Origin of the sequence: Mesorhizobium sp. M0296, from assembly GCF_040321675.1 — a bacterium.
In the GTDB taxonomy this organism is placed as follows: domain Bacteria; phylum Pseudomonadota; class Alphaproteobacteria; order Rhizobiales; family Rhizobiaceae; genus Mesorhizobium.
The window spans coordinates 1-57,159 of sequence record NZ_JAMYRZ010000027.1 but is presented as its reverse complement, the minus strand read 5'-3'; the positions used below and the strand labels follow the sequence as shown (position 1 = coordinate 57,159).

Sequence of the window (57,159 nt, the reverse complement as noted above, 5' to 3'; positions counted from 1 at the left end):
CGCCGGAGGTCGCCGGGTCGATCAGGGTGATGATGCGGGCGAGTGTTGACTTGCCGCAGCCGCTCTCGCCGACGATGGCCAGCGTCTTGCCCTTGTCGACGCTGAACGAAACACCCTTGACCGCATGAACCGTACGGGAAGGGCGGAAAAGCCCGCCACCGACATGATAGTCGCGCACGATGTTCTTGCCTTCGACTACCGTCACGCTCATGAGGCGGTTCCTCCTGCGGACCGGGCTGCGACTACAGATGGGGCCGGCTCAAACAGCATGTCGGAAACAGTAGGCAACCGGTCGCCGACGGCGTTTTCGGGCAGCGCCGACAGGAGCGCGCGCGTGTAGTTGCTCTTGGGGGACTCGAACAGCGACAGCACGTCGGCCTCTTCCATCTTGCGGCCTTTGTACTGGACGATGACACGGTCGGCGGTCTCGGCAACCACCCCCATATTGTGGGTGATCATGATCAGGCCCATGCCATATTTGGCCTGCAGGCCGACCAGCAGATCGAGGATCTGCTTCTGGATGGTGACATCGAGCGCCGTGGTTGGCTCGTCGGCGATCAAAAGCTTGGGATTGCAGGCGATGGCGATGGCGATCATGACGCGCTGACACTGACCACCCGACATCTGGTGCGGGAAGGAGCCCAGCCGTTCCTCGGGGTCGGCGATGCCGACCAACTTCATCAATTCGATGGCACGCGCCCGGCGCTGGGCGCGGTCCATGCCCATATGGAAGCGCAGCACCTCCTCGATCTGGAAGCCGACGGTGAAGCACGGGTTGAGGCTGGCGACCGGCTCCTGGAAGATCATCGAAATGTCCTTGCCGACGATCTTGCGCCGCTCGGATGGGCCGAGCTTGAGCAGGTCGATGCCGTCGAAGGCCATGCGGTCGGCCCTCACCGTCGCGGTGTTGGGCAAAAGCCCCATCACCGCCAGCATCGCCACCGACTTGCCCGAACCGGATTCGCCGACGATCGCCAGCACCTCGCGCGGTTCGACCGACAGGTCGATGCCTTGTACCGCCATGAAAGGTCCAGCGGCGGTGTCGAAGGAAACGGTCAGGTTCTTGATCTCGAGAAGAGGCATTGGATTATGACCTCTTCAGCTTGGGATCGAAGGCATCGCGCAAGCCATCGCCGATCAGATTGATGGCAAGCACAGTGATCAGGATAGCAAGGCCGGGGAAGGTCACCACCCAAGGCGCGCGCAGGATGAACTCGCGCGCCGAGGCGAGCATCGTGCCCCATTCCGGCGTCGGCGGCTGCGCACCGACACCGAGGAAGCCGAGCGCCGCAGCCTCGAGAATAGCGTTGGAGAAGGACAACGTCGCCTGCACGATCAGCGGTGCCAGGCAGTTCGGCAGGATCGTCCTCACCATCAAGCGAAGATGACCGGCACCAGCCACCTTGGCGGAGATGACATATTCGCGGTTCTTTTCGGCCATCACGGCGGCGCGGGTGAGGCGCGCAAAATGCGGCTGCAGCACCAGCGCGATCGCCAGCATGGCATTGAACAGGCCCGGGCCGAGGATCGCCACCAGCACCAGCGCCAGAAGCAGCGACGGGAAGGCCAGGATGATATCCATGATGCGCATGATCAGAGTGTCGACCCAGCCGCGGAAATAGCCGGCGAGCACGCCAAGCACGATGCCGCTGGTGAGCGAGAAGACAACGACCACCAGACCGATGAACAGCGAGAAACGCGCCCCGAAGATCAACCGTGAAAGCATGTCGCGGCCGACCGCGTCGGTGCCGAGCAGGAACATCGATTTGCCGCCTTCCTGCCAGGCAGGGGGTGCCAGCAGCGCATCGCGAAACTGCTCGTCGGGCGAATGTGGGGCGACGAACGGCGCAAAGATCGCCACCAGCACCAGCGCCGAAAACACGACAAGGCCGATGACCGCGCCGGTGTTCATCGAGAAGTAGTGCCAGAACTCGGCGAAAGCCCGTTGCCTGCCGCCTGTCGGGATGGAGGCGGCGGTAGCTTCGGCGGCGGATTCGTCGGTCATCTCACTGCACCCGGATGCGCGGATTGATGACGGCGTAGAGCACGTCGACGATCAGGTTCACCGCCATGACGATCAGCGCGATGATCAGCAATCCGCTCTGGACGACGACATAGTCGCGCTTGCCGATGGCATCGATCATCCATTTGCCGATGCCCGGCCAGGAAAAAATGGTCTCGGTCAGAATGGCGCCCGCCATCAAGGTGCCGACCTGCAGTCCAATGGTGGTGACTACCGGGATCAGCGCGTTGCGAAAAGCGTGCAGACCGATGACGCGGCGAGGCGCCAGGCCCTTGGCGCGCGCGGTGCGGACATAGTCCTCGCCCAGCACCTCGAGCATAGCCGAGCGCGTCTGGCGCGCTATGACGGCAAGCGGGATCGTCGCCAGCACGATCGACGGCAGGATCAAATGGCTGACGGCAGATTTGAAAGCGCCGCTCCCGCCGGAGATCAGGCTGTCGATGAGCATGAACCCGGTCGTCGGCCTGAAGAAATACTGCAGGCCGATGCGGCCGGAAACCGGCGTCCAGCCGAGATAGCCGGAGAAGAAGATAATGAGCAGCAACCCCCACCAGAAGATCGGCATCGAATAGCCGGTCAGCGCGACACCCATCGTAGCCTGGTCGAACCACGAGCCGCGCTTGACCGCGGCGAAGATACCGGCAGGAATGCCGAGCAGGACGGCGATGATCAACGCCACTGTCGCCAGTTCCAGCGTGGCTGGAAACAGCGCCTGGAATTCGCCGAGCACTGGCCGCTTGGTGGCAATAGATATGCCGAAATCGCCGGTCAGGACCCTGCCGATATATTCCAGGTATTGGATGACATAGGGCCGGTTGTAGCCAAACTGCTCGATGAGCTGGGCGTAGCGCTCGGGGCTGACGCCGCGCTCGCCCGCCAGGGCCAGGATAGGATCGCCGGGCAGAAGCCGGACGAAAGCAAACGCCGCCAGCGATATGCCGAACACGGTCGGGATGATCAAAGCGAGCTTGTGGACGAGATAACGGAGCATCTTGCTTCATAGAACGGCGGCGCGGGAAGTCCAGCGCCGCCGCTCAATTTCTCAGGACTTATTCGGTGACGTCGACGCCGTCAAACCGATGAATGCCGAGCGGGTCCATAACGAAGCCCGACACCTTCTTGTTCATCGGCATGAAGACCTTGGAGTGGGCGATGGTCAGCCACGGAGCCTCACGCTTGAACACCACCTGAGCTTCCTCGTAGATCTTGGTGCGCTCGGCGACGTCCGTCGTCGCCTTGCCTTTTTTCAGCAGGGCTTCGAATTCCTGGTTGCACCAGATCGCATAATTGGACTGGCCGATGGCATCGCAACCGAGCAGGAAAAAGAAGTTGTCCGGATCGCCATTGTCACCGGTCCAGCCCAGTTGGAAGGCGCCGTCGCGATCCTTAGCCTTGCCGCGCTGGCGATACTCGGTCCATTCGTAACTGACGATCTCCGCCTTGACGCCGACGGCGGCATAGTCGGCCTGGATCAACTCGGCGACGCGTTGGGCGTTCGGGTTGTAGGGGCGGCTGACCGGCATAGCCCAGATCTTCATCGACAGATCCTTGACGCCTGCATCGGCCAGCATCTTCTTGGCCGCCTCCGGATCATAGGGATCGTCCTTGATGTCCTTGTTATAGGACCACATGGTCGGCGGGATCGGGTTGATGGCCGGCGCGCCGGCGCCCTGATAGACCGCGTCGATGATCGCCTTCTTGTTTACCGCCATGTTGAGGGCCTTGCGGACCTCGACCTTGTCGAAGGGCGGCTGCGTCGTGTTGTAAGCCATGTAGCCGATGTTCAGGCCTTCCTGCTCGTCGACCTTGAGGTTCGCGTCAGCCTGCAGTCCGGCAATGTCGGCCGGCGCCGGGTATGACATGATATCGCACTCGCCTGCCTTCAGCTTCTGCGCGCGTACGGCCGGATCGGGCGTGATGGCGAAGATCAGATCGTCGATCTTCTGTCGCCCGCCATAGTAGCCGTCCCATGCTGCATAGCGCACGACCGCATCGACCTGATAGTCGACGAACTGGAACGGACCAGTGCCGACCGGCTTCTGGGTGAACTGCTGCCTGGTGCCGGCCTTGTCGAGTTGGTCGGCATATTCCTTGGAGACGATCGAGGCGAAATCCATGCCGAGGTCCGGCAGGAACGCGACTTCAGGCTTGTTCAGCACGAATTTCACCGTCAGGTCGTCGACCTTGACGATTTCCTTCAGGAGGTCGGGAAAGCCCATGCCGGTGAAATATTCCCAGCCGGTGCCTTCCAGATAGCTGTACCACGGGCTTTCTTTCTTCCACTGGCGTTCGAAGGAAAAGATCACGTCGTCGGCGTTGAGGTCGCGCGTCGGCGTGAAATAATCGGTCGTCTGGAATTTCACACCCGGGCGAAGCTTGAAGGTGTATTCGAGACCGTCGTCGGAAACCGTCCAGCTCTCGGCCAGGCCGGGCGAGATGGTGGTCTTGCCATGCTCGAACTCGACCAGGCGCGAATAGATGGTGCGCGACGAGGCGTCGAAGTCGTTGCCGCCGCTCCATGGCGACGGGTCGAAGCCGGCCGGCGAAGCCTCCGAGCAATAGACCAGTTGTTTTGCATTGGCCATGCCGCCGAGGACGCTTGCAGCCAGCAACGCGGCTGCAAAAGTCAGTTTCTTTTTCATTGAGCACTCCCTGATGTTCTTCCAAGCCCCTCTATCAGGCTCGCGAAGGCCGCATATAAGCACCGTTTTTCTAGCTTTGGAACTGCTTGTTTGCCTAACCCACGGGAAGCAGAAAAAAATTCCGGCACGCGGCAAATTGTGGAAAAAACGAGCCGAATCCGCAGATCACGACATTATTAGCGACTTCAATTTTTTGTTGATCGGCGATGCCGCCAATTGTGGGAATCGAGCCGTTCGGTTCAAGAGATGCGCATCCGAAAACCGGTCGCGGCCGAGAGGTTTGACGGCAAGTCTTACCGCACTCCAGGTGGCGAGGCTTGCACGGCCGTCGCTTGTGGCAATACATAGATAGGTGGGCAGCGTGCCGGATTTTCCCACGTTCCGGACATTGCGGCAAGCGTGGGATATCGTTGTGATCAGGGCGGTGGTGGCGCGCAAGCATGCCGAAACAATAAGAACGATTGAGGGAGCGACAGGTGGCAAAACCGGCAAAGACAACCAACGCGGCGAAAGCAAAGGCCGAGGCAACATCGAAAGCAGTCAAGTCAAAAGCGGCCGCCGCCAAGCCGACGGCTACCGCGAAGGCAAGCGCGAAGCCGGCGGCGAAGACCACGGCTGGAGCGGCTGCTAAACCGGCAACCGGCAAGACGGCGCCTGCTGCAAAGTCTGCCGCCAAGCCGGCGGCGAAGGCAGTGCCGACAGCGCCACGACTGCCGGCAGGTCCGGCCAAGAGATTACCAAAGGCGATCACGTCGCTGGCCGCCGGCCTGCCGGAAAAACCGTGGCTCAAGAGTTACCCAAAGATCGTGCCGGCCGAGATTGGCGACCTGCCCTCCAGCTCGATCGGCGACTTTCTCGTCGCCGTGTGCAAGCAGTTTGCGAATCGGCCGGCCTTCGTCTGCATGGGCAAATCGATCACCTATGCCGACCTCGAGCGACAGTCGGCCGCCTTCGGCGCCTATCTGCAATCAACGGGGCTGCAGAAGGGCGCGCGCGTCGCCCTGATGATGCCGAATGTGCTGCAATATCCGGTGGCGATTATGGCAGTGCTTCGCGCCGGCTATGTCGTGGTCAACATCAATCCGCTCTACACGCCGCGCGAGCTGGAGCACCAGCTCAAGGATTCCGGCGCTCAAGCCATTGTCATCCTCGAAAATTTTGCCTGCACCCTGCAGGCGGTGATCGCCAGGACCGCAGTCAAGCATGTCGTGGTCGCCTCGATGGGCGACATGCTCGGCGGGCTCAAGGGAACGATCGTCAACTTCGTTGTACGCCGCGTCAAGAAGATGGTGCCGGCATGGTCGCTGCCCGGCCATGTCAAGTTCAACGCCGCGCTGAAGGCCGGCACCGGCATGGCCTTCAGGCCCGCAAAGGTCGCGGCCGACGACATCGCCTTCCTGCAATACACGGGCGGCACGACCGGCATCTCCAAGGGCGCGATGCTTTTGCACAGCAACATTTTGGCGAACGTCGCGCAGAACGCGCTGTGGGCCGAAGACGCTTTTACCGTCAAGCCGAAGCCGGCGCATCTGAACTTCCTCTGCGCGCTGCCGCTCTATCACATTTTTGCGCTGACGGCGAACGTGCTGGTAGGCATGCAGCAAGGCGCGCAGAATGTCCTCATCCCCAATCCGCGCGACATTCCCGGCTTCGTCAAGGAGCTGCAGAAATACCCGATCCACATCTTTCCGGGCCTCAACACGCTGTTCAATGCGCTGCTCAATAATGAGGATTTTCGCAAGCTCGATTTCAAGCCGCTGATCCTGACGCTGGGTGGCGGCATGCCGGTGCAGAGGGCCATCGCCGAACGCTGGAAGGCGCTGACCGGCTGCCCGATCAGCGAGGCCTACGGGCTCACCGAGACCTCGCCGGGGACAACCATCAACAAATTCAGCGACGGCGTTTACACCGGCACGATCGGCCTGCCGCTGCCCTCGACCGAGATCGCCATCCGCGACGACCACGGCAACAATTTGCCGCTCGGCGAAGTCGGCGAAATCTGCATCCGCGGACCGCAGGTGATGGCCGGCTACTGGAACCGGCCGGACGAGACCGCCAAGGTGATGACCGAGGACGGCTTCTTCAAATCGGGCGACATGGGCTTCATGGACGAGCTTGGCTACACCAAGATCGTCGACCGCAAGAAGGACATGATCCTGGTTTCCGGCTTCAACGTCTATCCGAACGAACTCGAGGAAGTGGTGGCGCAGCATCCAGGCGTACTCGAAGTGGCGGCGATCGGCGTGCCGGACGAGCATTCGGGTGAAGTGCCGAAGCTGTTCGTCGTCAAGAAGGACCCGGCACTGACCGCCGACATGCTGACGGCTTATTGCCGCGAGAACCTGACCGGCTACAAGCGTCCCAGGTATATTGAGTTCCGCACCGAGCTGCCGAAGACACCGGTCGGCAAGATCCTGCGACGGGCATTGCGGGGCTAGGCGCAGCTTGAGCGATTGCATCGCCGGCGCCAACGCCGTGAGTATAGGTTCGCGCCCGGACCCGGCAGAGTTCATCCGGGCGAACATGCGGATCGCCCCCGTGCCCGCGCTTCCCGAAATCCGGCTTTACACCGCCCATCCGGGAAGCGGGCTCAGGCGGCTTCTCGAATGGAACCAACATGCGACCGAAGAAGACGGACCTGAACCGGAGCCACCGTACTGGGCCTATGTCTGGGCCGGCGGCGCGGTGCTTGCCCGCTACATAATCGACCGGCCGGAGACCGTGGCCGGGCGTCGCGTGCTCGACCTCGGCGCCGGTTCGGGTCTCGTCGGTATCGCGGCGGCAAAAGCCGGAGCCAGCGAGGTCGTCGCGGCCGAGATCGATCACATTGGTGTGGTTGCGCTCGGCCTCAACGCGACTGCGAACGGCGTCGCTATCATGATCATTGGCGAAGACATCACCAGCGGTCCGCCGCCACCGGTGGATGTCGTGGTGGTCGGTGACCTGTTTTACGCCCATGATCTTGCCGGCCGGGCCCTTTCTTTCCTCGACCGCTGCCTTGCAGCCGGCATCGCCGTGCTGATCGGCGATCCGGGCCGCGCCTATCTGCCCCGCTCGCGGCTTCGCCTGCTGGCCGAATACGAGGTGCCGGATGTCGGCGAAGGCAGGAATGCGGCGATGAAACCGAGCGGCGTGTTCTCGTTCGGACCAGCTAGCTGCGAGTCTAGACTGTCTCGCTGACCCGCGCCGCAAGAAAATCGGGCAGATCGGCAACCGAATCCAGGATGACGTCGGCGATCTGCGACAGCGATTCCCGTGTGCCGGTGCCGGACAGCACGCCGATCGCCAGGCCGCAGCCGCCGGCGCGCGCCATCTCCAGATCGTGGCGATTGTCGCCGACCATTGCGATCGCCGCCGGCCTGAGCCCTGTCAGGTCCGAGAAGGCAAGAATCGTATCCGGCGCCGGTTTTGGATTGGCCACCGCGTCGTAACCATAGGCGGCTTCGAAAAGCTGCGCGACGCCCAGAGTGACCAAGGTCTTTTCCGCGCCGCTGGTCGAGTCGTTGGTGGCGACGCCAAGCCGGTAGGATTTTCTGTGAAGCAGGCCAAGCGTCTCGACCACACCCGGCAGCGCCACCGCCATTGCCGATCCCTGCGCCGAAGTGATGGCGTTGAAGCGGGCGACGGCAAGCATCTGGTCCTCGTCGGACAGCCGTGGAAACCACAGCTCGACGACGTCCATGTTGGTGCCGGAGGCAAAAATCGAATCCGGCTTGAAGCGCTTGGTGGCGAAGTCGAAGCCCGCCGCCGCAAGCAGCCTGTCTGCTTTCCAGCGATCGCCTTCGGCCGCATCCATCGCCATGAAGTCGGCGATGCCCAGCCATGTCGCGTTGAAATCTACGAGCGTGCCGTCCTTGTCGAACAATATTCCCTTAATGTCCGCCAAGCTTTTCACTCCGGGCCGCGCAAGCGGTGGATGTATTCCACCAGTCCGGCAGTCGAGGCATCCCGCTTTGCGGCGTTCTCCTTGCCTTCAACGACGGGCAGCAGCCCGGTCGCCAGTTCCTTGCCGAGCTCGACGCCCCACTGGTCGAAGGAGTTGATGTTGAACAGCGTGCCTTCGACGAAGACGCGGTGTTCGTAAAGCGCAATCAGCCGTCCGAACGTGTGGGGGTCGAGTTTCCTGTAGAGGATCGTCACTGAGGGGCGGTCGCCGGAGAAGACACGGTGCGGAGCAATCCTGTCGACATCGGCCGGCTTCATGCCTTTCGCCAGCATCTGCGCTCGGGCTTCCTCAAGCGTGCGGCCCTTCATGAAGGCTTCCGACTGCGCCAGGCAATTGGCAAGCAGAAGGTCGTGGTGATGCTTCAGTTCCGGCTCGTGGCCGACGGCAGCGGCAAGGAATTCGACCGGAATGAAATCGGTGCCCTGATGCAGAAGTTGGAAGAAGGCATGCTGGCCATTGGTGCCGGGCTCGCCCCAGACCAGCGGGCCGGTCGGCGTCGTTGCAGCGCCGCCGTCCAGGGTGACGCTCTTGCCGTTCGATTCCATGTCGAGCTGCTGCAGATAGGCCGGCAGCCTGGACAGACGCTGATCGTAGGGGATGACGGCGCGAGCGGGGTATTTGCAGATCACGCGGTGCCACCAGCCAATCAGCCCCATCAGCGCCGGCAGGTTCTTCGCCAGCGGCGCGGTGCGGAAATGCTCGTCCATCTCATGGGCGCCGTCGAGAAAGGCGCGAAAATCCTTCGGGCCGATGGCGATCATCACCGGCAGACCGATCGCACCCCAGACGGAATAGCGGCCGCCGACCCAGTCCCAGAAGCCGAAGACGCGATCGGGCGCGATGCCGAATTTGGCGACCAGGTCGAGCGCCGTCGAGACGGCGGCGAAATGCTTGCCGACCGCTTCCTTGCCGAGCGCCTTCTCGACCCATCTGCGCGCGGTTTCGGCATTGGTCATCGTCTCGACCGTGGTGAAGGTCTTGGAGGCGATGATGAACAGGGTGGTTTCGGCGGAAAGACCCTTCAGCGTGTCGTGGATATGGGCACCGTCGATATTGGATACGTAATGCGCGCGCGGCCCGTCATGATAGGGCGCCAGCGCCAGCGTCGCCATGGCCGGGCCAAGATCGGAGCCGCCGATGCCGATGTTGACGATGTCGGTGATTTTCTTGCCGGTCGCGCCGGCCGCCTTGCCGGAACGCACCGCGTCGGCGAAGGCACCCATCGCGTCGAGTACGGCAAGGACTTCCGCGTTCACGTCCTGGCCGTCGAGCACGATGCCCTTGCCGGTCAGGTTGCGCAGCGCCGTGTGCAGCACGGCACGGCCTTCAGTGACGTTGATCTTCTTGCCGGCAAACATCGCGTCGCGCCGGCCTTCGAGGTCAGCGGCCTCAGCCAGCTTCTCCAGCAACTCCATAGTCCGCGCATCGACCGCGCATTTCGACCAGTCGAGCAGCAGGTCGCCGTCACTGGCGGAGAATTTCTCGAAGCGCTGCGGATCGGCAGCGAAAGCCTCGCGCATCGAGCCCGATTTGGCCGCACGATGATCGCGCAATGCGTCGAGCTGCTTTTGAAAGGACGATTGATCCACTGCTTCGCTCCGGTTCTTGAGGTGCATCTTATCAGGCCGGATGTTTCCGGCGCGTGTCGTCGCGGCAAACTATCGGGTCGAATTCCATCTGTTTCAATGCGCAGCGATGCCGCAGCGCAGCGTGGGCCGGCTCAAAGGATCACTGGCATAAATCCCAGCGATCAGAAAAATTGATTGGCGCAACACCTTGTGCCACCGGTACATTCGACTGGTCCAGCCAAGTGAAAAAAGCTGGCCATCGAGGAACATCTCCCATGCCACAGCGAAACGACACGGCCATATGGTCCGGCCTGTTCCGGATTTCGGCGGAATCCGGTCAGACCCTGCAGGCGCAGATCCGCCAGGCGATCGTCGCCGCCATCCTCGACCGGCAGATCGCGGCTTCCATGCCGCTTCCGTCCTGCCGGATTCTTGCCGAAAAACTCGGCGTGGCGCGCGGCACCGTGGTGCTGGCCTTCCAGCAGCTGGTCGATCAGGGCTTCCTGGTAGCGCGCGAGCGCCGCGGCCATTTCGTCAATCCCGAAGTGCTGGCGACGCCGGCCAAGCCGCATCAGAAGGCGCCCGACCAGGCCAACGAGATCGACTGGAAGGCGCGTCGGCAGATCGCTGCGAGCGACATGCCGCCGCCGGCCAAGCACGACAACTGGATCAAGTCGTCATACCCCTTCGTCTATGGCCAATTCGACCCGGCGCTGTTCCCGACCGCCGAATGGCGCGAGTGCAACCGCATGGCGTTGGCGGTGCTCGAAATCCGCAACTGGGCATCCGACATGGTCGACCGCGACGATCCGCTCCTGATCGAGCAGATCCAGGCACGGCTGCTGCCGCGACGCGGCATCTTCGCCAATCCGGACGAGATCATCGTGACGTTGGGCGCGCAGAACGCGCTTTACATGCTGGCGACGCTGTTGATGACCAAGGGCTCCAAGGTGGCGATGGAGGACCCGGGCTATCCCGATGCACGTTCGATCTTCCGGCTGGCCGGCGCCGAGATCCAGCCGGTTCCGGTCGATCACTCCGGCATCGTAACCTCGGCCATTCCCAATGATTCCGGCTTCGTCTTCGTCACGCCCAGCCACCATTGCCCGACCATGGTGCCGCTGTCGGCAGAGCGGCGGCAGGAGCTTTTGGCGCGCGCCAACCGGCACAACCAGATCATCATCGAGGACGGATATGACAGCCAGCTCCTGGACGAGGCGCCGCAGCAGGCGCTGAAGAGCCTCGATCGCTCCGGCCGCGTCGTCTATGTCGGCTCGATGTCGAAGACGCTGGCTCCCGGCCTCAGGCTCGGCTACATCGTCGCCTCGGCCGGGCTGATCTCCGAGCTTCGGGCGCTACGCCGCTTCATGCTGCGCCATCCGCCGGCGAACAACCAGCGCGCCGTCGCATTGTTCCTGTCGCTCGGCCATCACGAGGCGCTGGTGCGGCGGCTGTCGAGCGCCTTCGACGAGAGGCGCAAGCGTCTGGCCCATGCGATTTCCGCCTTCCTGCCGGAGTGGCGCTCGACCGATTCGGCCGGCGGCACGTCGCTCTGGCTCGAGGGGCCGCGCGGCACCGATTCGCGCGGGCTGGCGGAGGCCGCGGCCTCGCGCAGCGTCATCATCGAGCCTGGCGACCGCTTCTTCGACCGCACCGAAAAGCCATCGCGTTTCATGCGCTTGGGCATTTCCTCGATCGCGTTGCAGCACATCGAACCCGGCATCCGCGAACTTGCGACGGCAGCTGGACGCAGGCCGGCAGCGGCCTGATCTCCCTTCCCCGACCGGAGCCTGGCGCATGTAGTGCGGCTCCGGTTCTTTAGCTCCTTGGCATATGCGACGGGACCGGCTGGCACATAGGCTGTGCCAATGCCGGCGGCATAGTCGCTGTATAGAGGGGACGGAGCAGGCCGATGGTGGACCAACCGCCGCGCCCGCTCCGCAGCTAAAGTTGGAGTCCTTCATGCCAATGGCCCATGAGAAGCAGGACGTGTCCGCAGACCAGCGTTCGCGGCGGTCCGGCGGGCGCGAGGCGCGCCGCGCCATGCGGGCGGCACCGCTTGCCGACGACGTCAAGCCGGTGCGTGCCGGCCTCGAAGGCGGAAGCTACAGCCCGCTCAGCGGCAGCGATTGCGAACGTATCCACGAGGCCGTGCTTACCCTTCTTGAGACGGTCGGCTTCGCCAACGCCATCCCCTCCTGCATCGAGGCGCTGACCAAAGCCGGCGCGACCTTCAGTGAGGACGGCCGCCTGCGCTTTCCTCGCGGCCTTGTGCTCGACACCATCAAGAACGCGGCGCGGCATTTCACCCTCCACGGCCAGGATCCGAAGCACGACATGGTGATCCAGGGCAAGCGTGTGCACTACGGCACGGCCGGTGCTGCGGTGCATCTTGTCGATGTCGAAAAGCGTGAGTATCGCGAGTCGCTGCTGCAGGACATTTATGATGCCGCGCGCCTGGTCGAAGGGCTCGACAACATCCATTTCTTTCAGCGGCCGATGGTGCCGCGCGACATTCCCGACCCGCTCGATATGGATTTCAACACGCTCTACGCCTGCGTCATGGGCACGTCGAAGCATGTCGGCACCTCGTTTACCGTGCGTGAGAACGTCAAGCCGGCGCTCGACATGCTCTATGCGATCGCGGGCGGCGAAGAGAATTTTCGCGCGCGGCCTTTCGTCTCCAATTCGAACTGCTTTGTCGTGCCGCCGATGAAGTTTGCCGAGGACGCCTGTGGCGTTCTCGAAGCCTGCGTCGAGGGCGGCATTCCGATCCTGCTGCTGTCGGCAGGACAGGCGGGTGCGACGGCACCGGCGGCGATTGCCGGCGCCGTGGTGCAGGCGGTCGCCGAAGTGCTCGTCGGCCTCATCTACGTCAACGCCATCAAGCCAGGCCATCCGGCGATTTTCGGTACCTGGCCGTTTGTCTCGGATCTCCGGACCGGCGCCATGTCGGGCGGTTCGGCCGAGCAGGCGGTGCTGACCGCGGCCTGCGCGCAGATGGCGCAATTTTACGACCTGCCGGGTGGTTCGGCCGCCGGCATGACAGATTCGAAACTGCCTGATATTCAGTCCGGCTACGAAAAGGGCATAACCGACGTGATGGCCGGTCTTGCCGGCCTCAACCTGGTTTACGAATCGGCCGGCATGCACGCCTCGCTGCTCGGCTTTTGCCTTGAGAGCCTGATCATCGACAACGACATGCTCGGCCACTGCCTGCGCTGCGTGCGCGGCATCGAAGTGACGGACGAGTCGCTGTCGATCGACACGATTGCCGATGTCTGCCTGAAGGGCCCGGGCCATTATCTCGGCAACGAGCAGACGCTGCGGCTGATGCAGACCGAATATTTCTATCCGGCCGTCGGCGACCGCTTTTCGCCGAAGGAATGGAATGAGAAAGGCAGGCCCGATATCCTGCAGCGGGCGATCATCGAGAAGAAACGCGTGCTTGCCGAACGCTTCCCGCGCCATGTGCCAAAGCCGGTCGACGACAAATTGCGCGCCCGCTTCGGCGATATGATCAAGCTGCCGCGAAGCAGAATGGGCGGCTGAGCGTTACCCGCTCGCCGCCAGCAACAAGACACCGGCCAGCGCCGATCCGGCAAGCGTCGGCAGCATACCGATCTTCAGCTTCAGAATGGCGATCATCGAGGCACAGGAAAGCAGCGCCGCGCGCCAGTCTATCGATGAAAGCACCGGCACGTCCATTCCAAGCCCGACATTGCGCACTTCGCCGAAGATGACGTGCAAGCCGAACCATAGAGCGAGATTCATGATGACGCCGACGACGGCGGCGGTGATCGCACCGAGCGCCGCCGACAGCGCCTTGTTGCCGCGCAGCGCTTCGATGTAAGGCGCCCCAAGGAATATCCATAGGAAACATGGGGTAAACGTCGCCCACAGCGTGAACAGCCCGCCAAACAGTCCGGCAAGCAGCGGCGCCAGCAAGCCCGGCTGGCGGAACGCGGCAACGAAGCCGACGAACTGCAAGACCAGGATGAGCGGACCCGGCGTGGTTTCGGCAAGTCCGAGGCCGTCGACCATTTCACCGGGTGCCAGCCAGCCGAAGTACTCGACCGCTGCCTGCGCGACATAGGCAAGGGCTGCGTAGGCGCCGCCGAAGGTGACGACCGCCATGACACTGAAGAAGCCACCGATTTGAGTCCAAACGCTGGCAGGGCCGGTGAAAGCCCAGACCAGCAGAACAGGCCCCAGCCAGATCGGCAGCCAGATCGCCAAAGTGCGCGGCGCGTGCCATCGTGTCGGCCTGACGTGGGTCAGTTCGCCGCGCTCGAACATCAGATCGACCACGCCCTTTATGTCGGGAACATCGCCCTTGCCATGCGAGGCGCCGGAAAAAACTGCCGGCGCACTACGGTTGCCGATCCAGCCTGCCAGCCCGGCAAGCAGCACGATCAGCGGAAACGGCACGTTCAACGCGTAGATGGCGATGAAGGCGGCGAGTGCGATCGACACCATGACCGGGTTTTTCAGCGCGCGTCTGCCGATCCGGATCACCGCCTCGATGACAATGGCGAGCACGGTCGCCTTGACCCCGAAAAACAGCGCCGCGACGAGCGGTACATCGCCATAGAGCGCATAGAGGCTGCTCAGGACGAGCATGACAAGCGCGCCCGGCACGACGAAGAGAATGCCGGCAACAAGGCCGCCGGCCGTTTTGTGCAGCAACCAGCCGATATAGATGGCGAGTTGCTGGGCCTCGGGGCCAGGCAGCAGCATGCAGTAGTTCAACGCATGCAGAAAGCGCTGTTCGCCGATCCAGCGCCGTTCCTCGACCAGTTCCTTGTGCATGAGCGCGATCTGCCCGGCCGGGCCGCCAAAGCTGAGCACGCCGATTTTTGCCCAGACCTTCACGGCCTGCCGGAAGCTCGGCACAGCGGGCTCCTGAATCTCCGCCGGCTTTTTCGAAAGGACGGCGCTCACGATGGTTTGCCTGTGCCGAGACTGACTGCGCCGGCGACCGGCCAGTTATGCGTCTCCTCGGTGGCATCGCGGCACCAGCGGAAGAACGCATCGTAAAGCAGCATGCCGGCCTCGAGCTGCTCCAGATCGTCGCGAAACATCCGTGACAGGCCAAGCGAGGCGGCCAGGAACCCGGCCGCCTGTGGAACAAGATCGAGGCTCGCAGTATCGGCAGCGCGTATGATCGTGGCCAGGCGATCGAGCGCTTCGGATTTGAGCCCGAACTCCTCGATCATGGTGTCGAAGGTGCAGCGTTCGCCGCGGTGGCTCCAGAACACGTTCTCGATGTCGAAGGGGATGGCCTGAAAGCGATCGGCGACGGCCGCCACTTCGGCCGGCTCGACGAAGAGAAAGACCGCGTGAGGATCGATGAAGCGCCGGATCAGCCAGGGGCAGGCGATGCGGTCGATCTTCGGGCGCGTACGCGTCACCCAAACGGTGCGGCCCTTGGCATCGGCGGGCGGTATCTTGTCGGCGTGAACGAGAAGGCCCTTGGCATCGCGCCACGCTTCAAACCCGCCATCGAGCGATTCGGCGGCAACGCCCTCCTGCCGTAGCCATGCGGCCACGCCTTGCGAGAGCTTTTTTCCCTGTTGGCAGACAACTGTCACTTGCCTGCCGGCGAAGTCGGCAGCCCAGTTCGAGACACTCCTGAAATCACGACGATCCGACCCCGGCAGCAGGCGCGGATCGGCGTTGTAGTCATCATCGATGCGGACGTCGATGATTGCGGGTGCACCCGGCAGCCCAATCAGACGGGACAGTTGCGATACAGTGATAGCGGTTGTTGACGGCATGGCGTCCACCTCCTTGAAAGAGAAGCTTGGACGCGAACGTTGGGCTGACGCCTCACGGGGTCGTCGCGATGCACCCCTTGCGATGATCGTGGATTTGTCACGCCCGCTTGTCAAGCATTGCCGTTCTCGCGGGAGCAATCGCTGTTGACAAATGACCGCGTCCAACCCTGTGCCGGGCATTTCTGCCCATTAGGCTATCGCAGGTGGAAAGCCGAGGCTTTCGCTCTACGATGTACCCCCACCCCTACCCCTCCTGGCGCTGACCTCGGCAAATTGCCTGCACCGGCGGCTGGCTCGTGCGACGGACCCTGGTCAGTGATTGTCCCTCGGCACGCCGCTTGTATGAGCCACATCCTGGTATTTCACCGCCGGCTTCAGCACCATGCCTTCGGAAAACTGGTCGACCATGCCGCGCTGGATTTCCTGCCAGGGCGTCTGGTGCTTCGGATACTGATAGCCGCCATTGTTTTGCAGCTCGGCGCGGCGCCGCGTGATCTCGTCGTCGCTGACGAGGATGTCGGCGGTGCCCTTGCGCAGGTCGATGCGGACGCGGTCGCCGGTCTTCAGCAGCGCCAGGCCGCCGCCGATGGCGGCTTCCGGCGAGGCGTTGAGGATCGACGGCGAGCCCGACGTGCCCGACTGGCGACCGTCGCCGATACAGGCCAGCGCGTGGATGCCCTTTTTGATCAGATAGGCAGGCGGCTGCATGTTGACGACTTCGGCGCCGCCGGGATAGCCGATCGGGCCGGCGCCGCGCATGAACAGGATGGTGTGCTCGTCAATTCCCTGTGCCGGGTCGTCGATGCGGGCGTGATAGTCCTCGGGGCCGTCGAAGACCATGGCGTTGCCCTCGAAGGCCTCGGGGTCCTTCGGGTTCGACAGATAGCGCTCGCGGAATTCGGGCGAGATGCCGCTGGTCTTCATGATCGCCGAATCGAACAGATTGCCCTTGAGATTGATGAAGCCGGCATTGGCTTTCAGCGGCTCGGCAACCGTGCGGATGACGTCGAGGTTCTCGTTGACGGCGCCGCTGCAATTGTCGCCGATGGTCTTGCCGTTAGCTGTCATGGCTTCCGGATAGGGCAGCAGGCCGCCCTTCATCAGTTCGGCGACCACGGCCGGCACGCCGCCGGCATGGTGATAGTCCTCGCCGAGATATTCGCCCGTCGGCTGCAGATTGACGATGAGCGGTATGTTGAGGCCGACCTTCTGCCAATCGTCATTGTCGAGCGAAACGCCGAGATGGCGGGCGATGGCGTTGAGGTGGATCGGCGCATTGGTCGAGCCGCCGATCGCCGAGTTGACGACGATGGCGTTCTCGAAGGCCTTACGGGTCATGATGTCGGAGGGCTTCAGATCCTCATGCACCATGTCGACGATGCGCTTTCCGGTCTCGTAGGCGATCTGGCCGCGCTCGCGATAGGGGGCGGGGATAGCGGCCGAGCCCGGCAATTGCATGCCGAGCGCCTCGGCCAGCGAATTCATCGTGGTGGCGGTACCCATCGTGTTGCAATAGCCGGTCGACGGCGCCGAGGAGGCAACGATATCCATGAACTCGTCATAGCCAATCTCGCCGGCCGACAGGCGCTGGCGCGATTCCCAGACGATGGTGCCGGAGCCGGTGCGCTTGCCCTTGTGCCAGCCGTTGAGCATCGGGCCGACCGAAAGCGCGATAGCCGGAATGTTGACGGTGGCCGCGGCCATCAGCATGGCCGGCGTCGTCTTGTCGCAGCCGATGGTGAGCACCACGCCGTCGAGCGGATAGCCGTAAAGCACCTCTACCAGGCTGAGATAGGCAAGGTTGCGGTCAAGTGCAGCAGTCGGCCGCTTGCCGGTCTCCTGGATCGGGTGGCAAGGGAACTCGAAAGGGATGCCACCCATCGAGACGATGCCTTCGCGCACGCGCTTGGCCAGTTCAATGTGATGGCGGTTGCAGGGCGACAGGTCGGAGCCGGTCTGGGCGATGCCGATCAGCGGCTTGCCGGACATCAGTTCGGCCCGCGTCAGCCCGTAATTCAGGTAGCGCTCCAGATAGAGTGCCGTCATGCCCGGATTGTCGGGATTGTCGAACCACTCCTGCGAGCGAAATTTTTTCTTGTGGGTGGGGGCGCCTGCCATCGTGGTCTCCGTATTTGTATGACAAATCGATATGACAACGCGCGGGAGCAGGCAAGGGGCACGCGCCATCCGAATCCGCTCTTTGGTACGAAAGACATACATCTGCCTCCGCGCTAGACGGGATCGTGGTTTGTCAGCCCGCCATCCCGGAGAGTTGGAGCGCGTCGCCGCGGACCCTACCTGACCCTTCCGGCCACCCTCCCCCTCAAGAGGCCCACTTGGGGAGGGACATCCGCATCACTCGAACACGATGCTCGGCACTGCAGCCTCGGCCGCGCCGCGCTCTTCATTGACGCGGTCCCAGACCCTGGCGGCGATGTCGCGATAGATTTTCGCCTCAGCGCCATCCGGCTTGGAGACCACCACTGGCGTGCCGGCATCGGAGCTTTCGCGGATGCCCATCTCGAGCGGCACTTCGCCAAGGAAGGTGACGCCGAGACGCTCGGCCTCGCGGCGCGCGCCGCCATGGCCGAAGATGTCGTAGCGTTTTCCCGTATCGGGGGCGAGAAAATAGCTCATGTTTTCGACGATACCCAATAGCGGCACGTCGACCTTTCTGAACATGTTGAGGCCTTTGCGCGCATCGATCAGGGCCAGGTCCTGTGGCGTCGAGACGATGACGGCGCCGGCCAGCGGCACCTGTTGGGCCATGGTCAGCTGGGCGTCGCCGGTGCCGGGCGGCATGTCGACGACGAGCACATCAAGCGGTCCCCATTCGACCTCGCGCAGCATCTGCGTCAATGCCGACATCACCATCGGCCCGCGCCAGATCATCGGCGTCTCCTCATCGACGAGGAAGCCCATCGACATGACCTTGAGGCCATAATTCTGCATCGGCTTCAGGATCTTGCCGTCGACGGTCTGCGGCCTGCCACGAATGTTGAGCAGACGCGGCATGGAAGGGCCATAAATGTCGGCATCGAGCACCCCGACCCGCAGCCCGTTGGCGGCAAGCCCAAGGGCGATATTGACGGCGGTGGTCGACTTGCCGACGCCGCCCTTGCCGGAAGCGACGGCGATGATCGCTTCGATGCCGGGTACGCCGCGCTTGCCCTGGCTGTGCGAGGCGGGCGCCTGTGGCGCGGGACGCGCAGGTGCGGCCGGCGGAGCGGGCCTCTGAGCCGGTCTTTGCGGAACCGGCGCCTCCATGCCGCCGCCCTTCTTTTCCGCCGTCAGCGCGACCACGGCGCCGGCAACACCGGGGATCGCCTTGACGACACGTTCGGCCGCCGCACGCAGCGGTTCCATCTCCTGGGCACGGGCAGCGGGAACGGTGATCGAAAAGAACACCTTGGCATCGGCAATGAAAATCTCGGAAACCAGGCCGAGGTCGACGATATTGCCGGTGAAATCCGGCCCATTGACCGTCTTCAGGCGCTCGATAACGATTTCCTTGGTCACGTTTTCATTGGCGGCGGGCATGAGTTTTTCCTCTACTTTTCCGCTCCAGATAATGCAGTTCCGGAACAGAACCAAGCGATGGACCACCAATTGCAGCGGCGTATCGGGGAGGCAGCGAGCATATGACGGCATTTCCAGTGGGAGCAGCCGTCGCCAAATCGTCAACGCAGCCTATTTCATGAGCATGGAATGACAGCCAGGGAAGGAGACGAATCATGCTCGCAAACAGCAACGCGACGGCCAATCTCGCCGTGAAGGACCTGGCCAAGGCCAAGGCATTCTACGAAGGGGTCCTTGGCCTGAAAGAGGTGCACAATGAAGGTGGCGAACTGATCGTCTATAAAAGCGGCGACACCAGCATCAACGTCTACCGTTCGAACTTCGCTGGGACCAACAAGGCGACGGCTGTGACATGGACGGTCGGCGACGAACTCGGCAAGATCGTTGAGGCATTGAAATCGAAGGGCGTGACCTTCGAGCATTACGACATGCCAGGCCTGACGCTGGAGGGCGATGTTCATGTCGGTCAGGGCATGAAGGTCGCATGGTTCAAGGATCCGGACGGCAACATCCTGAACCTTGTGGATAGGTAGATACGGCGCATCGCCTGCCGCGCAGTGCTACGGTGCTGTCACCATGCCAGGCCGACCGCGAGGTAGGTGAGAGCCGCGATCGCCGCGGTTGCCGGCAGGGTGACGATCCATGCCACCACGATGTTACCGGCAATGCCCCAGCGAACGGCGGAGACGCGGCGGGCGGCGCCGACGCCGATGATGGCGCCGGTGATCGTGTGCGTGGTCGATACCGGAATACCGAGCCAGGTGGCGGCGAACAGGGTGATCGCTCCGCCGGTCTCGGCGCAGAAACCCTGCATCGGGTTCAGCCGGGTGATCTTCGAGCCCATGGTGTGGACGATGCGCCAGCCGCCGAGCAACGTGCCCAGCGCCAGCGCCGACTGACAGGTGATGACGACCCACAGCGGCACGTAAAAATTCGCGCCGAGCATGCCTTGCGAATAGAGCAGCACGGCGATGATGCCCATAGTCTTCTGCGCGTCGTTGCCGCCATGGCCGAGCGAATAGAGCGAGGCGGAAAAGAACTGCATGACGCGGAAGGTGCTGTCGACGGCGAACGGCGTCCGCCGCACGAACAGCCAGGAGACCGCGAGGATCAGGACGAGCGCCAGCAGAAAACCTGCCGCCGGCGATAGCACGATGGCCGCCGTCGTTTTGCCCAACCCGGTCCAGACGATGGCGCCGGTGCCTGCCTTGGCAACGCCGGCGCCGACCAAACCGCCGATCAGAGCGTGCGAGCTGCTGGACGGGATGCCGACGAGCCAGGTGACGATATTCCAGACGATGGCGCCGACAAGTGCTGCGAAGATCACTGCCGGCGTGACGATGCTGGCGTCGATGATGCCGGTTCCGAGCGTCTCCGCCACGTGAAGACCGAAGAACATGAAGGCGATGAAATTGAAGAAAGCCGCCCAGAACACCGCATAGTGCGGCCTCAGCACGCGGGTCGAGACGATGGTGGCGATGGAGTTGGCGGCATCGTGCAGGCCGTTGAGGAAATCGAAGAACAGTGCAACGGCGACAAGGCCGACCAGTACGGGAAAGGCTATTGCGGCTTCCACTATACGTTCTCGATGACGATGCCGCTGATTTCGTTGGCGACGTCCTCGAAGCGATCGACCACCTTTTCCAGCTGGCCGTAGATCTCGCTGCCGATCAGATAGGCCATCGGATCGCTGCGGCCGTGCCGCTTGAACAGGTCCTTCAGGCCCTGTTCGTGCAGGTCGTCGGCCCGGCCTTCGGCGCGCATGACTTCCTCGGCGATGGCGTTGAGGCGCACCGTATGCGCCCCGACCTTGCCGAGCAGCGGGATCGCCTCGGCCACCAACTTGGCGGCCTCGACGATGACGCCCCCCATTTCCTGCATCAGCGGGTCGAATTCCTTCTTTTCGAACAGCTTTACCGTCTTGACGGTCTTGTGCATCATGTCGATGGCATCATCCATCGACTGGATCAGGTCCTTGATGTCGCCACGGTCGAAGGGCGTGATGAAGGAGCGGCGCACGGCCAGCAGCACTTCCGCGGTGATCTGATCGGCTTCGTCCTCGAGATCGATGATCGTCTGACACCAGCGGTCGATGTCGTTGCCCTGCAAAAGCTGCTGCAGTGCCTCGGCGCCACCGACCACGGTGCGGGAATGCCGCTCGAACAGGTCGAAGAAGCGATCTTCGCGCGGCAAAAGCTTGCGGAACCAGCCCAGCATGTTCGATCTCCCGTCGTGTCCAGTCCACGACCCCCGTCTCATCCACATAGCGCCGCATTCCATCGCGGGAAACAGTAAGCCGGCTGAAAGATGTGGATGCGGGCGATTTACACAGGCGGCTTGCGGCCGAAGGCGATTTCCACGACGTTGCGCGCTACAATCGGACACAGCGTCCGTGACAGGCTCCCGACGGCATGATCGACAAGCTGGAATTCTTCATAGCACTTGCCAGGGAAGAACATTTCGGTCGGGCGGCGGAGGTGTGCGGCGTCACCCAACCGACGCTTTCGGCCGGCATCAAGCAGCTGGAAGGCCAGCTCGGCGTGATGCTGGTGCTGCGCGGCTCGCGCTTCCAGGGATTGACGCCGGAAGGCAAGCAGGTGTTGGTGTGGGCGCGCCGCATCGTCGGCGACAGCAGGACCATGCGCGAGGAGATGCGGGCGGCACGCCACGGCCTGTCAGGGCGCATCCGCATCGCCGCGATCCCGACGGCGCTGGCCATGGTGGCGCGACTGACGACGCCGTTTCGGGCAAAGCACCCCGGCGTCACCTTCTCGGTGCTGTCGCGGACCTCGATCGAGGTGCTGTCGCTGCTCGGCAATTTCGACATCGACGCCGGCGTCACCTATCTCGACAACGAGCCGCTCGGACGCGTCACCAGCGTGCCGCTCTACGACGAGCGCTACCAACTGATCACCGCCGTCGGGAACCCCTATTCCGACCGCGACAAAGTGACATGGGCGGAACTCAGCCAGCTGCCGCTCTGCCTGCTGACGCCGGACATGCAGAACCGCCGCATCATCGACCAGCATCTGGCCGAAGCCGGCGTGCAGGTGCGGCCGACATTGGAATCCAACTCGATGATCGTGCTGTTTTCGCATATCCGCACCGGCAAATGGTCGTCGATCATGCCGCTTAACCTCTCGGAAACCTTCGGTTTTTCCGAGCCGATCCGGGCGATCCCGATCGTCGAGCCCGACGCAAGCCACACGGTCGGGCTGGTGGCGGCGCGGCGCGAACCGCACACGCCGCTCGTCTCGGCGCTGTTGGACGAGGCAATGGCGCTGGCGGACGATTTCCGCGGCCGCCGCTAGGCTAGACAATGCTGGTGACTGCGAACGATAGAAAATTTCTATCGAGCAACGGATCGGCTTTATTGATTTAGCGGGTTTCCTCTGATTTCCTAAGCACTTAGCGGAAGACCGCCACGACCAGGGAGGGCGCTGCATGACGATGCAGCCTGCAAGTACCGAGATCGCATCGCGCACCGCGGCGATCATCCACGAGCTGAAAGGCCTCGAAGGCCCGCTGCTGCCGATCCTGCACGGCATCCAGGAAGAGTTCGGTTATGTGCCGCAGGACGCGCTTCCGGTCATCGCCGAGGCGCTGAACATCTCCAGGGCCGAGGTGCACGGCGTCGTGACCTTCTATCACGATTATCGCAGCCAGCCGGCTGGCCGCCATGTGCTGAAGCTCTGCCAGGCGGAAGCCTGCCAGTCGATGGGTTCGGATGCGATCGCCGCCAAGCTCAAATCATTGCTGGGCATCGGCTTCCACGAGACAACCCGTGACGGTTCGGTGACGCTGGAGCCGGTCTATTGCCTCGGCCTTTGCGCCTGCTCGCCGTCGGCGATGCTGGACGGGGAGGTGATCGGTCGGCTCGACGACGAAAAGCTCAACGAGATCGTTGCCGAGGTGCGCTCATGATCCCGCGTATCTATATTCCCGGCGATTCCGGCGCGCTGGCGCTCGGCGCGGAAAAGGTCGCCAAGGCGATTCGGGCGGAACTGGCCGAGCGCGGCATCGAGGCCAAGATCGTGCGCAACGGCTCGCGCGGCGCCTATTTCCTCGAGCCGATGGTCGAAGTGGCAACAGCTAGTGGCCGCGTCGCCTATGGGCCGGTGAAGCCCTCCGACGTCAAAAGCCTGTTCGACTGCGGCTTTCTCACCGGCGGCCACCACAAGCGCTGGCTGGGCGCACCGGACAAGATCCCGTTCCTTGCCAGGCAGACGCGGCTGACCTTTGCGCGCTGCGGCGTCACCGATCCGCTGTCGCTCGATCACTACAAGGCGCATGGCGGGCTGAAGGGCCTGCAGAATGCAGTGGCGATGACGCCGGCCGAGGTCGTCAAGCAGGTGACCGAGTCCGGGCTGCGCGGTCGTGGCGGCGCCGGCTTCCCGACTGGCATCAAATGGAAAACTGTGCTCGATACGTCGGCCGACCGCAAATACATCGTCTGCAATGCCGATGAAGGCGATTCCGGCACGTTCGCCGACCGCATGATCATGGAAGGCGACCCCTTCGTGCTGATCGAAGGCATGGCGATCGCCGGCATCGCCACCGGCGCGACCAAGGGCTTTATCTATATCCGCTCCGAATATCCGCACGCGGTGGCGGTGATGCAGAAGGCCGTCGAGATCGCCCGCAAGGCCGGCGTGCTCGGCGTCAATGTGCTCGGCTCGGCCAATTCATTCGACATGGAAGTGCGCGTCGGCGCCGGCGCCTATGTTTGCGGCGAGGAAACCGCCCTGCTCGACAGCCTCGAAGGCAAGCGCGGACAGGTGCGGGCCAAGCCGCCGCTGCCGGCGCACAAGGGCCTGTTCGGCAAGCCGACAGTGATCAACAACGTCATCTCGCTGGCCTCGGTGCCGGTGATCATGGACAAGGGCGCCGCCTTCTACAAGGATTTCGGCATGGGCCGTTCACGCGGCACCATCCCGATCCAGATTGCCGGCAACGTCAAGTATCCCGGTCTCTACGAGGCGGCGTTCGGCATGACGCTGGGCGAGATCGTCGACGATATCGGCGGCGGCACGGCGACGGGACGCCCGGTCAAAGCGGTGCAGGTGGGTGGCCCGCTCGGCGCCTATTTCCCGCGCGCGCTGTTCGACACGCCGTTCGACTACGAAGCGTTTGCCGCCAAGGACGGGCTGATCGGCCATGCCGGCATCGTCGTTTTCGACGACAGCGCCGACATGCTGAAGCAGGCACGCTTTGCCATGGAATTCTGCGCCATCGAGAGCTGCGGCAAGTGCACGCCGTGCCGCATCGGCTCGACGCGCGGTGTCGAGGTGCTGGACCGGCTCGCCCAGAACGTCGAACCGGAAAAGCAGATCGCGCTGGTCACCGACCTTTGCAACACGATGAAGTTCGGCTCGCTTTGCGCTCTCGGCGGCTTCACCCCATATCCAGTGATGAGTGCACTCAACCATTTCCCGGACGACTTTCGGCCGACGCCGGTCGCCGAAGCAGCGGAATAGGAGCGGACAGGTATGAACGCGGCATTCGACATCAAATCGCTGGTCCAGGAAATCGACTACGGCACACCCGCCTCTGAAGCCGAGCAGCAAGTGACGCTGACCGTCGACGGCAAGTCGATAACGGTGCCGGCCGGTACCTCGATCATGCGCGCTTCGATGGAAGCGGGCGTCGAAATCCCGAAACTCTGCGCCACCGACATGCTGGACTCGTTCGGCTCCTGCCGGGTCTGCCTCGTCGAGATCGACGGGCGCGGCGGCACGCCGGCCTCATGCACGACGCCGGTCGGCGAAGGCATGGTCGTGCATACGCAGAGCGACCGGCTAGACGCCATTCGCCGCGGCGTGATGGAACTCTACGTCTCCGACCATCCTGCGGCGTGGGGCGAGAAGGCCGGCACTGGCGCCAGCGAGTTCGACAAGATCGTCAGGACGGTCGGCCTGATCGAGAACCGCTATGGCGTGGACGGCCGCAACCACGTCAAGCAGGAAAACGGCGTGGCGCCCGGCCATGGCTCGCTGACCATCGATTACATCGCCCGCGATGAATCGAACCCGTATTTCACCTACGATCCTACGCAGTGCATCGTCTGCTCGCGCTGCGTGCGCGCCTGTGAGGAGGTGCAGGGCACGTTCGCGCTGACCATCGAGGGCCGCGGCTTCGAATCCAGGGTCTCGGCCGGCATGCACGAGGCGTTCGTCGATTCCGAATGCGTGTCGTGCGGGGCCTGCGTGCAGGCCTGCCCGACCGATGCGCTGAGAGAAAAGACCGTGCTGGCGAAAGGCCTGCCCGAGCGCTCGACCGTCACCACCTGCGCCTATTGCGGCGTCGGCTGTTCGTTCAAGGCTGAGGTCAAGGGCGACGAGGTCATCCGCATGATGCCCTACAAGGCAGGCAAGGCCAACCACGGCCACTCCTGCGTCAAGGGCCGCTTCGCCTATGGCTATGCGACGCACAAGGACCGGATCCTGAAACCAATGATCCGCGAGAAGGTCAGCGATCCGTGGCGCGAAGTGTCGTGGGAAGAGGCGCTCACCCACACGGCGAATGAATTCCGCCGCATCCAGTACCAGTACGGCCGCACCTCGATCGGCGGCATCACCTCCTCGCGCTGCACCAACGAGGAGACCTACCTCGTCCAGAAGCTTGTCCGGCAGGGCTTCCGCAACAACAATGTCGATACCTGCGCCCGCGTCTGCCATTCGCCGACCGGCTATGGTCTCGGCCAGACCTTCGGCACCTCCGCCGGCACGCAGGACTTCGATTCGATCGAGCAGACGGACGTGATCCTGCTGATCGGCGCCAATCCGACCGATGCGCATCCGGTGTTCGCCTCGCGCATGAAGAAGCGCATGCGCGAGGGCGCCAAGCTGATCGTGCTCGATCCGCGCCGCACCGACATCGTGCGCTCGGCCCACGTCGAGGCGCAGTTCCATCTGCCGCTGAAGCCGGGCACCAACGTCGCCATGCTGACCGCACTTGCCCATGTCATCGTCACCGAGGGCCTGTTCGACGAGGCCTTCATCCGCGAGCGCTGCGACTGGGACGAGTTCCAGGACTGGGCATCGTTCGTGGCGCTGCCGGAAAACAGCCCGGAAGTGGTCGGCCAGCTTGCAAATGTCGATCCCGACGACATACGCGGCGCGGCGCGGCTCTACGCCCGCGGCGGTAACGGCGCGATCTATTACGGCCTCGGCGTGACCGAGCACAGCCAGGGCTCGACCACCGTCATCGCCATTGCCAACCTCGCCATGGCGACCGGCAATATCGGCCGGCCGGGCGTCGGCGTGAACCCGCTGCGCGGCCAGAACAATGTGCAGGGCTCCTGCGACATGGGCTCGTTCCCGCACGAGCTTCCCGGCTATCGCCACATTTCAGGCGACGCGGTGCGCGCCATCTATGAGAGCCTGTGGGGCGTCAAGCTCGACGACGAGCCCGGCCTGCGCATCCCCAATATGCTGGATGCGGCCGTCGACGGCTCGTTCAAGGGGCTCTATGTGCAGGGCGAGGACATCCTGCAGTCGGACCCCGACACCAAGCATGTCGCCGCCGGTCTCGCCGCGATGGAATGCGTCGTCGTGCACGACCTCTTTCTCAACGAGACGGCCAACTACGCGCATGTGTTCCTGCCCGGCTCGACGTTCCTCGAGAAGGACGGCACCTTCACCAATGCCGAGCGCCGCATCAACATGGTGCGCAAGGTAATGGAGCCGAAATGCGGCTATGCCGACTGGGAAGCGACGCAGGAGCTCGCCAAGGCGCTCGGCCTCGGCTGGAACTACACGCATCCGTCCCAGATCATGGACGAGATCGCCAAGACAACACCAAGTTTCGCCGGCGTTTCCTTCGACCTTCTCGACCGGGTGGGCTCGGTGCAGTGGCCCTGCAACGAGAAGTCGCCGGAAGGCACGCCGATCATGCATATCGGCGGCTTCGTGCGCGGCAAGGGCAAGTTCATCCGCACCGAATACGTCGCGACCGACGAAAGGACCGGACCGCGCTTCCCGCTGCTGCTGACCACCGGCCGCATCCTGTCGCAATACAATGTCGGCGCGCAGACCCGGCGCACCGACAATGTGGTCTGGCATAGCGAGGACCGGCTGGAGATCCATCCGCACGATGCCGAAAATCGCGGCCTGCGCGACGGCGACTGGGTGCGGCTGACCAGCCGCTCCGGCGAGACGACGCTGCGCGCGCTGATCACCGAGCGGGTGTCGCCGGGCGTCGTCTATACGACCTTCCACCATCCCGACACCCAGGCCAACGTCATCACCACCGACTTCTCCGACTGGGCGACCAACTGCCCGGAATACAAGGTGACCGCGGTGCAGGTGGGTGCATCCAACGGCCCGTCGGAATGGCAGCGCGACTATGACGAGCAGGCAAAGCAAAGCCGCCGCATCGCGAAGTTGGAAGCGGCGGAGTAGTCCTTGACCGCGCGCCGCAAAGCCATTGCGCAGATCTCGCGCCTCGCGCGCCGCGCCGGCGGCACTGCGGCCGCCAACCGCATGGTGCCGGAAGAGACGCCGGTGGCGTTCTCCTTTGCCGGCACCACGCATGCGGTGATGATGGCAAGCCCGGCTGATTTCGAGGATTTCGCGCTCGGCTTCTCGCTGACCGAAGGCATCATTGCCTCGCCGGACGAAATCGAAGCGATCGAGGTCGAGGATCACGGCGCCGGCATCGATATCCAGATCCGGCTGAAGGACAGCGCCAACACCCGCTTCGAAGCGCGTCGCAGACGGCTGGCCGGCCCGGTCGGCTGCGGGCTGTGCGGCATCGAATCCATCGAGGAGGCAATGCGCTCGGTAAACCCGGTCGGTGCGTCGCAACTTACACTTCAGGCCGATGACATCGTCCGCTCGGTCAAGCTTTTGTCGAAGCTGCAGCCGCTGCACGCCGAGACCGGTGCCGTCCACGCCGCCGGTTTTTACCTTCCCGGCAAGGGCATCGTCATGGCGCGCGAGGATGTCGGCCGCCATAACGCGCTGGACAAGCTGGCTGGCGCGCTGGCCAAAGCCGGTATCGACGGCAGGTCGGGGGCCGTCGTCGTCACGTCGCGCGTTTCGGTCGAGATGGTGCAGAAGACCGCGGCGATCGGCTCGGCCGTCATCATTGCCGTCTCGGCGCCGACCGCACTTGCCATCCGCACCGCGGACGATTCCGGCATGACGCTGGTGGCGCTGGTGCGCGGCGACGATTTCGATATTTTCACCCATCCTGACCGAGTGGTTTCCGGAGTTGCCAAGCATGTCGCATGACGAGGGCCACCTCATGAGCACCAGCGAAAAGCTGGTTCGCATGGCCAACCAGATCGCCGCCTTTTTCCACTCCAAGCCGCGCGAGCAAGGCATTGCCGGCGTCGCCGAGCACATCAACAAGTTCTGGGAGCCGAGGATGCGCCGGCAATTGTTCGAGATGCTTGACAGCGGCGGCGAAGGGTTCAACGAGCTTGTCGTCGCGGCCGCGCCACACATCAAGCGGCCGGGCGCGCCGGAGGACGCAGGTTTTAGCGTCGGCGGAGCGAACACCGAGACCGCCGCGTCACAGAAGTAGCCGCCGCCGGCCTATATTCACTCGCTCTAAGGTTTCATCTGCCGCAAGCTACGCGCCTCTGCTATGATCGGCGACAGGAAATCGTCGGGTCGGGCGGACAAACCTCGTGAGGCCGATCGAAACTCGATACGCGCTCAGTGGCGACGTGCGGATCGCCTATCAGGTGGTCGGCCAGGGATCGCTCGATCTCGTCTTCGTGCCGGGTTTCATTTCCAATCTCGACCTGCACTGGGAAGACGAGGGCTACACCCGGCTGTTGAAGCGGCTTTCCGCGTTCTCGCGGCTGATCCTGTTCGACAAGCGCGGCACCGGTCTGTCCGATCGCGTCGATGCCCACCATCTGCCCAGCCTCGAAACCCGCATGGACGATGTACGCGCGGTGATGGATGCGACCGGCAGCGGCCGCGCCGCCTTGCTCGGCGCTTCGGAAGGCGCGCCGATGGCAATGCTGTTCGCCGCCACCTACCCGGAGCGGACGCGGGCGCTGGCGCTTTATGGCGGCTATGCGCATTTCCACAAATGGGTGATGCCGCCGGAACGCCTTGAGGCGTTCATCGCGACGGCGGAGACCGCATGGGGCACCGGCGCCACCCTGCCGCATTTCGCGCCCGGCCGCGTCGACGATCCGCGTTTCGCCACATGGTGGGCGCGCTTCGAGCGGCTGTCGGCGAGCCCGACCGCGGCAATCGCCCTGGCCCGCATGAATGCAGCTATCGACGTGCGCGGCGTGCTGGCGGCGATCAGCGCACCGACGCTGCTGGTCCATCGCCGCAACGATGCGCGCGTCGACCCGGAGGCCAGCCGCTTCCTGGCAAGGAAGATCCCGAATTCGCGGCTGGTCGAGGTGGCCGGGCGCGACCACCCGATCTGGACCGGCGATGTCGACCGGGTGGCCGATGTGATCGAGGAATTCCTGACCGGAGCGCGCGCCGTTGCCGAGGCCGAGCGCGTGCTGGCTGCACTGCTGGTCACCCGGATCTACGACACGGCGCGGCTTGGCGACCGCATGTGGAGCGAGCGCACCCAGCGTTTTCAGGAAACATGGCGGCTGCTGGTCGGGCGCCATGGCGGCCGCCCGGCCGGCACGCATGGCGAGCTGATGATGGCGCGCTTCGACGGCCCGGCGCGGGCCGTACGCTGCGCGGCGGCGCTGCGCGATGCGGCGCAGGAGATCGGCATCGCCAGCGCGCAGGGCGTGCATGTCGGCGAGGTCGAGTTGCGTGGGCCGCCAACGGGATTGACGGCGCGCGTGACGATGCAGCTTGCCGCGCATGCCGGGCGCGGCGACATCCTCGCTTCGCGGCTGGTCGCCGACCTCGCCGCCGGTTCAGGCCTTCATTTCAATGACGCCGGGCGCATCGCGCTTGACGAGCTGGATGAGCCGCTGGCGCTGGTGCAGGCGACCTCGGAACAGCATCTGGAGCCGGCCTGCCGGCCGAAGGCCAAGGCTGCCGAGCCGGCCGCACTGACGGCGCGCGAAAGCGAGGTGGTGAACCTCATCGCCGATGGCAAGAGCAATGCCGCGATCGCCGCCGAACTCGGGCTGAGCGAACACACTGTCAAGCGCCACGTCGCCAATATTCTGCTCAAGCTGGACCTGCCGTCGCGGGCGGCGGCGGCGGCGTTCTCGGCCCGGCACGCTGGCCCGCACGGGCCATAGGAGCCATGGCGCTTTCGGGCGAAGCGGCCGGGCATGCGTAAGCGCTATCACTTCGTCCCATGCAGGCCAGGCGGATGTCGCCGGGAAAGGCGCTGCGAAGGGAGGAATAAAATGCTGAAGTCGACACTCAAATCACTGGTGCTGGCGGCAGGCGTTGGCGCGCTGTTGGCGATCGTTCCTGCCAAGGCCGAAGACGCCTCGGCGACGGCTGCCTACAAGGACATTCAGGCAACGCTCGGCTCGGTACCGGACATGTTCAAGACGCTGCCGGACGTCGCCGTTGCCGGCGCCTGGGCCGAGATCAAGGGCGTGCAGCTCAACCCGAACACCGCGCTCGACGGCAAGACCAAGGAATTGATGGGCCTCGCCGTCGCCTCGCAGATCCCCTGCCAGTACTGCATCTATTTCCACACGCAGGCGGCCAAGCTGAATGGCGCCAGCGACGAGGAGATCAAGGAGGCGGTGGCGATGGCGGCGATCGTGCGCCACTGGTCGACGATGCTCAACGGCAGCCAGGTCGATCTCGCCACTTTCAAGAAGCAGTCCGACGAGGTGTTCGCGGCCGTCAAGGCGAAGTCGCAGTGAAGAAGCCACTGCCCGGCGGCGAGCGCCGGGCAGTGCCTGATCAAGCAACCACCCGATCCGAGAAGACGGGCCTATGGAGGAAAAATTGCTGACCAAGACACAGACGATAGACGGCGCTGCGATCAAGAAGGCGATTGAGGGCCGTGATGGAAAATTGCTGGCGAGCTTCTATGCCGACGACGCATTGGTGCGGGTGATCGACCGCAACAACCCGCCGAGCAAGCCGCGCGAAATCCGCGGGCGCGCTGCGATCACCACGTTCTGGGACGACATTTGCAGCCGGGCGATGACCCACAAGGTCGACACCACCATCGCCGACGGCAACAATCTCGCCTTTACCCAGGCCTGCGCCTATCCGGACGGGACCAAGGTGTTCTGCGCGGCGATGCTCGAGCTGAAGAACGGCCTGATCGCACGGCAGACGGTCGTGCAGGCCTGGGACGAATAAGGAGGCGGCGATGTTTAGTGCCAGATGGCAGATCGACGCAAAATTCGGCCACAAGCAGGCCGTGCTCTGTTGAAGAAATGGGAACGCGAGATCGGCTCGCAGATCGGTCTCGACGACCTCAAGTTCCAGATCATGACCGGATCGATCGGCGCGCGGGAAGCGACGATCGGGTCACATCACCAGGTCGAAAGCCTCGCCAGTTGGAGGCGTTCTTCGCCAGGATCGACCCGCACGCCAAATGGGGCAAGGAAATGGAGCCTACGTCGTGTCGGAATGGCAGTCCTTCCCGCCGGTTCGCGCCCTTCTCCCCGTCACTATACGGGGAGAAGGTGGCGGCAGCCGGATGAGGGGCAGCGCGACGTCCAAAATTATGACGAGCGCACCCCCCCTACTCGCTCTCGCCGTCCAGCGCCGGCACCGACACGCCGGCAAGCTCGGCCGCGAGCAGCCGCGACGCACCGGCGCGTGCGATCCTCAGCATCAGCGCCTTGCGCGTTGCCGCCGCCATGCGGTGCTCGGGCGCATCGCGCAAAATCTCGGCGCCGTAACCGTCGGAGAGAATGAAGCCGCATTCCTCCGGAAAGATTTCTGAAGGCACGCCGGGATGGGTGGCGAAGAAGAAACGGTCGGAATGCAGCCGGTAGTCCGGCCATTTGCGGTCGACCCTGAAATCCTCGACCGAGGACTTGATCTCGATGATCCAGATGTCGCCATGGCGGGTCAGCGCCACGAGATCGGCGCGGCGCCCGGTGGCCAGCGACAGTTCGGGCAAAACATGCGCGCCCATCTGCTTGAGCAGCCGCTGCACGCCGCGCCTGACCAGCATGGCGCGTTCCGACTGTCGGCCATCGATGAGCGGGTTGAGAGGAATCGGTGAGATAATCGGCATGGCCGCACCATGCCAGATTTTGTTCACGGTTTGAACCTGCTTTTTGGGGGCGATTATATATTTGACAAACCCAACGGGATGAGCGATAACGATTCCAAGGAGTTATCGCCATGTCCGTTCTGTCCCGCCCCTACTTCCACGATGAAGCTGCGGCCTTCGAACACGTCGAGGGTATGTTGTGGCCACAGGGTCCGGTTTGCCCCAAGTGCGGATCAATGGACAAGCACTACAAGCTGGCTGGCGTCCGTTCGAAGGCTTCGAAGAAGAACCCTTACGGCGTTGAGCGTCATGGCCTGTACAAGTGCGGCGCTTGCCGTTCGCAGTTCACGGTTCGCACGGGCTCGATCTTCGAGGAAAGCCATCTGCCCTTGCACAAGTGGTTGCAGGCCATCCACCTCATGTGTTCGTCAAAGAAGGGTATCAGAGCCCACCAGATGCACCGAGTCTTGGAAGTCACCTACAAGACCGCTTGGTTCCTCTGCCATCGCATTCGTGAGGCCATGCGGTCTGGAGATTTCTCGCCCATGGGCGGCAACGGCAAGACCGTCGAGGTTGACGAAACCTATATTGGCCGTCTGGCTGGCACACCGGTTAGGACCGGCGGTGGCTCGCATAAGAACACCGTTGTCACACTTGTCGAACGCGGTGGCCGCGCTCGTTCCTTCCATGTCGATACCGCCCGCATTGGCACCATCATGCCGATCGTTCGCGCCAACATTGCCAGGGAAAGCGCGTTGATGACGGATGAGGCTGGCATGTATCGCCGCGTGGGCCAGGAATTCGCTTCCCACGATGTCGTCACGCATTCCAAGGACGAGTATGTCCGCTACGAAGGCGAAAAGACCGTCCACACCAACACCGTGGAAGGCTTCTACAGCATCTTCAAGCGCGGCATGAAGGGCGTTTACCAGCATTGCGCGGAACACCACCTGCACCGCTATCTGGCAGAGTTCGACTTCCGCTATTCGAACCGGTCAGCCATGGGCATCGAAGACAACGTTCGCTCCCTCATTGCCTTGAAGGGCGCCAAGGGTAAGCGCCTGACCTACCATGGGCCTCATTTCCGCGAAGCATGACCACTATCGGAAGCCGGTGCAGTTGAAGCTCCCACTTTGGAAGGGCGAAACACGCTACAAACCCAGAAAGTTTCGGTAACGAAACGAGCGGCGCGCCATATATGTGTTTATTTCACCATGTCAAGCCTAATGGTCTTGAATTGGTCCTAAAACGCTATATCTTGATTGGTGAGCCCTGCTTCGGTCGAAGCCTTACGTTCATACGTAGGGTACTCACGTAGGTCTTAGTGGGGCTTCTTTCTTTTACCTCTTTTCAGATCCTGGATGCTGTTGTTTGGCTTGAACAACCAGTGCCTGTACGGGTGTGACCATCTCTCCTCGACCCCCTTCGCGCATGCGGTACTGGTGCCAACATTGAAGTTTGGATAGAGCGACCAAATTTCATCTTTGATAGCTTTGTACACAGCCTCCTTAGCGACAGCTCGCTTCGACCGTCGAGCGCGGGGTTTCGGCGGTCGAGTGTGCTTTTCATTTAGCCGCGACTGCATCGACCCTAGCACAATGTCTAGGCCTTGCAGGACCGGATGAGCCTTCGAGTTGATGGAGGCAATGTCGTCCTTCTTGATTGTCACCCGCGCCTGCCTCCAGATCGGGAATGCAGACAGAGAAGACATATAGTCCTTGAACAGCTCAAACTTGGAGCTGGTCTGCGGAACGTCATCGAGAAGGAGAGTAACTTGTGTGCTTACATGGCCTCCGTTGCAATAGCGAAGGCCAAAAGAGTGCTTCACGAATTGATAGTATAGAAGAAAATAATCATTACCGATGTGCTCATCTGTCAGACCTCGTGCCTGATTAATGTTCTGAGTGAACATAATTCTTAGTTTTATCCTGCCATCCCGAACAAACTCGAAATAGTATTTTATAAACTCTATATATTTATCCTTATAGGATGCAGTGACCCTATCCCACTTCATTTCCGAGTGGATGTTCAGTTGCTCTTTTTTCAAATTTAGCAAATCAGTTAACGTGCTTTGGTCGCGCGCATTTATCAAAGCGCCACCATAGAAATGTGAGTAGAATTCGCCCTTATCGTCAGATTCGTCGCAGTATATGATTAGAGATTGCCGCATCATGCCCGCCCCAGGGAAAGGAGCGCCAGAATGCCCGGACGAAAGGAAAAGTCGCAAGTTGAAAAGTTCAAAGAGGCCGCTCGCGAGCTAAAAACCGACGAGTCAGAGGAAGCCTTTGACCGTGTGCTGAAGAAGGTGGTGAAATCGCCGCCGCCCAAACACGAAACCCAGAGAAATAAAGAGGAATAGGGCCGGCTTGCAACCTGCGATTCCTTGACCAACCGGTAAAAGCATTGTTAACTTTTTTGCCGTTACGCTGCCGAAACGAACCCGTTTTTCAAGGACCTGAATGCGAGACGCGGATGTAAGGCGGGCGATCAAGTTTAAGCTTGATGCCCTCCATAAAGACGATCCCTCGACACGCATCGTCGAGGAAATGGGTGTTTGGGGATCGACAGTCCGTGTTGATATGGCTGTCATCAACGGTGAACTTTCTGGCTATGAGCTTAAGAGTAATGCCGACACCGTACTTAGGCTCCCGTATCAGGTTGAGATTTACAACAAGGTATTTGACCGTATGACACTCGTTGTCGGCGACAAACTCGCCGACAAAGCTCTTCCCCTGATACCTGCATGGTGGGGGTGCACGGTCGCAACCATGCAGAATGATCAGATACGTCTCACGTTGAAACGCAAAGGCCGCAAGAACCCTTCCCTCGACCTTAGCGTAGTCGTTCAAATGCTGTGGCGGGAAGAGGCAATATCGGCCCTCGAAGCGCACGGCTTGGCGGATGGCTGGCGGACCAAGAGGTCCGCCGAAATTGCCAACCGTCTTTTGACAAGCTTATCGCCCAAGCAGCTATCCGACGAAGTTCGCAAGGCGCTGAAGGCGCGAATGAAGCTAGGGCAACTGGCTACGGGTAAGCTCAATATGCCTGTTGATGCCGTATGCGACCCAAGTGGCCGGGCTACCTGCTGAAGTACCGGGTACACCCGCGATAGCATTAATAGTCAGGTCGCCCCAGCAAATTGGCAATGGCACACGCTGAGGAAGCGCCACAATGGATGCAGCATAGCTGCGGTATTGGACGTCGCGGGCGACGGCGCCGGGTCCCTTGATTTTCACGCCATGGAATACCTGAAACTGGCCGTGAGGAGTATATTTAGCGTTGATAGGCACAGGGCCAGGTATGCTGTCGGTGGAAGCGTCAGGGCCTACCGTCGCGTAGTCTCCGAAGTGCAGGACGTAGCCAACGGGATGGGCAACAAGAGCTTGCCACAGGTCGAGTTCCGCGCGCGCCAACATCGTTTGGCCAACTAGGTATCCGGTCAGCGTAGCTGGAATATTCCCACCCGCGACCGTCACAGAGCGCCACGCTTGGGCTTGATGCAAATTCTGAAAAACGGTGCGGGTAGCCGCGCCCAACGCCATCGCAGTTCCGACGCTGCCGCCAAGGTCAACGATCAAGTCGGTTTGGGCTATCGGGCAGTACCAGTTGTCGACCAAGTTCGCGAGGTTGGTCATTTCATTCAGCGTGACGCGTAGCGCAGCGCCCCTGTTATCGGCCGCGATCATGCGTGCAACCGCTGAATGATAGGCCGGAGGAGCCAAGTACTTTACTGACGGTACAAGTGTGAGCCCAGCGGCGTTCGCACTTGCTCTTATGTTGTCAAGATGATGAAACGCCGGGGTCCCCGGCAGATCGGCGGCGTCAATGAATATCTTGCCGGTCCCCCACGAATCACTGACCTGCTTAACAAATGCATCGGGAGAGCTCAGCGGCGCGTTCTTGGGCGGTGTTTTCGGGGGTGCCTTGGGCGGCTTAGTATCCCCGTAGCTCAACTGACCTATCACAATAAGCGGCACAACGTTGGTGCGGCCCGCTGGACTAAGGTTGCTCAACGCCGAGCGCTCTCCTTGCTTCCATCTTAGAATCGGAGTGTAATTTACCATGCGAATTCTCCCCCCTTTTTTTGCTCATCTTTGGGGAAAACTAGCACGCCAATTGACCCGCCACCAGCCGGGTTTGTCAAATATACAATCGCCTTTTTGGGGGCGATTATCCGGTTGACATACCCGTCTTCCCCTAGAGGTCTCGCGGTGCTACCTATCCGCGAGTGGCGTCGGGAGAACACATGATCCGCATAGCAATCGTTATTGCCATTGCTGGCGGCGCATCGGCATGCACTAGCCAGGCGAACGTTCCTTATTCGAGTAAGGGAACATGCAAAAACTACCCCGCGTATGGGCAGGTCAGCAGGGGGGTGCTTGTGAAGATAAACGTTAATGCTTGTATCCCAGACACACCAAATAAATCCTGTCTGGAATATGTTACTCGTACAGGACAACTGGCGGTCAGGTGTACTCCGCTAACTCGCAAATCGCCAACTGCCGAAGGCCGCGCCAGGCAGATTGCAGGCAGCAAATATCCCTAATTCCACGCTAGGCCCTACCCAGCCGTAGGGGAATGGCTCTCTGTGAAAACGGGGCATTACGCAAGTTTCAGTTTGCGGGCGATTATCTGGTTGGCAGACCCGAGCCTCTAACTAACCGGCATCATCCCTTCCAGGGCAATAATTCTCGTCTTTGCGCAGCGTTCGCGGATGGCTTTGAGGCGGCCGTATTCTGGAGAATCGTACCATGCCAGGAGGGACGCCATGTCCGGAAATTCGACAATGACGAGGCGATGAGGTTCCCAATCGCCCTCCAGAACTTTGGTGGCTCCGCCGCGAGCGATGTACCTCCCCCCGTAGCGGGCTTCGGTTGCCGGCACGTCCCGGCGGTATTCCTCGAAAACGGCGGCGTCGGTTATGTCTACATCAGCAATGAGATATGCGGCCATTGACCTTACTCCCCTTGGGAAAGGCAATTGAAACAGGTCTATTAGCGGCCCCGCAACTAAGCCAGCGGTACTACGCCTCGGAAACGACTCGCGTTCTCCCGGATTGGGGCGCTTAACTGTCTTGGTGGGGGCAGCTCTGGGAGGAGACGAACCATGCCGATGTATCTTACGCGATTCAGCTACAGGCCCGAAACCTGGGCGCGCTTGATGGATAATCCCGAGGACAGACGCGAGGCTGCCCGTTCCTACATCGAGTCAGTCGGCGGAAAGCTGCACGGGTTCTGGTATGCCTTCGGAGAGTACGATGGCTGGAACCTGTGGGAGGCGCCGGACAACGTGTCGATGGCCTCTGTCATGCTGGCCATCGGTGCGGGAGGCGCGCTCAGCTCGTACGAGACCACCGTCCTGTTAAGTGTCGAAGAGACGATGGACGCGCTTGGCAAAGCGAAGTCGATCCGGTACCGCCCGCCGGGATCGTGACCGCCGCCCGCGCTTTGCGGAGTGTCGAAGGCTGGGGAACGCTTGCTCTCGGACGGCGCACGTTGCAGCTTGCGCTTTCAATGTCTGCCACGGATTCTAGGAGGAGCATTAGATGACGGAAGATGACGACCGGAAATCGGCGACGCCGGAGGAAATCCGCTCGGCCATCAGAGGCTGGGCGGTGCTTGGGGCAATTATCGTTGCCGTGTTTGGTGCGGCCTACGTCATGATCGATAGTTGAATGGCCAACGATCCTGGTCGCCCCGATGGATTGCCTGAAAAGATCGGCACGGTCCTTGGTGCATTGGTGGTGATCGGCACGTTCGGGCTTCTGGCTTGGACCGTGCTTCGCGGCGTCCTTTATTAAACCCGGCCTGTCTGGACTTTCCCTTGCGGCGGCCGCGTCTCAGGCCGATCTCCTCGTTGCAACGGATGGTCTTGGCCGCAGGCCAGAGCGCCGGGCAGCGTCACCGACATCCATGAGTGATTTCCTCGGCTCGGGGTTCTTGTTCCTGGCCCATTGATTTTGCAACATAATCCTGCGGGGGCTGTTGCCGAAATGCCATAGTCGCAGGTTTACCAGCACGCAAGTCCAAGGATGTAGGCATCGCCCGCTTGGCAAGCAAAGCAAATGCCAGCATGAATGAAGATGAAAAAAGCGGCCGACTCGAGCCGCTGTTGTTTGGGCAGGCATCGGACCTTTTCATGCGCATGAAGTCACTTGCAATCGTCGCGGCCCTGGCGCTGTCGACGGCTGTCGCCGGTTGCAGCACCATCGGCTCGCAGATCTTCACCAACAACTACGGCGCGGTGACCGACGCCGGCTATCATTTGCCGCGCGTTCCGATCGAAAAGGTGCCGTTCAAATACCGCCGGCAGATCGTCGACTACGACACCAGGGAAAAGCCGGGCACCATCATCGTCGATACGCAGAACAAGTTCCTCTACTTCGTCATGGGCGACGGCGAAGCGATGCGCTACGGCATCGGCGTCGGCCGTGAGGGTTTCGAATGGCACGGCACCGCCCATATCGCGCTGAAGCGCGAATGGCCGACCTGGACACCGCCTTCGCAGATGATCAAGCGGCAGCCGGAGCTGGCCAAGTTTGCCGGTGGCATGGAGCCGGGATTGAAGAACCCGCTCGGCGCGCGCGCCATGTACCTGTTCAACAAGGGCGGCGACATGGGTTATCGCCTGCATGGCAGCCCGGAATGGAATTCGATCGGCAAGGCGATGTCGTCGGGCTGCATCCGGCTGATGAACCAGGACATTATCGACCTCTACGACCGCACCTCGGTCGGCGCCAAGGTCATTGTGATATAAAACCCTTATACGCGGACCGTCTAGGCAACAACACAGACGTCGCAAACAGAAAACCGGGCACTTTGGCCCGGTTTTTTGTTGTCTATCGATGTTGACGATGGAACGTCGCGTCAGGAGACCTGTTCGACATGCTGCACTTCCGGCACAAAGTGCCGGAGCAGGTTCTGGATGCCGTGCTTCAGCGTCGCCGTCGACGACGGGCAGCCGGCGCAGGCGCCCTTCATGTGCAGGAACACGGTGCCGTTCTCGAAGCCGCGGAAGGTGATGTCGCCGCCATCCTGGGCCACCGCCGGGCGCACCCGCGTGTCGAGCAGCTCCTTGATGGTGACGACCAGCTCCTCGTCGGCCTTGTCGTAGAATTCGCCGGTCTGGCTGGTCTCGGCGGCGGGGCCGGCCTTGGCCATCACCGGGGCGCCGGACATGAAATGCTCCATGATGGCGCCGAGGATAGCCGGCTTCAGATGCTGCCAGTCGGGGCCGTCCTTGGTCACGGTGATGAAATCATAGCCGAAGAAGACGCCGGTGACGCCGGGGATTTCGAACAGCCGGCCGGCGAGCGGCGAAGCCGTCGCGGCACTGTCGGCATCGCGGAAATCGGCGGTGCCTTCTTGCAGCACTTCCTTGCCGGGCAGGAATTTCAGCGTCGCCGGGTTTGGCGTCGACTCGGTCTGGATGAACATGGCCGTCTCCGTGCCCGTTTCGGGCAGCTAGTTTGGAATAATTCTAATTAGGCCTTATCCGCCCGACATTCAAGGGAAAGGCATCGGGGGGAACGGCTGGCTGGCGGAATGTTTTGCTAGTTCGCTGAAACGATTGGAGATGTGTTGAGATTCAGGTCAGGCCGAGCCGAAAATGGTGGTTTCCGAGAACCGGAGCGGAGCGTACTTTAGGTACGTGAGCACCGGAAGCGCAGGAAGCCGCCATTTGCAGGCCGGCCTCACCTGAATATCAGCACATCTTAGGCGAGGCTGTCGATCTCCTCGTCCGACAGGTTCTGCGGCACCACCGTGACGGGAATCGGAAAGGCGGCGCCCTTGCCGGCGACCGCGCCGACCAGCGGCCCTGGGCCTTCCTTGCCGGCGCCTGCCGCCAGCACCAGAATGGCGATGTCCTGGTCTTCCTCGATCAGCTTGTGGATCTCTTCGGTAGGCTTGCCCTCGCGGACCACCAGTTCCGGCTCGATGCCGAGCTTCTGGCGCACCTTGTTGGCGTAGCTGTCCAGTGCGGCACGCGCCGTGGCGGTCGCCTCCTCGCGCATGATCTTCTCGACGCCCAGCCAGTGCTGGAAATCATCCGGCTCGATGACATAGAGCAGCACCAGCACGCCGCCCGTGCTTTGCGCCCGCTTCGAGGCGTAGGCGACGGCGCGCTCGCATTCGGGCGTATCGTCGATGATCGCCAGGAACTTGCGGCGATGACCGACTTCGCGGCTGAGGCGTTTGGAGACCATATTCACCCTGTTCGATGGTTTCGGCCGCAATCTGCCACCGCCACAGCCCGCCCGCAAGCGACCGGCGGCTGTGGCAATGCTGGTGCAGCTTAAAGCGCGATGCGTTCGACCAGCGACGCGCTTCAGGTTCTTGTTTTATGCATGTCGTTATCGCAAAACCGCTGCACACTTTTGCGCGACATGCATTAGCCTTGCAGCAGGCCGATAATGTCGCGCACGGTCTTCATGGTCGCTTCGGCCAATGTGCCGGCACGCTCGCCGCCATCGCGCAGCACCGCGTCGACATAGGCGCGGTCGCCGGAGATGCGGCGCATCTCGCCGGCGATCGGCGCCAGCTTTTCCACCGCAAGGTCGGCCAGCGCCGGCTTGAACACCGAAAACTGCTGGCCGCCATATTCCTTCAGCACCGCCTCTTTCGAGATTTCGGCGAGGCCGGCATAGATGCCGACGAGGTTTTCCGCTTCCGGCCGGCCGGCAAGCCCGTCCAGTTCGCCGGGCAAAGCCTCCGGGTCGGTCTTGGCCTTGCGGATTTTCTTCGAGATGGCGTCGGCATCGTCGGTCAGGTTGATGCGCGACAGGTCCGACGGATCGGATTTCGACATCTTCTTCGAACCGTCGCGCAGCGACATGATGCGCGCTGCCGGGCCGCCGATGACCGGCTCGGTCAGCGGGAAATAGCCGTTCACCGTCTCTTCGCCGACCTCCATTTCGACGCCGACGCCAAGCGCTGCGATGCGGTCCGAAAAGTCGTTGTTGAATTTCTGCGCGATGTCGCGGGTCAGCTCCAGATGCTGCTTCTGGTCGTCGCCGACCGGCACGTGGGTGGCGCGGTAGACGAGGATGTCGGCGGCCATCAGGGAGGGATAGGCGAGCAGGCCGAGCGAGGCGTTCTCGCGGTCCTTGCCGGCCTTGTCCTTGAACTGCGTCATGCGGTTCATCCAACCGATGCGCGCCACGCAGTTGAAGATCCAGGCAAGCTCGGCGTGCTGCATCACCCGCGACTGGTTGAAGACGATGTGTTTTTTCGGGTCGATGCCCGAGGCGAGAAACGCCGCGGTGATCGAACGCGTCTGGTCCTGAAGATCCTCATAGACGAGCTGTGCGGTCAGCGAATGCAGATCGACGACGCAATAGATACAGTCGGAGGTGTCCTGCAGGGCGACGAATTTCTTGATGGCGCCGAGATAATTGCCGAGATGCAGATTGCCGGTTGGCTGGACGCCGGAAAAAACGAGCGGTTTGAAGGCGGGCTGATCGGTCATGGTGTTTCCCTGGCTTGTGGAGGGCCGTTTCGCGCGCGGCGAAAGTCTTGCGACGGCGCGCTTATGGACGAGAGCGAGGAGACGATCAAGAGGGGCGTTGGCCAGGGCGCGCAGGCTTTGACGTCGGCCGAACAGAAGGCTGTTTGAGGGATGGCGCCGACCAGAAACAAAAACCCGCCTCGGTGGGCGGGTCGTTGGAGCCAATTAGCACCATAGCGAGATTAATAGCATAGCTGCCGGCACAAAGCAAGAACAAAATAGCTCGCGTCGGCAATCGCTTCGATTTGGCTTAGGGTCACATTGACGGACTGATGTAGATAGCTACATAATATTTGCTACACAGCGGAAGCAAAACAATGACGATCAACATCAACAACAAGGAAGCGGACAGCCTGACGCGGGCTTTTGCCAGGCTTGAAGGTGTCGGGATCACCGAGGCAATCGTGATCGCCATGCGCGAAGCTCTGGAGCGCCGGCGCAATCGCGAGACGCCGCTGGAAACGGCGGCACGGCTCCGGGCCGAGTTCGGGATTGAGCTGAGCGAGCAGGCGCGCAAGCCGCTGCCGCGCTCGGTCTACGACGAATTGTCCGGCGAAGACTGATGTTCATCGATGCAGCCGCTATCGTTGCAATACTGAGCAACGAGACCGAAGCCCCGCGCTGCGCGCAGGCGGTCATGAAAGCGTCGGCTCCGTTCACGTCGGCGATCGCGGTTTGGGAAGCGGCGATGGCGCTTTCGCGATCGGAAAAGCTGGCCGTACCGGTCGCCACAAGCTTCAAGATAGTCAGCCGTTTTCTCGAAGAGCGTGGAATCACCTTGCGGGAGCTTCCGCCTCCCTCTGACGCGGCATCTCTGGCTGTTGAGGCTGCATCGCGGTTTCGCAACAACGCTGGCCGCCTCAACATGGCCGACTGTTTCCACTACGTCTGTGCGCGCTACTACGCCGTTCCGATGCTTTCGACGGCGGACGAATTCCGCTTCACGGATCTGGAGACTGTTGCTTGACCGGCTGGGAGCCCTTGCGCTCGATATTGCGGCGGATCATGCCGAAATCGGCGCCGCCGGTGGCGAAGGCGGTGACGAAGTAAAGCAGCGCCCCGCCGGCGACGAGCGCAAGCAGCGTCACCGCCTTGATCACCAGCGGCGAGCCGGAGCCGAGACTTGCGGCGAACCAGTGTTCGGCAAAATAGAGCGCCGCGGCCATCACCGCCGCCGACAGCACCAGCCGCGGGATGCGTTTCATGAGCGGCACGTCGCGGCCCCAATGGCCGCGCCGGATCAGCACGGCGAGCAGCATCGCCGCATTGACCCAGCCGGCGACAGCGGAGGCAACGGCAATGCCGGGCGCGCCCATGGTCGGAAACAGCGTCAGCGCCGTGGTAATGTTAACCGCCACCGAGATGGCGGCGAAAATCATCGGCGTGCGCGTGTCCTCGCGGGCGAAATAGCCGGGGGTGAACGCCTTGATCAGCACGAAGGCCGGCAGGCCGAGGCCGAAGATCGCCAGGATTGCCGCGACCGTCGGCGTCGAATTGTTGGCGGCAAAGGCGCCGCGCTCATAGACCAGCCGCACGATCGGCTCGGACATGACCAGCAGCGCGGCCGCCGCCGGCAAGGTCATGAAAAGGGTAAACTCGACCGAGCGGTTCTGCAGATTGGCGGCCTCGACCAGATTGCCTGATTTCAGCGCCCGCGACAGTTCCGGCAAAAGCACGATGGCGACGGCGACGCCGACGACGCCCAGCGGCAGCTGGTAAACGCGGTCGGCATAGGCCAGCGACGACACCGCGCTGTCCTGCGCCGACGCGATCGCCGTGCCGATCAGCTGGTTGATCTGGGTGATGCCCCCGGTGATCGCCGCCGGCAGCGCCAGGATCAGCAGCCGCTTGACGTTCGGCGTCATCTTCGGCCGCCGGAAGCCGATCGAAATGCCGGCATGGCGCACCGCCGCCCAGACGATCGCCAGCTGCACCAGGCCGGCCGCCAGCACGCCCCAGGCCAGCCCGAAACCGACGGTGCGGGCGTCCGAACCCTTGTACCAGGCATAGGCAAGCACGGCGATAAGGATGACGTTGAGGAACACCGGCGCCACCGCGGCGGCGAAATAGCGGCGCAGCGAATTCAGCATGCCGGCCATCATGGCGCCGAGCGACATGCAGATCAGATAGGGGAACATGACGGTCGCCAGCGCCACCGTCGTCTCGAATTTTCCCGGCGTGTCGGCAAAGCCCGGCGCCACCAGATAGCGCACGATCAGCGGCATCGCCAGTTCCATGGCGATGGTCAGCGCCAGCAGCGCCGTGAACAAGACGCCGAACACCTCTTCGGAAAAGCGCTTGGCGCCGTCGGTGCCGTGCGTCTCGATCTCCTTGGCGAACAGCGGCACGAAGGCGGCGTTGAAGGCGCCTTCGGCAAACAGCCGGCGAAAGGTGTTGGGAAACTGGAAGGCGGCGTTGAAGGCGTCGGCGATCGGCCCGGTGCCGAGTGCGGCAGCCATCAGCATCTCGCGGCCGAAACCGAGGGCGCGGCTCATCAGAGTGCCGGAAGCGACCGTGGCGAATTTCTTGACAAGGCTCATGCGCTTGAAGACTGCCTGTGCGATTGGGGCAAATGGAAGGTAACGGTCACTCGGCGGCCGTTTTGGTCTTGCCGCGCTCGGACGCCGTGCCCTCGAGCACCGCGATCAGCCTGTTGCGGATGGTCGCGGTGCGCGACGGGCTGTCGATCTTCTGGCCGGTGAGATCGGTGACGTAGAACGTGTCGATGACCTTTTCGCCGAAGGTGGTGATGTGGGCCGAGGCGATGTCGAGCGACAGGTCCGACAACATGCCGGTGATCTCCGACAGAAGGCCCGGCCTGTCCAGCCCCTCGACCTCGATCACCGAGAAACGGTTCGACAGGGTGTTGCGGATCTCGGCGCGTGGCGGAATACGGAAAACCTTGGCGCCGCGCCGCGGCTTGGTCCGCTTCTCGATCATTTCGGGCAGCCAGCTCTTGCCCGACAGCACGTCCTCGATCAGCCGGCCGACGCGCTCGGCACGGCGGCGCTCGTCCTCGTCGAGGTCGAACTCCCTCGAGATCAGGATGGTGTCGAGCGCCCGACCATCCGAGGTGGTGAATATCTGCGCGTCGACGATGTTGCCGCCGGCCGCGGCACAGGCGCCGGCAATCACCGAAAGCAGGCGCGGATGGTCCTGCGCCAGCACCGTGATCTCGGTCACCGCCTCGAACTGGTGGGTTTTCACCATGGTGGCGAGCTTCTTGCCGGCGTGATCGGCCTCGCGGATGAATTCGGCATGGCGGAGCTGGTCGGGAAGATCGACCGCCAGCAGATAGTTCTCGTAGTGCTGGCCGACATAACGCTTGCGGGCCTTTTCCGGCCAGTCGGCAAGCGCCTCGGCCAGTTGTTCGCGCGCCGCCGCCGTCCGTTTGGCGCGCGACACCTCCGAAAACCCGCCGGTCAACAAAAGCTCGGTCTCGTAATAGAGCGTACGCAGCAGCTGGCCCTTCCAGCCGTTCCAGACCCCAGGCCCGACGCCGCGGATATCGCAGACGGTAAGCACAAGCAGCATCTTCAGCCGTTCGACCGACTGCACGATGGCGGCAAAATCCTCGATCGTCTTGCGGTCGTTGAGATCGCGGGTCTGCGCCGTCATCGACATGACGAGGTGGTTCTCGACCAGCCAGGCGACCGTTTCGGTGTCGGCCGGCGAGAGCCCCATATGCGGGCAGATGCGCCGGGCGATCCTGGCGCCGGCTTGCGAATGGTCCTCCGGCCTGCCCTTGGCGATGTCGTGCAGCAGCACGGCGACATAGAGCGCCTCGCGGCTCTTCTTCAGCCCCGGCATCAGCGAGTGGGCGAGTGGATGGATCTTTTCCCCGTCGCCGCGCTCGATCTCGGCCAGCACCCCGATGCAGCGGATGAGGTGCTCGTCCACCGTGTAGTGGTGGTACATCGAGAACTGCATCATGGCGACGATCTTGCCGAAATCCGGGATCAGCTTTGCCAGCAGTCCGGCCTCGTTCATGCGCCGCAGATTGAGCTCGGCATTGCGGTCCGAGGTCAAGATGTCGAGGAACAGCCGGTTGGCCTCCTCGTCGCGCCTGAGCGCCTTGCCGACGAGGCCGAGCGAACGGGTCAACAGCTTCAGCGCATCGGGGTGGAATTCAAGGCCATGCTTGTCGGCAAACCAGAACAGCCTGAGCAGGTTAACCGGATCGCGCTCGAACACCTCGTCGTCGGCAATGTTGATGCGGTGGTTGTCGACGATGAAATCGGCCGTGCCGGCGAGCTTGCGCTTGCGGCGCGAAAAGGTGAGGAAGATGCGGTTGAAGCCCGGCACATGCTTGGCCTGCTCTTCTTCCAGCGCGGCGCAGAAAATGCGGGTCAGGTCGCCGACATCCTTGGCGACGAGGAAGTAGTGCTTCATGAAGCGTTCGACCGCCGACAGGCCGGGATGGGTGGTGTAGCCCAGCCGCTCGGCAATGTCGCGCTGGATGTCGAAATGCAGCCGCTCCTCGGCCTTGCCGGTGAGGAAATGCATGTGGCAGCGCACCGCCCATAGGAAATCCTCGGCCTTCTGGAATTCCCTGTATTCGGCGTCGGTAAAGACGCCCTTGTCGACCAGTTCCTCGCCGGTGCGCACGCGGTAGAAATATTTGGCGATCCAGAACAGCGTCTGCAGGTCGCGCAGGCCGCCCTTGCCGTCCTTGACGTTGGGCTCGACCAGATAGCGGCTCTCGCCGGCCTTGGCGTGGCGCTCGTCGCGTTCGGCGAGCTTGGCCTGGACATATTCGGGGCCGGTGGTGCGCACCACCTCGTGGTCGAAGCGCTGCAAAAGCTCGTCATAGAGCTTTTGCTCGCCCCACAGGAAGCGCGCCTCCAGGATCGAGGTGCGGATGGTGATGTCGGTGCGCGACAGCCTGAGGCACTCGTCGATGTTGCGGGTGGCATGGCCGACCTTCAGCCCGAGGTCCCACAGCATGTAGAGCATGTATTCGACGATCTGCTCGCCCCATGGCGTCTGCTTGTAGGGCAGCAGGAACAGCAGGTCGATGTCGGACCCGGGCGCCAGCGTGCCACGGCCATAGCCGCCGACGGCCACGACCGCCATGCGCTCGGCCGATGACGGGTTTTTGACGCGATAGACATGGGTGGCGGCGAAGTCGTAGAGCGCGCGGATGATCTCATCCATCAGATGCGACAGCCGGGCGGCGCAGGCGGTACCGCTGCCATCGTCCATCAGCATGCGTTCGGCGATCGTGCGGCCGTCGGCTAGTCGGCTTTTGAGAAGCTTGAGAACGCCGCTGCGCGCGGCCTTGCCGGAGCCGTCGCCTGCCGTGGCCGCGGTCAGTTCGGTCATCTCGCGGCGCAAGGCTTCGCCGTCGATCAGTTCCTCGAGCTTCAGGGATATTCTTGCCATAAATGCCGTTCGGCCTCGCCGTTTCGGCGGCGTCTATAGCGCGTTTTCGCGGCGCTGGGTATGGGGCGGACGGACGCGTTCTCCGCAGCCGTGGAACGGGACGATCGTCTCATGCCCGCGGCCGGTGCAGTTTGGGCCTGGCCACGAAAAATCGAAATCAGCCCTTGACCTTCCAGTTACTGGAAGCACTACCTCCGCCGCAACATCGAAATACAGGGGCTTTCGGCATGACGCATTCCGATCACCATCATCACACCCATGGCAGCTGCTGCTCGGCAAAAGGCGCCTCCTCTGCTGCGGACGCCGTCGTCCGCGATCCGGTCTGCGGCATGACCGTCGATCCGGCTGCCGGCAAGCCGACGGCCGAGCATGACGGCCATCGCTATCATTTCTGCAGCGAGAGCTGCCGCGCGAAATTCGTCGCCGAGCCGGAAAAATACCTGACCGCAACCGATCCCGTCTGCGGCATGAGCGTCGATCGCGCCACGGCCAAGCACTTTTTGCGGCACGAGGGCCGGGGCTTCTATTTCTGCTCGGCCGCTTGCCAGGCGAAGTTCGAAGCCGAGCCGGCAAAATATCTCGGCGACAGGCCGGCGCCGCAGCCGACGCCCAAGGGCACGCAATACACCTGCCCGATGCATCCGGAAATCATCCGCGACAAGCCCGGCTCCTGCCCGATCTGCGGCATGGCGCTGGAGCCGATGGGCGTGCCGACCGGCGACGAGGGGCCTAACCCGGAACTGGTCGACTTCACCAGGCGCTTTTGGGTGAGCGCGGTGCTGTCCGTGCCGTTGCTGGTCATCGCCATGGCGCCGATGCTCGGCCTGACGTTCCAGGCCTTCATCGACGACCGCGCGAAGGTCTGGCTGGAGCTGGCGCTGGCCAGCCCGGTGGTGCTGTGGGCGGCATTCCCGTTCTTCCATCGCGGCTGGAACTCGGTCCTCAACCGCAGCCCCAATATGTGGACGCTGATTTCGCTCGGCGTCGGTGCCGCCTATCTCTACAGCGTCGTCGCCACGCTGTTTCCAGGCCTCTTTCCGCACCAGTTCCGCGGCCATGACGGCACCGTGCCGGTCTATTTCGAGGCGGCGGCGGTGATCGTCGCGCTGGTGTTCCTTGGCCAGGTGCTGGAATTGCGCGCCCGCGAGAAAACCGGCTCGGCGATCCGCGCGCTGCTCGACCTGGCGCCGAAGACGGCGCGGCTGATCGGCGCGGACGGTTCCGAAAACGACGTGCCGCTCGATACGGTCAAGGCCGGCGACCGCTTGCGCATCCGCCCAGGCGACGCCGTGCCGGTCGACGGCATTGTGCTCGAAGGACGCTCTTCCATCGATGAATCGATGATCACAGGCGAGCCGCTGCCGGTCGAGAAGACCGAAGGCGACAACCTCACCGGCGGCACGCTCAACAAGAACGGTTCGCTGATCATGCGCGCCGAAAAGATCGGCGCCGAGACGACGCTGGCGCGCATCGTCGAGCTGGTCGCCAAGGCGCAGCGTTCACGCGCGCCGATTCAGGGGTTGGCCGACCGCGTCTCGTTCTACTTCGTCCCGGCCGTCGTGCTGGTCGCCATCATAGCGTTTGTCGCCTGGGCGATCGTCGGACCGGAACCCAGCCTGGTGTTTGCCATCGTCTCGGCGGTCTCGGTGCTGATCATCGCCTGCCCCTGTGCGCTCGGCCTTGCCACGCCAATGTCGATCATGACCGCCACCGGGCGCGGCGCGCATGCCGGCGTGCTGATCAAGGAAGCGGCGGCGCTCGAGCGCTTTGCCTCGGTCGACACGTTGATCGTCGACAAGACGGGAACGCTGACCGAAGGCCGGCCGCGGCTGACCGACGTCGTCGCTTTCGAAGGGATGGCGCAAGACGATCTGCTGGCGCTCGCCGCCGGGCTGGAAAAAGGCTCGGAGCATCCGCTGGCCGAGGCGATCGTCGACGGCGCCCGCGAACGCGGGGTGAATATCCCGGATGCCGGCGGTTTCGAGGCCGTCACCGGCAAGGGTGTTTCCGGCACGGTTTCGGGACAGAAGGTGGCGCTCGGAAATGCCGCGATGATGGCCGATCTCGGCATCGACACGGCGGCGGTCCTGGCCAGCGCCGAGGCGCTGCAGGCCGACGGCAAGACCGCGATGTTCGTTGCTGTCGGCAACCGGCTCGCCGGCCTCGTCGCCGTCGCCGACCCGATCAAGGCGACCACCGCCGAGGCGATCAAGGCACTGCATGACAGCGGGCTGAAGATCGTCATGGCGACCGGCGACAACGAGCGTACTGCCAAGGCCATCGCAGCCAAGCTTGGCATCGACGAGGTGCGTGCCGGGCTCTTGCCCGAACAGAAGAACGCGCTGGTCGAGGAATTGCGCGCCGGCGGTGCCGGCGTTGCCATGGCCGGCGACGGGGTCAACGATGCACCCGCATTAGCCGCCGCCGATGTCGGCGTCGCCATGGGCACAGGCGCCGATGTTGCGGTCGAAAGTGCGGGAATTACGCTGGTCAAGGGCGATCTCAACGGCATCGTCAGGGCGAGGACGCTGGCCCGCGCGACGATCCGCAACATCCGGCAGAACCTGTTTTTCGCTTTCCTCTACAATGTGCTTGGCGTGCCGGTTGCTGCCGGCGTGCTCTATCCGCTCACCGGCACGCTGCTGTCGCCGATGCTCGCGGCGGCGGCGATGAGCCTGTCTTCGGTTTCGGTCATCGCCAACGCATTGCGGCTCAGGACGTTGAAACTCTGAGTAAAACTTCCAGATAGACCCTGTTCAAAAAAGGAGACGATGAATGACCTTGGCCAAGAAGATCGTGCTGCTGATGATGGCGGCGGGAATGCTGCTTGCTGTTTTCCTCGAAAGCGTTCCGGCACAAGCCGAGGAGATGAAGCACGACATGGGCGCAATGGGCGCGCAGAGCCCCTCGACCGAGGGCTACAAGGCGGCGATGGACAAGATGCATACCGACATGATGGCAATCGAATATTCCGGCAATGCAGATGTCGATTTCGCCCGCGGCATGATCCCGCATCACCAGGCGGCCATCGACATGGCCAAGGTCGAGCTCGCCAATGGCAAGGATCCGGAAATGCGCAAGCTGGCCGAAGCGGTGATCGCCGCGCAGGAGGCCGAGATCAAGCAGATGCAGGACTGGCTCGCCGCCCATCCGGTGAAGTAGGCTGCAGGCACCAGGATGCCGGTATTCAGGTAATGCCGGTCCGTGCCAATTGTGATCGCGGCGCTGACCTTCTTCGACTGGCTACCTGCGGGAAACTTCACCCGGGTTTCTGCTTCACCTGCGTTTTTTGGACGGCTATGATGCTATCCGGGCGTCGGACTGGAGCATGCCATGCCATCGACGATAAGAACGACCACCCTGCCCTGCGGCGAAGCTGTTCCGGTGCTCGGCCAGGGCACCTGGAAGATGGGTGAGGACGGCCGCCGCCGTGCCGACGAGGCCAATGCCCTCAAGCTCGGGCTGGATCTCGGCATGACACTGATCGACACCGCCGAAATGTATGCCAGCGGCGGCGCCGAGGAGGTGGTGGCGGAGGCCATCGCAAGGCGCCGCGACGAGGTTTTCCTGGTCTCCAAGGTGCTGCCGTCCAATGCCTCGCGCGCCGGCGTGAAACGGGCCTGCGAGAACAGCCTGAGGCATCTCGCCACCGACCGAATCGATCTTTATCTGCTGCATTGGCCGGGCAGCGTGCCTTTGACGGAAACGGTAGAGGCGTTCGAAGCGTTGAAGGCAGCCGGCAAGATCCGCCACTGGGGCGTCAGCAATTTCGATACCGGCGAGATGGAGGAGCTGGTCCGGTTGCCGGCCGGCGGCAACGTCCAGACCAACCAGGTGCTCTACAATCTGTCGCAGCGCGGCGTCGAGTTCGACCTCGCCCCGTGGAGCCGGCAACGCGGCATGCCGCTGATGGCCTATTCGCCGGTCGATCAGGGGGTATTGGCGCGCAATGCCAGGTTAGATGCCATCGCCGCTCGCCACGATGCGACTCCGGCGCAGATCGCGCTTGCCTGGGTGATGGCGCAGGACGGCATCATCGCCATTCCGAAGGCCAGCCGCCCGGAGCATATCCGGCAGAATGTCGCGGCGTTGGACATCGCGCTCACGAGCGAAGATTTCGCCGAAATTGATCGCGCTTTTCCGCCGCCGAGGCGGAAGTCGGGCCTGGCGATGATTTGAGGGGTGGGGCGGAAGGCAAGCCAAAGCAGCGTTCCGTCACAGAGGGGGGTGCCGTAGAGCGCTATCAGACGAGCACTACTTCCCAGCCATCCCCTTCAGCCTGTACAGCGCCTCCAGCGCCTCCCTTGGCGTCATCTCGTCGGGATTGATCTCCGCTAGCGCCAAACCCAGCCCATCACTCTTCGCCGGCTTGGGCGCCTCCCGCTTCGCTGCCACGGAAAACAGCGGCAGGTCGTCGACCAGGCGGTTGGCCTTGCCCGAAACCTCGCCTGCTTCAAGCTGGTGCAGCACTTCCTTGGCCCGGCCGACGACGGCCTCTGGCAGGCCGGCCAGCCGCGCTACCTGGACGCCGTAGGAACGGTCGGCCGCACCCTTGCCGACCTCGTGCAGGAAGACCACGTCGCCCTCCCATTCCTTGACCCGCATGGTGACGTTGGAGAGCCGCGGCAGTTTTCCGGCCAGCGCCGTCATTTCGTGGAAATGCGTGGCGAAGATCGCCCGGCAGCGGTTTTTCTCGTGCAAATATTCGACCGCCGCCCAGGCGATCGACAGGCCGTCGAAGGTGGCGGTGCCGCGGCCGATCTCGTCGAGGATGACCAGTGCGCGTTCGCCTGCCTGGTTGAGGATCGCCGCCGTCTCGACCATCTCGACCATGAAGGTGGAGCGGCCGCGCGCCAGATCGTCGGAGGCGCCGACCCGCGAAAACAGCCGGTCGACGACGCCGATATGGGCTGATGCCGCCGGCACGAAGGAGCCGGTCTGGGCGAGGATGGCGATCAGCGCGTTTTGCCTGAGGAAGGTCGATTTGCCGCCCATATTGGGGCCGGTCAGCAGCCAGATCGCGCCGGCCTTAGCATCGCCTTGCGGCGACAGATCGCAATCATTGGCGACGAACGGGCCTTCGCCGGAACGCCGCAGCGCCTGTTCGACCACCGGATGACGTCCACCCGAAATCTCGAAGGCAAGGCTCGCATCGACCAGCGGCCGGCACCAGGCCTCGCTCTCGGAAAGCAAGGCAAGTGCGGCCGAAACGTCGAGCACGGCGAGCGCTTCGGCGCCGGCGCGGATCGTGTCGGCCTGGCCGACGACTTCCGCCGTCAGCGCCTCGAAAGCGGCAAGCTCGATCGCCAGCGCCCGGTCGGCGGCATTGGCGATCTTCGATTCCAGCTCGGCGAGCTCCGTGGTGGTGAAGCGCATGGCGTTGGCCATGGTCTGGCGATGGATGAAGCGCGCCTTGGCGCCGTCGCTGCCGGTCATCAGCGCATGGTGGTTTGCGGTGACCTCGATATAATAGCCGAGCACATTGTTGTGCCTGATCTTCAGCGAGCGGATGCCGGTCTCGTCGATCAGCGAACGCTCCAGCCCGGCGATCACTTTTCGCGACTCGTCGCGCAGTGCCCGCATCTCGTCGAGTTCGGCGTGGTAGCCGCCGCGGACAAAGCCGCCGTCGCGCTTCAGCAGAGGCAGCTCGTCGCTGAGCGCCTGCGTCAGATGCGCCGCCAGTTCACTGGGCAGTGCCTTGATGGCTCCCAACGCCGCGGTCAGTTCGCCCGGCAAGGCGGTTTGGCCGAACAGTTCGGCGACGGCGCCGGCCGCTTCGAAACCAGCGCGCAGCGCGCCGAGGTCGCGCGGGCCGCCGCGGTTGAGCGCCAGCCTGGACAGGGCGCGCGGCATGTCGGCAACGCTCTTCAGGCTTGCCCGCACCGCCTGGCAGAGGCGCGTTTCGGAGCGGAAGAACGACACCGAGTCCAGCCTTGCAGCGATTGCCGCCGGGTCGGTCAGCGGCGCCATCAAGCGGTCGGCGAGCAGCCTTGCGCCGCCACCGGTCACCGTGCGGTCGATCGCCTTGAACAGCGACCCGTCGCGGCTGCCGGACAGCGTGCGCAGCAGCTCCAGATTGGCGCGCGTCGCCGGGTCGATGAACAGCGTCGAACCCTGCTCCTCGCGCTGCGGCCGCGACAGCGGCGGCCGCTCGGCCTTCTGCGTCTTTTCGACATAGGCGATGACACCTGAGATCGCCGACAGTTCGGCGCGCGAAAATGTGCCGAAACTATCCGGCGTTGCCACCTCGAAGAAGCGGGCGATGCGGCCGGCGGCCGAAGCCGAATCGAACAGCGACGGCGGCTGCGGGCTGGCGACGCGGCCGAGCACGTCGAAGACCGGTTTCAGCTCCGGGTCGTAAAACACCGGTTCGGCGACGATCAGCTCGCGCGGATCGACGCGGAAGACATCGGCGAGCAGCCGGTCGGCGGTTGTCTCGGCGACGCGGAAGACACCGGTCGAGATCTCGATCCAGGCTAAGGCAAAAGCGTGCTCTGCCCCGCCCTTGACCCGTCCCAGCGCCATCAGGAAACTCGATTCCGACGGCGCCAGCAATTTGTCTTCGGTGATGGTGCCGGGTGTCACCAGCCGCACCACGTCACGGCGCACCACCGATTTGCCGCCGCGCTTCTTCGCCTCGGCCGGATCCTCGATCTGCTCGCAGACGGCGACGCGGAACCCCTGGCCGATCAGCTTCTGCAGATAATCGTCGGCGGCATGCACCGGCACGCCGCACATCGGGATGTCGAGCCCCTGATGCTTGCCGCGCTTGGTCAGCACGATGCCGAGCGCCCGGCTTGCCTTCTCGGCATCGTCGAAGAACAGCTCGTAGAAATCGCCCATGCGGTAGAACAGCAGCGAATCCGGGTTCGCCGCCTTGATCTCGATATACTGCTCCATCATCGGCGTCGCCGGCGCGAAGGCCGGCGTGGCGTTGTCGCTTCGAATGGGCGTCTCGTCGTTCAAGAAGCTGCTTCCAAAATTTTGCAAGCCATGCTTGGCGGTTTACAGCGGCGAAGTGTAGCCTTAATCCCGAACCTTCCACAAAAGAAAGCATGCGCACCCATCTCAAGCGGTGCCGTACGGGCGAGGAAACCAAAAGTACCATGGCCAAGAAAACCGAAAGCAACGGGCCCTCCGTCAGCGCCCAGGAGGCATTGGAATTCCATGCCATGGGCCGCCCCGGCAAGCTGGAGATCGTCGCCACAAAACCAATGGCGACGCAGCGCGATCTCAGCCTTGCCTATTCGCCGGGCGTCGCCGTGCCGGTTCTCGCCATCGCCGAGGACCCGAGCCGCGCCTTCGACTATACGGTTCGCGGCAACATGGTCGCGGTCATCTCCAACGGCACCGCCATCCTCGGCCTCGGCAATCTCGGCGCGCTTGCTTCGAAGCCGGTGATGGAAGGCAAGGCGGTGCTGTTCAAGCGCTTCGCCGATGTCGATTCCATCGATCTCGAGGTCGACACCGAGGATGCCGACGAATTCATCAACTGCGTGCGTTTCCTTGGACCCTCCTTCGGCGGCATCAACCTCGAGGATATCAAGGCACCGGAATGCTTCATCATCGAGCAGCGGCTGCGCGAGCTGATGGATATCCCGGTCTTCCATGACGACCAGCACGGCACCGCCATCATCTCGGCTGCCGGCCTGATCAACGCGCTGGAAATCACCGGCCGCGACATGAAGACCACGAAAATGGTCTGCAACGGCGCCGGCGCTGCCGGCATCGCCTGCATCGAATTGATGAAGGCGATGGGCTTTGCGCCCGAAAATATCATCCTCTGCGACACCAAGGGCGTCGTCTTCCAGGGCCGCACCGAAGGCATGAACCAGTGGAAATCGGCGCATGCCGTGAAAACCGGCGCGCGCTCGCTGGCCGAGGCGCTGGACGGCGCCGACGTGTTCCTCGGCCTCTCGGCCAAAGGCACGCTGACCACCAAAATGGTGCAGTCGATGGCCAAGAACCCGATCATCTTCGCCATGGCCAATCCCGACCCCGAGATCACGCCTGAGGAGGTCGCCGAGATCCGCACCGACGCCATCATGGCGACGGGACGGTCCGACTATCCCAACCAGGTCAACAACGTGCTTGGCTTCCCCTACATCTTCCGCGGCGCGCTCGATGTGCGGGCGACCACCATCAACGACGACATGAAGATCGCCGCGGCCAAAGCGCTCGCCGAACTGGCGCGCCAGGACGTGCCCGACGACGTCGCCGCCGCCTATCAGGGCATGCGGCCGAAATTCGGCCCCAACTACATCATCCCGGTGCCGTTCGATCCGCGCCTGATCTCGGCCATCCCGATTGCGGTGGCCAAAGCGGCGATGGACTCCGGCGTCGCGCGCAAGCCGATCCTCGATCTCGACCGCTACGCGCAGGAGCTTTCCGCGCGCCGCGACCCGATCGCCTCGACGCTGCAGCGCATCTACGACCGGGTGCGCCGCCAGCCCAAGCGCATCGTCTTTGCCGAGGGCGAGGAGGAGCAGGTGATGCGCGCCGCCGTCTCCTATGTGAACCAGCGGCTCGGCACCGCCATCCTGCTCGGCCGCGACGACATCATCAAGGAAAACGCCAGGAACGCCGGCATCGATCTCGGCAAGCAAGGCATCGAGATCATCAATGCGCGGCTGTCGCGGCGCAACTCGGTCTACACCGACTATCTCTACGAGCGCATGCAGCGCAAAGGCTTTCTGTTCCGCGACTGCCAGCGGCTGATCAACAACGACCGCAACCATTTCGCCGCCTGCATGGTGGCGCTGGGCGATGCCGACGGCATTGTCACCGGCGTTACCCGTAACTATTCGACGGCGCTCGACGACATCCGCCGCGTCATTGACGCAAGGCCTGGCCATTGCGTCATCGGCGTGTCGATCGTGCTGGCGCGCGGTCGCACCGTCCTCGTTGCCGACACCGCGGTGCATGACATGCCGGATGCCGTCGAGATCGCCGACATCGCCGAGGAGGCCGCCGGTTTCGCCCGCCGCATGGGCTACGAGCCGAGGCTCGCCATGCTCGCCTATTCAACCTTCGGCCATCCGCAGGGCGAGCGCTCCGAGCGCGTCCAGGAAGCGGTGCGCATCCTCGACAAGCGCCGCGTCGATTTCGAGTATGACGGCGAGATGGCCGCCGACGTGGCGCTCAACGCCCGCGCCATGGCGCAGTACCCGTTCATCAGGCTGACCGGCCCGGCCAATGTGCTGATCATGCCGGCCTTCCACTCGGCCTCGATCTCGACCAAGATGCTGCAGGAGCTCGGCGGCTCGACCGTCATCGGCCCGCTGCTGGTCGGCCTGAACAAGCCGGTTCAGATCGTCTCGCTCAATGCCAAGGATTCGGACATCGTCAACATGGCAGCGATTGCGGCGTATAGCGCGGGAGCTTGACGAGCGGGGGCAGCAGCAGCGCCTCTCCCTTCTCCCCCAGGGGGAGAAGGTGGCCGAGCGAAGCTCGGTCGGATGAGGGGTGTTCCAGCTTGGCACCGGCAGCACTCCGTCCAGCACCCCTCAACCGTCTCGGCGCTGCGCGCCGATCCACCTTCTCCCACAGGGGTGTTTGGACTGGGGACATCGCGAACAGATGTGCGAGGACATCGCGAACAGTTTTGCATGCTATCGCGCCAGGACATTGAGGTCGA

Annotated in this window: 51 protein-coding genes (1 of these 51 only partly in view); 27 read left to right on the top strand and 24 right to left on the bottom strand. The window is 63.0% G+C overall.

The window, feature by feature from the left end:
• From NKI97_RS23595 to NKI97_RS23570, 6 genes are all read right to left on the bottom strand, one after another.
• A protein-coding gene (locus NKI97_RS23595; protein ID WP_352448539.1) for a dipeptide ABC transporter ATP-binding protein crosses the window boundary here: on the bottom strand, window positions 1–211 show its start. 620 nt of this gene lie to the left of the window's left edge; only the first 211 of its 831 coding nucleotides appear in the window; its start codon is at window positions 209–211; its stop codon lies beyond the left edge, outside the window.
• Complete coding sequence (locus NKI97_RS23590; RefSeq protein WP_023676824.1) at window positions 208–1,083, bottom strand: ABC transporter ATP-binding protein; 876 nt, start codon at window positions 1,081–1,083, stop codon at window positions 208–210. Before NKI97_RS23590 ends, NKI97_RS23595 begins: the two co-directional genes overlap by 4 nt.
• A gap of 4 nt (window positions 1,084–1,087) precedes the next feature.
• Window positions 1,088–2,005 (bottom strand): ABC transporter permease subunit, encoded by a 918-nt coding sequence (locus NKI97_RS23585; protein ID WP_023676823.1) that lies wholly within the window; start codon window positions 2,003–2,005, stop codon window positions 1,088–1,090.
• 1 nt (window position 2,006) lies between these two features.
• Window positions 2,007–3,014, bottom strand: a complete 1,008-nt coding sequence (locus tag NKI97_RS23580) for an ABC transporter permease subunit (protein ID WP_352448538.1) — start codon at window positions 3,012–3,014, stop codon at window positions 2,007–2,009.
• Window positions 3,015–3,072: 58 nt separating this feature from the next.
• A complete protein-coding gene (locus NKI97_RS23575) occupies window positions 3,073–4,665 on the bottom strand; it encodes an ABC transporter substrate-binding protein (protein ID WP_352448537.1) in 1,593 nt (530 codons plus the stop codon).
• Between the two features lie 94 nt (window positions 4,666–4,759).
• Window positions 4,760–5,455, bottom strand: coding sequence for a hypothetical protein (locus NKI97_RS23570; protein ID WP_352836842.1), 696 nt, complete (start codon window positions 5,453–5,455; stop codon window positions 4,760–4,762).
• 16 nt (window positions 5,456–5,471) lie between these two features.
• Between NKI97_RS23570 and NKI97_RS23565 the strand changes: the two genes are divergently transcribed.
• A complete protein-coding gene (locus NKI97_RS23565; RefSeq protein WP_352836839.1) occupies window positions 5,472–7,103 on the top strand; it encodes a long-chain-fatty-acid--CoA ligase in 1,632 nt (543 codons plus the stop codon).
• Between the two features lie 85 nt (window positions 7,104–7,188).
• Window positions 7,189–7,845, top strand: coding sequence for a class I SAM-dependent methyltransferase (locus NKI97_RS23560; RefSeq protein WP_352743198.1), 657 nt, complete (start codon window positions 7,189–7,191; stop codon window positions 7,843–7,845).
• Here the strand turns inward: NKI97_RS23560 and NKI97_RS23555 are convergent.
• Both NKI97_RS23555 and pgi read right to left on the bottom strand, forming a co-directional pair.
• Window positions 7,829–8,551 (bottom strand): HAD family hydrolase, encoded by a 723-nt coding sequence (locus NKI97_RS23555; RefSeq protein ID WP_352743115.1) that lies wholly within the window; start codon window positions 8,549–8,551, stop codon window positions 7,829–7,831. The two genes, NKI97_RS23560 and NKI97_RS23555, sit on opposite strands and share 17 nt — an antisense overlap.
• Before the next feature lie 5 nt (window positions 8,552–8,556).
• On the bottom strand, window positions 8,557–10,200 hold the full coding sequence (gene pgi, locus NKI97_RS23550) for a glucose-6-phosphate isomerase (protein WP_352743113.1): 1,644 nt from the start codon (window positions 10,198–10,200) through the stop codon (window positions 8,557–8,559).
• A gap of 254 nt (window positions 10,201–10,454) precedes the next feature.
• On the opposite strand from pgi, the gene pdxR reads away from it, so the two are divergent.
• Window positions 10,455–11,948 (top strand): MocR-like pyridoxine biosynthesis transcription factor PdxR, encoded by a 1,494-nt coding sequence (gene pdxR / locus NKI97_RS23545; protein ID WP_352836837.1) that lies wholly within the window; start codon window positions 10,455–10,457, stop codon window positions 11,946–11,948.
• Window positions 11,949–12,141: 193 nt separating this feature from the next.
• Window positions 12,142–13,731 carry a trimethylamine methyltransferase family protein gene (locus NKI97_RS23540; RefSeq protein ID WP_352448531.1) on the top strand — a complete coding sequence of 530 codons (1,590 nt, stop codon included), beginning with the start codon at window positions 12,142–12,144 and terminating at the stop codon, window positions 13,729–13,731.
• Window positions 13,732–13,734: 3 nt separating this feature from the next.
• Here NKI97_RS23540 and chrA read toward each other — a convergent pair whose 3' ends face one another.
• The 4 genes from chrA to NKI97_RS23520 form a co-directional block, all read right to left on the bottom strand.
• Window positions 13,735–15,123: a chromate efflux transporter gene (gene chrA, locus NKI97_RS23535; RefSeq protein ID WP_352748906.1), complete on the bottom strand. Its 1,389-nt coding sequence runs from the start codon at window positions 15,121–15,123 to the stop codon at window positions 13,735–13,737.
• The gene (locus NKI97_RS23530; RefSeq protein ID WP_352448529.1) at window positions 15,120–15,959 is read right to left on the bottom strand and encodes a chromate resistance protein ChrB domain-containing protein; all 840 of its coding nucleotides are present in this window, start codon (window positions 15,957–15,959) and stop codon (window positions 15,120–15,122) included. The genes chrA and NKI97_RS23530 overlap by 4 nt, the downstream gene beginning before the upstream one ends.
• Window positions 15,960–16,271: 312 nt before the next feature.
• On the bottom strand, window positions 16,272–18,077 hold the full coding sequence (locus NKI97_RS23525) for an IlvD/Edd family dehydratase (protein ID WP_352614507.1): 1,806 nt from the start codon (window positions 18,075–18,077) through the stop codon (window positions 16,272–16,274).
• Window positions 18,078–18,314: 237 nt separating this feature from the next.
• Window positions 18,315–19,499, bottom strand: coding sequence for an Mrp/NBP35 family ATP-binding protein (locus NKI97_RS23520; protein WP_352448527.1), 1,185 nt, complete (start codon window positions 19,497–19,499; stop codon window positions 18,315–18,317).
• Between the two features lie 194 nt (window positions 19,500–19,693).
• Here NKI97_RS23520 and NKI97_RS23515 point away from each other — a divergent pair, with 194 nt between their 5' ends.
• Window positions 19,694–20,071: a VOC family protein gene (locus NKI97_RS23515; RefSeq protein WP_023676809.1), complete on the top strand. Its 378-nt coding sequence runs from the start codon at window positions 19,694–19,696 to the stop codon at window positions 20,069–20,071.
• Between the two features lie 38 nt (window positions 20,072–20,109).
• Here NKI97_RS23515 and NKI97_RS23510 read toward each other — a convergent pair whose 3' ends face one another.
• Entirely contained in the window at window positions 20,110–21,114 is a 1,005-nt protein-coding gene (locus NKI97_RS23510; protein WP_352743107.1) for an inorganic phosphate transporter, read from the bottom strand.
• Window positions 21,114–21,755 carry a DUF47 domain-containing protein gene (locus NKI97_RS23505; RefSeq protein WP_023676807.1) on the bottom strand — a complete coding sequence of 214 codons (642 nt, stop codon included), beginning with the start codon at window positions 21,753–21,755 and terminating at the stop codon, window positions 21,114–21,116. The genes NKI97_RS23510 and NKI97_RS23505 overlap by 1 nt, the downstream gene beginning before the upstream one ends.
• A 194-nt stretch (window positions 21,756–21,949) precedes the next feature.
• Between NKI97_RS23505 and NKI97_RS23500 the strand changes: the two genes are divergently transcribed.
• From NKI97_RS23500 to NKI97_RS23460, 9 genes are all read left to right on the top strand, one after another.
• Complete coding sequence (locus NKI97_RS23500; protein WP_352448524.1) at window positions 21,950–22,849, top strand: LysR family transcriptional regulator; 900 nt, start codon at window positions 21,950–21,952, stop codon at window positions 22,847–22,849.
• 133 nt (window positions 22,850–22,982) lie between these two features.
• Window positions 22,983–23,462 (top strand): formate dehydrogenase subunit gamma, encoded by a 480-nt coding sequence (locus NKI97_RS23495; protein ID WP_352448523.1) that lies wholly within the window; start codon window positions 22,983–22,985, stop codon window positions 23,460–23,462.
• Window positions 23,459–25,015, top strand: a complete 1,557-nt coding sequence (locus tag NKI97_RS23490; RefSeq protein ID WP_352448522.1) for a formate dehydrogenase beta subunit — start codon at window positions 23,459–23,461, stop codon at window positions 25,013–25,015. Before NKI97_RS23495 ends, NKI97_RS23490 begins: the two co-directional genes overlap by 4 nt.
• 12 nt (window positions 25,016–25,027) lie before the next feature.
• Window positions 25,028–27,940, top strand: a complete 2,913-nt coding sequence (fdhF, locus tag NKI97_RS23485) for a formate dehydrogenase subunit alpha (RefSeq protein ID WP_352743105.1) — start codon at window positions 25,028–25,030, stop codon at window positions 27,938–27,940.
• Between the two features lie 3 nt (window positions 27,941–27,943).
• The gene (gene fdhD / locus NKI97_RS23480; protein WP_352455049.1) at window positions 27,944–28,774 is read left to right on the top strand and encodes a formate dehydrogenase accessory sulfurtransferase FdhD; all 831 of its coding nucleotides are present in this window, start codon (window positions 27,944–27,946) and stop codon (window positions 28,772–28,774) included.
• Window positions 28,764–29,069, top strand: coding sequence for a formate dehydrogenase subunit delta (locus NKI97_RS23475; RefSeq protein WP_352455048.1), 306 nt, complete (start codon window positions 28,764–28,766; stop codon window positions 29,067–29,069). The genes fdhD and NKI97_RS23475 overlap by 11 nt, the downstream gene beginning before the upstream one ends.
• A 106-nt stretch (window positions 29,070–29,175) precedes the next feature.
• Window positions 29,176–30,729: an alpha/beta fold hydrolase gene (locus tag NKI97_RS23470; RefSeq protein ID WP_352836832.1), complete on the top strand. Its 1,554-nt coding sequence runs from the start codon at window positions 29,176–29,178 to the stop codon at window positions 30,727–30,729.
• A gap of 111 nt (window positions 30,730–30,840) precedes the next feature.
• Window positions 30,841–31,314, top strand: a complete 474-nt coding sequence (locus NKI97_RS23465; RefSeq protein WP_352448517.1) for a carboxymuconolactone decarboxylase family protein — start codon at window positions 30,841–30,843, stop codon at window positions 31,312–31,314.
• A gap of 85 nt (window positions 31,315–31,399) precedes the next feature.
• Window positions 31,400–31,762: a nuclear transport factor 2 family protein gene (locus tag NKI97_RS23460; protein ID WP_352836830.1), complete on the top strand. Its 363-nt coding sequence runs from the start codon at window positions 31,400–31,402 to the stop codon at window positions 31,760–31,762.
• Between the two features lie 388 nt (window positions 31,763–32,150).
• On the opposite strand, the gene NKI97_RS23455 is transcribed toward NKI97_RS23460, so the two are convergent.
• Entirely contained in the window at window positions 32,151–32,651 is a 501-nt protein-coding gene (locus NKI97_RS23455) for an MmcB family DNA repair protein (RefSeq protein ID WP_352836884.1), read from the bottom strand.
• 110 nt (window positions 32,652–32,761) lie between these two features.
• Between NKI97_RS23455 and NKI97_RS23450 the strand changes: the two genes are divergently transcribed.
• Window positions 32,762–33,727, top strand: coding sequence for an IS1595 family transposase (locus NKI97_RS23450; protein WP_352836827.1), 966 nt, complete (start codon window positions 32,762–32,764; stop codon window positions 33,725–33,727).
• Window positions 33,728–33,951: 224 nt separating this feature from the next.
• Here NKI97_RS23450 and NKI97_RS23445 read toward each other — a convergent pair whose 3' ends face one another.
• Complete coding sequence (locus NKI97_RS23445; RefSeq protein ID WP_352836824.1) at window positions 33,952–34,803, bottom strand: DUF3800 domain-containing protein; 852 nt, start codon at window positions 34,801–34,803, stop codon at window positions 33,952–33,954.
• A gap of 27 nt (window positions 34,804–34,830) precedes the next feature.
• Here NKI97_RS23445 and NKI97_RS23440 point away from each other — a divergent pair, with 27 nt between their 5' ends.
• Both NKI97_RS23440 and NKI97_RS23435 read left to right on the top strand, forming a co-directional pair.
• Window positions 34,831–34,989: a hypothetical protein gene (locus NKI97_RS23440; RefSeq protein ID WP_352836821.1), complete on the top strand. Its 159-nt coding sequence runs from the start codon at window positions 34,831–34,833 to the stop codon at window positions 34,987–34,989.
• A 100-nt stretch (window positions 34,990–35,089) separates the two neighbouring features.
• Window positions 35,090–35,719: a sce7726 family protein gene (locus NKI97_RS23435; protein WP_352836819.1), complete on the top strand. Its 630-nt coding sequence runs from the start codon at window positions 35,090–35,092 to the stop codon at window positions 35,717–35,719.
• Here the strand turns inward: NKI97_RS23435 and NKI97_RS23430 are convergent.
• Both NKI97_RS23430 and NKI97_RS23425 read right to left on the bottom strand, forming a co-directional pair.
• A complete protein-coding gene (locus tag NKI97_RS23430) occupies window positions 35,642–36,694 on the bottom strand; it encodes a beta family protein (RefSeq protein ID WP_352836816.1) in 1,053 nt (350 codons plus the stop codon). The genes NKI97_RS23435 and NKI97_RS23430 overlap by 78 nt on opposite strands.
• 589 nt (window positions 36,695–37,283) lie before the next feature.
• Complete coding sequence (locus tag NKI97_RS23425; RefSeq protein ID WP_023717905.1) at window positions 37,284–37,583, bottom strand: DUF1330 domain-containing protein; 300 nt, start codon at window positions 37,581–37,583, stop codon at window positions 37,284–37,286.
• A 153-nt stretch (window positions 37,584–37,736) separates the two neighbouring features.
• Here NKI97_RS23425 and NKI97_RS23420 point away from each other — a divergent pair, with 153 nt between their 5' ends.
• From NKI97_RS23420 to NKI97_RS23405, 4 genes are all read left to right on the top strand, one after another.
• Window positions 37,737–38,063: a GYD domain-containing protein gene (locus tag NKI97_RS23420; RefSeq protein WP_023717906.1), complete on the top strand. Its 327-nt coding sequence runs from the start codon at window positions 37,737–37,739 to the stop codon at window positions 38,061–38,063.
• 112 nt (window positions 38,064–38,175) lie between these two features.
• Window positions 38,176–38,304 carry a hypothetical protein gene (locus NKI97_RS23415; RefSeq protein ID WP_302893588.1) on the top strand — a complete coding sequence of 43 codons (129 nt, stop codon included), beginning with the start codon at window positions 38,176–38,178 and terminating at the stop codon, window positions 38,302–38,304.
• On the top strand, window positions 38,305–38,430 hold the full coding sequence (locus NKI97_RS23410) for a hypothetical protein (RefSeq protein ID WP_352448513.1): 126 nt from the start codon (window positions 38,305–38,307) through the stop codon (window positions 38,428–38,430).
• Window positions 38,431–38,768: 338 nt separating this feature from the next.
• Complete coding sequence (locus tag NKI97_RS23405) at window positions 38,769–39,386, top strand: L,D-transpeptidase (protein WP_352448678.1); 618 nt, start codon at window positions 38,769–38,771, stop codon at window positions 39,384–39,386.
• A gap of 110 nt (window positions 39,387–39,496) precedes the next feature.
• Here the strand turns inward: NKI97_RS23405 and NKI97_RS23400 are convergent, their stop codons facing one another.
• From NKI97_RS23400 to trpS, 3 genes are all read right to left on the bottom strand, one after another.
• On the bottom strand, window positions 39,497–40,066 hold the full coding sequence (locus NKI97_RS23400) for a NifU family protein (protein WP_023676386.1): 570 nt from the start codon (window positions 40,064–40,066) through the stop codon (window positions 39,497–39,499).
• A gap of 278 nt (window positions 40,067–40,344) precedes the next feature.
• Window positions 40,345–40,836: a universal stress protein gene (locus tag NKI97_RS23395; protein WP_023676385.1), complete on the bottom strand. Its 492-nt coding sequence runs from the start codon at window positions 40,834–40,836 to the stop codon at window positions 40,345–40,347.
• A gap of 185 nt (window positions 40,837–41,021) precedes the next feature.
• Complete coding sequence (gene trpS / locus NKI97_RS23390) at window positions 41,022–42,098, bottom strand: tryptophan--tRNA ligase (RefSeq protein WP_352455044.1); 1,077 nt, start codon at window positions 42,096–42,098, stop codon at window positions 41,022–41,024.
• A gap of 356 nt (window positions 42,099–42,454) precedes the next feature.
• On the opposite strand from trpS, the gene NKI97_RS23385 reads away from it, so the two are divergent.
• Window positions 42,455–42,700 carry a type II toxin-antitoxin system VapB family antitoxin gene (locus tag NKI97_RS23385; protein WP_023676383.1) on the top strand — a complete coding sequence of 82 codons (246 nt, stop codon included), beginning with the start codon at window positions 42,455–42,457 and terminating at the stop codon, window positions 42,698–42,700.
• Entirely contained in the window at window positions 42,700–43,104 is a 405-nt protein-coding gene (locus NKI97_RS23380) for a type II toxin-antitoxin system VapC family toxin (RefSeq protein ID WP_352836812.1), read from the top strand. Before NKI97_RS23385 ends, NKI97_RS23380 begins: the two co-directional genes overlap by 1 nt.
• Here NKI97_RS23380 and murJ read toward each other — a convergent pair.
• Together murJ and NKI97_RS23370 are read right to left on the bottom strand one after the other, a co-directional pair.
• Window positions 43,079–44,677, bottom strand: coding sequence for a murein biosynthesis integral membrane protein MurJ (gene murJ / locus NKI97_RS23375; protein ID WP_352836809.1), 1,599 nt, complete (start codon window positions 44,675–44,677; stop codon window positions 43,079–43,081). The genes NKI97_RS23380 and murJ overlap by 26 nt on opposite strands.
• 46 nt (window positions 44,678–44,723) lie before the next feature.
• The gene (locus NKI97_RS23370) at window positions 44,724–47,522 is read right to left on the bottom strand and encodes a [protein-PII] uridylyltransferase (RefSeq protein ID WP_352836806.1); all 2,799 of its coding nucleotides are present in this window, start codon (window positions 47,520–47,522) and stop codon (window positions 44,724–44,726) included.
• 227 nt (window positions 47,523–47,749) lie between these two features.
• Here NKI97_RS23370 and NKI97_RS23365 point away from each other — a divergent pair, with 227 nt between their 5' ends.
• The 3 genes from NKI97_RS23365 (at window position 47,750) to NKI97_RS23355 (ending at window position 51,701) form a co-directional block, all read left to right on the top strand.
• Window positions 47,750–50,254, top strand: coding sequence for a heavy metal translocating P-type ATPase (locus NKI97_RS23365; protein ID WP_352836803.1), 2,505 nt, complete (start codon window positions 47,750–47,752; stop codon window positions 50,252–50,254).
• Between the two features lie 43 nt (window positions 50,255–50,297).
• Window positions 50,298–50,684, top strand: coding sequence for a CopM family metallochaperone (gene copM, locus NKI97_RS23360; protein WP_352836800.1), 387 nt, complete (start codon window positions 50,298–50,300; stop codon window positions 50,682–50,684).
• Window positions 50,685–50,855: 171 nt separating this feature from the next.
• A complete protein-coding gene (locus NKI97_RS23355; protein WP_352836797.1) occupies window positions 50,856–51,701 on the top strand; it encodes an aldo/keto reductase in 846 nt (281 codons plus the stop codon).
• A 75-nt stretch (window positions 51,702–51,776) separates the two neighbouring features.
• Here the strand turns inward: NKI97_RS23355 and mutS are convergent, their stop codons facing one another.
• Entirely contained in the window at window positions 51,777–54,425 is a 2,649-nt protein-coding gene (gene mutS / locus NKI97_RS23350) for a DNA mismatch repair protein MutS (protein WP_352836881.1), read from the bottom strand.
• A 203-nt stretch (window positions 54,426–54,628) separates the two neighbouring features.
• Here mutS and NKI97_RS23345 point away from each other — a divergent pair, with 203 nt between their 5' ends.
• Complete coding sequence (locus NKI97_RS23345) at window positions 54,629–56,908, top strand: NADP-dependent malic enzyme (RefSeq protein WP_352448507.1); 2,280 nt, start codon at window positions 54,629–54,631, stop codon at window positions 56,906–56,908.
• Window positions 56,909–57,159 lie beyond the last annotated feature (251 nt).

Excerpts from the sequence above, each read along its gene's own strand:
- NKI97_RS23520 (WP_352448527.1), bottom strand. The coding sequence starts at position 19,499 with ATGCCCGCCGCCAATGAAAACGTGACCAAGGAAATCGTTATCGAGCGC.
- NKI97_RS23560 (WP_352743198.1), top strand. The coding sequence starts at position 7,189 with ATGCGGATCGCCCCCGTGCCCGCGCTTCCCGAAATCCGGCTTTACACC.
- copM (WP_352836800.1), top strand. The coding sequence starts at position 50,298 with ATGACCTTGGCCAAGAAGATCGTGCTGCTGATGATGGCGGCGGGAATG.
- NKI97_RS23400 (WP_023676386.1), bottom strand. The coding sequence starts at position 40,066 with ATGTTCATCCAGACCGAGTCGACGCCAAACCCGGCGACGCTGAAATTC.
- fdhF (WP_352743105.1), top strand. The coding sequence starts at position 25,028 with ATGAACGCGGCATTCGACATCAAATCGCTGGTCCAGGAAATCGACTAC.
- NKI97_RS23355 (WP_352836797.1), top strand. The coding sequence starts at position 50,856 with ATGCCATCGACGATAAGAACGACCACCCTGCCCTGCGGCGAAGCTGTT.
- NKI97_RS23500 (WP_352448524.1), top strand. The coding sequence starts at position 21,950 with ATGATCGACAAGCTGGAATTCTTCATAGCACTTGCCAGGGAAGAACAT.
- NKI97_RS23405 (WP_352448678.1), top strand. The coding sequence starts at position 38,769 with ATGCGCATGAAGTCACTTGCAATCGTCGCGGCCCTGGCGCTGTCGACG.
- NKI97_RS23455 (WP_352836884.1), bottom strand. The coding sequence starts at position 32,651 with ATGCCGATTATCTCACCGATTCCTCTCAACCCGCTCATCGATGGCCGA.
- NKI97_RS23530 (WP_352448529.1), bottom strand. The coding sequence starts at position 15,959 with ATGCCGTCAACAACCGCTATCACTGTATCGCAACTGTCCCGTCTGATT.
- NKI97_RS23450 (WP_352836827.1), top strand. The coding sequence starts at position 32,762 with ATGTCCGTTCTGTCCCGCCCCTACTTCCACGATGAAGCTGCGGCCTTC.
- pdxR (WP_352836837.1), top strand. The coding sequence starts at position 10,455 with ATGCCACAGCGAAACGACACGGCCATATGGTCCGGCCTGTTCCGGATT.
- murJ (WP_352836809.1), bottom strand. The coding sequence starts at position 44,677 with ATGAGCCTTGTCAAGAAATTCGCCACGGTCGCTTCCGGCACTCTGATG.
- NKI97_RS23445 (WP_352836824.1), bottom strand. The coding sequence starts at position 34,803 with ATGATGCGGCAATCTCTAATCATATACTGCGACGAATCTGACGATAAG.
- NKI97_RS23580 (WP_352448538.1), bottom strand. The coding sequence starts at position 3,014 with ATGCTCCGTTATCTCGTCCACAAGCTCGCTTTGATCATCCCGACCGTG.
- NKI97_RS23430 (WP_352836816.1), bottom strand. The coding sequence starts at position 36,694 with ATGGTAAATTACACTCCGATTCTAAGATGGAAGCAAGGAGAGCGCTCG.
- NKI97_RS23385 (WP_023676383.1), top strand. The coding sequence starts at position 42,455 with ATGACGATCAACATCAACAACAAGGAAGCGGACAGCCTGACGCGGGCT.
- NKI97_RS23590 (WP_023676824.1), bottom strand. The coding sequence starts at position 1,083 with ATGCCTCTTCTCGAGATCAAGAACCTGACCGTTTCCTTCGACACCGCC.
- NKI97_RS23345 (WP_352448507.1), top strand. The coding sequence starts at position 54,629 with ATGGCCAAGAAAACCGAAAGCAACGGGCCCTCCGTCAGCGCCCAGGAG.
- NKI97_RS23370 (WP_352836806.1), bottom strand. The coding sequence starts at position 47,522 with ATGGCAAGAATATCCCTGAAGCTCGAGGAACTGATCGACGGCGAAGCC.
- NKI97_RS23365 (WP_352836803.1), top strand. The coding sequence starts at position 47,750 with ATGACGCATTCCGATCACCATCATCACACCCATGGCAGCTGCTGCTCG.
- NKI97_RS23410 (WP_352448513.1), top strand. The coding sequence starts at position 38,305 with ATGGCCAACGATCCTGGTCGCCCCGATGGATTGCCTGAAAAGATCGGC.
- NKI97_RS23495 (WP_352448523.1), top strand. The coding sequence starts at position 22,983 with ATGACGATGCAGCCTGCAAGTACCGAGATCGCATCGCGCACCGCGGCG.
- NKI97_RS23525 (WP_352614507.1), bottom strand. The coding sequence starts at position 18,077 with ATGGCAGGCGCCCCCACCCACAAGAAAAAATTTCGCTCGCAGGAGTGG.
- NKI97_RS23415 (WP_302893588.1), top strand. The coding sequence starts at position 38,176 with ATGACGGAAGATGACGACCGGAAATCGGCGACGCCGGAGGAAATCCGC.
- NKI97_RS23490 (WP_352448522.1), top strand. The coding sequence starts at position 23,459 with ATGATCCCGCGTATCTATATTCCCGGCGATTCCGGCGCGCTGGCGCTC.
- trpS (WP_352455044.1), bottom strand. The coding sequence starts at position 42,098 with ATGACCGATCAGCCCGCCTTCAAACCGCTCGTTTTTTCCGGCGTCCAG.
- NKI97_RS23540 (WP_352448531.1), top strand. The coding sequence starts at position 12,142 with ATGCCAATGGCCCATGAGAAGCAGGACGTGTCCGCAGACCAGCGTTCG.
- NKI97_RS23575 (WP_352448537.1), bottom strand. The coding sequence starts at position 4,665 with ATGAAAAAGAAACTGACTTTTGCAGCCGCGTTGCTGGCTGCAAGCGTC.
- NKI97_RS23435 (WP_352836819.1), top strand. The coding sequence starts at position 35,090 with ATGCGAGACGCGGATGTAAGGCGGGCGATCAAGTTTAAGCTTGATGCC.
- NKI97_RS23420 (WP_023717906.1), top strand. The coding sequence starts at position 37,737 with ATGCCGATGTATCTTACGCGATTCAGCTACAGGCCCGAAACCTGGGCG.
- NKI97_RS23465 (WP_352448517.1), top strand. The coding sequence starts at position 30,841 with ATGCTGAAGTCGACACTCAAATCACTGGTGCTGGCGGCAGGCGTTGGC.
- mutS (WP_352836881.1), bottom strand. The coding sequence starts at position 54,425 with ATGATGGAGCAGTATATCGAGATCAAGGCGGCGAACCCGGATTCGCTG.
- NKI97_RS23505 (WP_023676807.1), bottom strand. The coding sequence starts at position 21,755 with ATGCTGGGCTGGTTCCGCAAGCTTTTGCCGCGCGAAGATCGCTTCTTC.
- NKI97_RS23515 (WP_023676809.1), top strand. The coding sequence starts at position 19,694 with ATGCTCGCAAACAGCAACGCGACGGCCAATCTCGCCGTGAAGGACCTG.
- NKI97_RS23440 (WP_352836821.1), top strand. The coding sequence starts at position 34,831 with ATGCCCGGACGAAAGGAAAAGTCGCAAGTTGAAAAGTTCAAAGAGGCC.
- NKI97_RS23475 (WP_352455048.1), top strand. The coding sequence starts at position 28,764 with ATGTCGCATGACGAGGGCCACCTCATGAGCACCAGCGAAAAGCTGGTT.
- NKI97_RS23395 (WP_023676385.1), bottom strand. The coding sequence starts at position 40,836 with ATGGTCTCCAAACGCCTCAGCCGCGAAGTCGGTCATCGCCGCAAGTTC.
- NKI97_RS23380 (WP_352836812.1), top strand. The coding sequence starts at position 42,700 with ATGTTCATCGATGCAGCCGCTATCGTTGCAATACTGAGCAACGAGACC.
- NKI97_RS23585 (WP_023676823.1), bottom strand. The coding sequence starts at position 2,005 with ATGACCGACGAATCCGCCGCCGAAGCTACCGCCGCCTCCATCCCGACA.
- NKI97_RS23425 (WP_023717905.1), bottom strand. The coding sequence starts at position 37,583 with ATGGCCGCATATCTCATTGCTGATGTAGACATAACCGACGCCGCCGTT.